We start from the raw sequence: 55,343 nt of genomic DNA, 5'->3' as shown, positions 1-55,343 counted from the left end.
GACCGTCAGCACGCCGTTCAACGACTGTTCGAACGTCAGGTCGCGCCCGACAGCCTCGGCGGCGAACAGCAGGCCTATGCAGACGGCGCCGAGGCCGAACACGCTGGGCGGCGTGATGACGAGGATCAGCAGAATGGATCGCAACGGCTCCCGAAGCGTCGGCAGAAGGCGCTTGCTCTTGCGTGCGGGGGTGGATCGGGGCATCGCAGCTTTATCGCACATTGAACGTGCATGAGATTTGAATGACGACCTGGACTGAAGCTCTTCCTGATGTGCGCGGCAAGCTGCTGCTGAACGAGCCGCTGGGCCCCTACACCTGGTTTCGCGTGGGCGGGGTGGCGGACGCCCTGTTCATTCCGGCCGACGCCGATGATCTGGCCGACTTCCTCAAGGCCCTGCCCGAGGATGTGCCGGTGACGGTGATCGGCGTCGGGTCCAATCTGATCGTGCGCGACGGCGGGGTCGAGGGCGTCGTGATCCGTCTGGCGGGCCGCGCCTGGGGCCAGGTGACGACCGATGGCGTCATGGTCACGGCGGGCGCCGGCGCCCTGGACAGCATGGTGGCGCGCGCCTCGGCCAAGGCGGGCATCGCCGGGCTTGAGTTCTATGCGGGCATTCCCGGCTCGATCGGCGGCGCCCTGACGATGAATGCGGGCTGCTATGGCTCGGAAACCAAGGACGTGTTGGTTTCGGCCTGGGGCCTGAACCGCAAGGGCGAGCGGGTCGAGCTGGCCCTGGCCGACTTCGGCTACACCTACCGCCATTCCAACGCCCCGGCGGACATCATCTGGATCGAGGCGACGTATCGCGGAACGCCCGACGCGTCCGAGGCCGTCGCCGCCCGGATCAGCGAGATCACCGCGCGTCGAGAGAAGACCCAGCCGATCCGTGAAAAGACCGGCGGCTCGACCTTCAAGAACCCGGAAGGCCATTCCTCATGGAAACTGGTCGATGAGGCGGGCTGGCGCGGCAAGCTGCACGCCGAGCCTGCACCACATGGGGGCGGCGGCGCCAAGTTCAGCGAGCTGCACTCCAACTTCATGATCAACCCCGGCGAGGCGAGCGCCGCCGACATCGAGGGGCTGGGCGAAGCCGTCCGCGCCGATGTGCTGGCGAAGACCGGCGTGCAGCTGCACTGGGAGATCAAGCGGATCGGCCGGAAGTAGGCGCTTAAATTCCGCTTCTGGCCGCTATCGTTTCCAACCGGTTAACCGTATTCAGGGCATAGGGGTGGGCTAGTCTTCGGATGTCGCCATGCGTACGCCCCTGAACACCCTCCATGTCGCTGTCCTGATGGGCGGCCTGTCGTCGGAACGCGAGGTCTCGCTGTCCTCGGGCCGCGGCTGCGCCGATGCGCTTGAGGGACAGGTCGGCAAGGTCACGCGGGTCGACGCTGGACGTGATCTGGCGCAGGTGCTGACGGCGCTGAAGCCCGATGTCGTCTTCAACGCCCTGCACGGCAAATGGGGCGAGGACGGTTGCGTCCAGGGCATCCTCGAGACGCTGAAGATTCCCTACACCCACTCCGGCGTCCTGGCCTCGGCCCTGGCGATGGACAAGGACAAGTCCAAGGCCGTGTTGCAGGCGGCGGGCGTCATCGTGCCCGGCGGCGGTCTGTTCGACCGGCACGAAGTCGCCAGCCGACACGTCATTGATCCGCCCTATGTGGTGAAGCCGAACGCCGAAGGCTCCTCCGTCGGCGTCTATGTGGTGCGCGAGGGCGCCAACCGCCCGGTGGTCGAGGTCGGCGCCGACGACTGGACCTATGGCGATCAGGTCATGGTCGAGCCCTTCATTCCCGGCAAGGAACTGGCGGTCAGCGTGATCGGCGAGGCGACCGGCCCGCGCGCTCTGACCATCACCGACATCACCCCGACCAAGGGCTTCTACGATTACGAGGCCAAATACGCGCCCGGCGGATCGCGCCATGTCCTGCCCGCCGAGCTGCCGTCGCACGTTTTTGACAAGGCTTTACGTCAGGCCGAGCTGGCCCACGCGGCCATGGGGTGCCGAGGCGTCTCTCGCGCCGACTTCCGTTATGACGATGTTAACGACGTTCTCGTTCTGTTGGAGGTGAACACTCAGCCCGGCATGACCCCGACCTCGCTCGTTCCCGAGCAGGCGGCCTTTGTCGGTATGGATTATCGCGAACTGGTTCGTTGGATGGTGGAGGACGCCTCATGCCCGCGGTAGTGCGCGGCGGTCGGCGACAGTCTTCGGGCAAGGGCGGCGCGCGCGGCGCTCCGTCCGGCCGCGCGGCCGAGATCGGCCGTCTGGACATGTCGCCGCGCGTCGTGGCGGCGACCCTGGTGGTCGGCGTCGGCATACTGGCGGCCGTGCTGGCCACGGGCGCGCGGGCCGAGCGCATCTCCACCGCCGTCTCCGAACGCTTTGACTTGGTCACGACGGGCATGGGTCTGAAGGTGCGTCAGGTCCACGTCACCGGCGCCTCGCCCGAGGCCGCCGCGGCCGTGCGCGCCGCCGTCGGCGTCCATGCCGATCAGCCCATCGTCAACCTGGACCTCGCCGCTGTGCGTGACCGGGTTCAGACCGTCGGCTGGGTCAAGGAGGCGCGCGTGGTGCGCCTGCTGCCCGACACCCTGATCGTGGACGTCAAGGAACACGACCGTCTCGCCGTCTGGCAGGTGGGGGGCAAGGCCCACGTCATCGACGCCCAGGGCATCGTCATTCCCGGCGCCGACGCGGGTCGCTATCCGCGCCTGCCGCTGGTGGTGGGCAAGGGCGCCGATCAGGCCGCCTCCGACGTGCTGCCTCTGCTGGCCCAGCGCCCGCGCCTGATGGCCAAGATCGACGCCCTGGTCCGCGTGGACGAGCGCCGCTGGGATCTGCGCCTCAAGGACGGCGCCCTGATCCAGCTGCCCGCCGTGGATCAGGAATCCGCCCTTATCCGCCTCGACGCCCTGGACCAGCGCGAACGCCTGCTGGACCTGGGCTTCGCCCGTATCGACCTTCGCACGCCGGAAGAAGTGGCCATCCGCCCTTCCGAAGGCGCCGTTTGACTATCTGACCCTCAAGGACACGACCCCATGGTTGGACGCAGCCGAGACATCAAGCCGGAACAGGGCAGGGGCGCGCCGCGCGCGCCGGTCGTGGCCGCGCTCGATCTCGGTCAGGCCAAGGTCGCCTGCTTCATCATGAAGCCGGACGGCGTGCGCCATGCCGACCGCACCATCCGCGTCGCCGGGGCGGGCCACGTCCAGTCGCGCGGCGTCAAGGGCGGGGCCATCGTCAACATGGACGAGACGGCTCAGGCCATCGGCCACGCCGTCGAACGCGCCGAGCGCGCGGCGGGCGCCCCCGTCTCCGGCGTCGTCGTCACCACGGCTATCGGCCAGATGGCTAGCCACCGGGTGCAGGCGCGCGTCTCGCTCGGCTCCCACCCGATCAGCGACGCCGATCTGGCCCGCGCCATCGGCATGGCACTGGCCCAGATCCGCCTGCCGAACCGGCGCCCGATCCACGTCCTTCCCATCGCCTGGTCGGTGGACGGCGCGCGCGGCGTCCACGACCCGCGCTCGATGCGCGGCGGCTCGCTGGGGCTGGACCTGCTGGTCGTCTCCATGTCCGAGGGTTCGTTCAACGCCCTCAGCCACTGCCTCGAACTGGCGCACCTGGACCTGCAGGGCGTGGCCGCCGCGCCGGTCGTCTCCTCGCTCGCCGCGCTGGAAGAGGATGAGATGGAACTGGGCGCCCTGTGCATCGACATGGGCGGCGGCTCGACCTCGGCGGCCGTCTGGGGCGGTCGCTCCCTGCTGCACATCGAAAGCCTGAACGTCGGCGGCGACCATGTGACCGCCGACATCGCGCGCGGCCTGTCGACCTCGCGCGTCGGCGCCGAGCGGCTGAAGACCCTGCACGGCTCAGCCATGGCGTCGGCCAATGAAGATCGCGAAATGCTGGAAGCCCCGCCGCGCGGCGAGGACGCCTCGGCTGGCCCCGTCATCGTCCCGCGCGCCATGCTCAAGACCGTCATCGCCCCCCGCGTGGAAGAGACGCTGGAGTTGCTGCGCGACCGCCTGAAACACGCAGGCATGGGCCTCGAGCCCGGCGCAGGCCTCGTCCTCACCGGTGGCGCCAGCCAGTTGAACGGCGTGCGCGAACTGGCCGTGCGCGTCTTCGACCGCCCGGTCCGCCTGGGCCGCCCGCAACGCGCGCCCCACCTGGCCGATGCTGCGGCCGGCCCGGCCTTCTGCTCGGCCGCCGGCGTCCTGCTCCGCGCGGCCTATGGCCCGCGCGAGGCGGTCTCCGCCCGCAAGCTGATGTCCCGCCAGATTACCGCCGCCGACGCGCCCAAGGTGCATCGCGGCGGCATGGTCGCCCGCGCAGCGGGCTGGCTGCGGGACAACCTGTAAAAGGTTAGTCACGTTCTCAGGCGGCGAACCCGTGCGTCTGACATCTGGGCGTTCTAGCGCATCTACGGACTCCAAAGCCCATGGCTCGGCCATGAGAGCGATTGCGCGCGCAGGCGCTCATACCTGATATCTGCGCCTCATTTGCGCCCAGAATGACTGATCGTCGGTATGAAAAAAATCTGCAAAACAGGATTCACATTGAGGTAAATCCGATAATTTTTGATTTAGTCGCATTTTATACGAACAATATCGACGATAGGTTGTCTGTGTCCGAACTGTGTCTTCATTGTTACAGCGCTGACGCCTAATGGTCCAATTTGGGCCACAAAGGTTGCCTGCCCCCGTTTTTCGCTTAGACCCCTGTTGTGTGAGGCGTGGCGCAGAGTCGTTGCGCTGTGCAGTTTTCATTTAAGGTTGGGGTCCAAAATGCACTTGAAACGCAGATATCTCTTCGGAAGCACGATGCTCGCGGGCGTTCTCGCGATGTCGGCTCCGGCCTTTGCTCAAACGGCGCAGGAAGAGCGGGAAGAAGCCGCGACCCAGGTCGGCGAAATTGTCGTCACGGGTTCGCGTATCGCGCGTCCCAATCAGGAAGCGCCGACGCAGGTGCAGGTTGTTTCGGCGGAGGCCATTGCGACGACCGGTGAGGTGAATCTGGGCGAAATCCTGCGCACGCTACCGGCTGCGGGCGTTTCGTCGCTGACGCCTACCAACTCCAACTTCTTCACCCAGGGCAACGGTGTCGCCACGGTCAACCTGCGTAACCTCGGCGAAGATCGCACTCTGGTGCTGGTCAACGGTCGTCGTTTCGTGGCGGGTCTTCCGGGTTCGCAGATCGTTGACTTCAACAGCCTGCCGACCGAGTTCGTTGATCGTATCGACGTCGTTACGGGCGGCGCATCGTCGATCTACGGTTCGGACGCTCTCGCCGGCGTGGTCAATATCATCACCGATAAGGACTACGAAGGCTTCCAGATGTTCGGTCAGTACGGCATCACGGATCGTGGCGACCGCGAAAACTTCAAGATCGGCACCAAGTTCGGCTCGAACTTCGCCGACGACCGCGGCAATTTCGTCGGCACCCTGTCCTATCAGGACAATAAGGCCGTCTACGCCCGCGATCGCGAAGATCGCGGCATGCACATGGACGGTCAGGGCGGCCTGTTCTTCGCGGATGGCACCTTCGGCGAGACCCGTTACTTCTACGGCTCTAGCTTCACGCCCCAAGGCGTGGCGATCGTGCCGGGTATCGGTGTGAACAATGCGAACCGAGTCTACGACCCGGTTACCGGCGCCGCTCGTCCCTACGCCGCTGCGATTGACGGCTTCGACCGTCAGGCTCAGCGTCAGCTGTACGTGCCCAACAGCGCGCTGCAGTTCTCGGGCCAGGCGATGTACAACTTCGACGACCGCACGCGTTTCTTCTTCGAGGGTTCGTATTATCGCGGCACGACCAAGAGCGACATTGAGCCGAGCCCGGTGGGCAGCGCGGATATCTTCCGCAACAATCAGGACGTGGGTCTGCAGCCGGTGTGTTCGGCCACGGGTTGTCAGTACGGCATCCCGCTGCTCAGCGCGATCGTGCCGGAATCCATCCGTAACGACGTCCGGGCCCGCACGCCGGGTCTGACGGACGACCAACGCGTGGTCGGCTTCCAGCGCCGCATGACCGAGTTCGGCAACCGTCAGAACGAAGCGACCCGCGACCTGTTCCGCGTCGTCGCCGGTATCAACGGTGAACTGCCGGGTTCGATGAACCTGAACTATGAGTTGAGCGCCAACTGGGGACGCAGTTCGGAGCAGCAGCTGACCAACGGGGGTATCCTGAAGGATCGCTTGATCAACACCTTAGACGTGGTGGATACGGGCGGCGGCGTCTTGGCTTGCCGCAATCTTGCCGAACGTGCCCGTGGTTGCGCCCCCTTCAAGATCTTCGAAGCCGGCGGCGCCTCTCAGGCCGTTGTTGACTATATCGGCGTTCAGAACACCTTCGATTCCTTTGTCGACCAAAAAGTCCTGAACGGCTTCATCGGCGGTGACCTGTTCGAACTGCCGGCTGGTCCGCTCAAGTTCGCGGTCGGTAGCGAATACCGTCGCGAAGAATCTCGCAACACGCCTGACGCCACCCTGCAGCAGGGCTTGGCCAGCGGCAATATCGCCCCGGAAACCAAGGGCGAATTCAATGTCATCGAAGGGTTTGCCGAACTTAATATCCCCATCTTGGCGGACATGGCGTTTGCCAAGCAACTGGACTTGAACCTGTCGGGACGCCTGTCGGACTATTCGACGGTTGGCAACACCAATGCCTGGGCCGCCTCGATCGAATACATGCCCACGGATTGGCTGAAGCTGCGCACGCAGTACTCGGTCGCCGTTCGTGCGCCGAACATCAGCGAGCTCTTCTCGGGGCGCTCGCAAACCTTCCCGACCAACCTCGACCCGTGCCGCGGTCTGACCGTTTCGGGTGGTCAAGCTGCGTTTACTAATACGCGCGTCGACATCGCCAATCCCGGCAACGTTCTGGCCAGCGGCGTCGATGCGGCTACGGTTGGCAGCGAACAGGCTAGGGCTTGCTTGGCCGACCCGACCCTGGCGGCTCGTGTCGCTCGTGACGGCGTGTTTGCGCAGACCCAGTCTGAAGCTCAGGGCACGGGCGGCTTCAACAGCGGCAACACTGATCTGAAGCAGGAGGAGAGCACGAGCTTCTCTGCTGGTTTGGTGTTCAACGCCGACTGGTACGATTGGCTGTCGCCGTTCTCGATTTCGATTGACTATTTCAACATTGAAATTGACGACATCATCGCTAATCTGGGGCGCGGCACAAGTCTGAACGAGTGCTACGTCAACAGTGGCGGCGTTTACGACGCCAGCAGCCCCTTCTGTCAGTCGATCGTCCGTTACGAAGCCGGCACGGCTCAGGTCGGCGCTATGCGTGAACTGAACTCGCAGACGCAGAACCTCGGCACGTTCAAGACCAGCGGCATCGACGTTGCGGCCAGCTACACCTTTGACTTGGACAACTTCCCCATGACCCGCAACATGAGCGGTAACTGGGGTACGCTGGTCGCCAGCCTGACCTACCAGCACTTGGATGAGTATAAGACCTCGCCCCTGCCGGGCGCCGAGTTGGTCGAGGGAGCCGGCACGACCGGCTTCTCGAAGAACAAGGGGCAGCTGGATCTGCTGTATCGCCGTGGTCCCCTGACGGTCTCCTGGCAGACGCAGTTCATCGGTGAAAGCTGCTACTTCGACCTGAACGATTGCGCCGATAACGATGTCAGCGGCTACATCGGCCTGACCACCTTCTCTGATCTGCAAGTTCGCTATGCGATCACTGAGAAGGCCACGGTCTTCGCCGGCGTGGACAACATCTTCGACGAGTATGTCTATATCGGTCAGGGCTATGGTCAGCCCACCGGTTGGACGACCGAGCCGGCGGTCTATGACGGGCTGGGGCGCCGCTTCGTTATGGGCGCGCGGATGAGCTTCTAAGCTACAGAAGCGTGCAGTCTTTGGGCTGTGTGGAGGAGGCGACGCTTCGGCGTCGCCTCCTTTTTCTTGTGCGAGGTTGCGAACGCCTTGAAATCAAAGCGTCACCGCAAATTTTTCTCTCTGCAGGTTTGCGACTCATATTATCGAGGTAACCCTTCGTTAACGCAGACAGGGTTTTCCTTAACGCGCTCATAACCAATGCGATTCGGCGGGGAGTTCGCATCGGGGACGAAGGGCAGGGTCCTTAGGTCGGAATAATACAATGTCTCTCTCGCTGGTCAGGCCGGAAGCCACGGAATTGAAGCCCCGCATCGTCGTCTTCGGCGTAGGCGGAGCGGGCGGCAACGCCGTCAACAACATGATCGACTCCGGCCTTGAGGGGGTGGAGTTCGTCGTCGCCAACACCGACGCCCAGCATCTGAGCTTCGCCAAGACCGACCGCCGCATCCAGCTGGGCGAGACGATCACGCAAGGGTTGGGCGCGGGCGCCCACCCCGAAGTCGGCATGAACGCCGCCGAGGAGAGCGCGGACGAGATCCATGCGCACCTGGAAGGCGCGCACATGGTCTTCATCACCTGCGGCATGGGCGGCGGCACCGGCACCGGCGCCGCGCCTGTCATCGCCAAATGCGCGCGTGATCGCGGCATCCTGACCGTCGGCGTGGTGACCAAGCCCTTCACCTTCGAAGGTCGCCACCGGATGCGCCTGGCCGACGCCGGCGTGGCCGAGCTGCAGCGTTACGTCGACACCCTGATCGTCATCCCGAACCAGAACCTGTTCCGGGTCGCCAACGAACGCACCACCTTCTCCGACGCCTTCGGCATGGCCGACCAGGTGCTGCACTCGGGCGTTCGCTCGATCACCGATCTGATGATCCTGCCAGGCCTGATCAACCTCGACTTCGCCGACGTCCGCGCCGTGATGAGCGAGATGGGCAAGGCCATGATGGGCACGGGCGAGGCTACGGGCGACGATCGCGCCCTGCTGGCGGCCCAGAACGCCATCGCCAATCCTCTGCTGGACGAGACCAGCCTGAAGGGCGCCAAGGCCGTGCTGGTGAACATCACCGGCGGCATGGACATGACCCTGCTGGAAGTCGACGAGGCCGCCAACGCCATCGCCGGCGAAGTGGACGGCGACGCCAACATCATCTTCGGCGCCGCCTTCGATCCGGCGCTGGACGGCAAGATCCGCGTCTCGGTCGTCGCCACCGGCATGGACGAGGCCGTTATCCAGCAGATCGAGCCGCAGGGCCAGAACTTCAGCCGCACGGGCGGCCTGTCGAATGCGGCGCCGCGCCAGCCGGAAGTCCGTATCGATCCGGTTCGCGAGGCTGCGCCGCAGCCGGCGCCGGCTCCGATCTATGAAGCCCCGGCCGCGCGTGCGCCCGAGCCGAAGATCGAGGCCAAGCCCGAGCCCGTCATCCGTGATGCGCCCCGCAATCTGGAGCCGATCGTCGACCCGTGGGTCGAGGAGTATGAGCAGGGTGCCGGTCGCGCCCAGCCTGCCGCTTCGTCGGAACAGGGCGACCTCTATTTCGAGCGCGCTCCGCAGCGTCAGCAGCCGGCGCCGCAACAACCGGCCCAGCGTCCGGCCGCTCGTCATGAAGAGCCCGCCGAGGAGCCCTTCTACGACGAGCGCGACCATCGTCGCAGCGGCTGGAGCCTGTTCGGCCGCAAGCGCCAGCAGCCGCAGCAGCAACAGTCCTATGCGCCGTCGCCGTCGTCGAACCGCACGACCCAGCAGTTGCGCCAGACCCAGTCGATGCAGCCGCAGCAGCAAGACCCGCAGGTGGGCCAGTCCGACGACGACGACCTGGAGATCCCTTCCTTTCTCCGCCGCCTCGCGAACTGATCGACCCAAAAAGTCCTGATATTGAAGCGCCCCGGAGCCGACCTCCGGGGCGTTTTTACGTGTGGGGACAGGAGCCGGGACGTGTCGTCGAACCGAAACAATCCGAAACCCGACTTTCATTTCGGGCTTGAGCCCTGAGGCGTAAACGACAGGTGAGGCGAAGACCGTCCCGTTGGGGCGGGTCGCGCAACAGAGAGTATCCGAGTGACGGTCCGCAACGACCAGTACGAACAGACCATCGTCGCCCCGGCCATCTGCGCCGGCGTCGGCGTGCACACCGGCCGCCGCGTGCGTTTGGTCGTGCGCCCGGCTGCGCCTGGCCACGGCATCGTCTTCGTGCGCACGGACGTCACCGACCGCGACAACCGCATCCCCGTCTCGGGCGAGGCAGTCGTGGATGCGCGCCTGAACACCATGATCGAGAATGCGGCGGGCGTGCGCCTGTCGACGATCGAGCACCTGATGGCCGCGCTGGCGGCCCTGGGCGTCTCCAACGCCGTGATCGAGGTCGACGGGCCGGAATTGCCGATCCTGGACGGCTCGGCGCTGCAGTTCGTGCAACTGCTGGACCGTGCGGGCTTCCGTCGCCAGGAAGCGCCCCAGTCCTATATCGAAATCCTGAAGCCGATCCGGGTGGAGGAGGGCGACAAGTCCGCCGTCCTTCTGCCCTGCGACCGCTATGAGATGCGCTTCGAGATCGACTTCCCCACGCCGGTCATCGGCAATCAGGTGGTGGACTTCGTCGTGGACGAGGCGACCTTCCGCTCGGACATCATGGCCGCCCGCACCTTCGGTTTCGCCCATGAGGTCGAGGCCCTGCGTCAGGCCGGTCTGGCCCGCGGCGGCTCGCTGGAGAACGCCGTGGTCATCGACGGCGACCAGATCCTGAACCCCGGCGGCCTGCGCATGGAGCGCGAGTTCGTGCGCCACAAAGCGCTGGACGCCATCGGCGATCTGTATGTGCTCGGCGCGCCGCTGCTGGGCCGCTACGAAGGCGTCAAGGCGGGCCACGCCTTAAACAACAAGCTGGTCCGCGCCCTGCTGGCCCAGCCGCAGGCGTGGCGCGAAACGGTTCGCGTGCCCGACATGGCGATGGCGGGCTGAATTCAACTTCCAAGGATATTTGAGTCGGGGGTATTGATCAGAGCATGATCAAATACCCCCGGCCCATGACGGCGTCCGTTTCTCGTCGAACTCTTCTCGGAGCAACAGCGGCGAGCGGTGTCGTGGCGACTGGAGCCTTGGCCAAGAGCGTAGAGCCGGCCGTCGGGGATGCCTGGAACGCGGTGGAGACTGTGGGGCAGGCGGCGATTTTGTCGCAAGCCGTTCCGGGCATGCAGGTGTGTGTTCGTAGAGGCGATGCTGTCCTGTACTCGCGCGGTTTCGGCCTAAGCAATCTTGAGACGCGAACTGCAATGGAGGCCAAGTCGGTTTTCCGGATTGGCTCGGTAACCAAGGAATTCACAGCCGCTCTTGTGCTCTCCTTGGCTGAGAAAGGGCGCCTCCGGCTTGATGACCCGTTGGGCCGGTTTCTACCGTCATTTCCTGTTCCGACGGTGACGTTGGGACAACTGTTGACCCATACGTCCGGACTTTCGAACTATACCTCGACAGTTACCGCGCAGACCTACCTCGAGCAGTCACGGCAAGATCGCTCCATGCAGGAGATGCTCGAGATTGTGGCCGAGGCTGAGCCTCTTGTCGTGTCGGAGCCGGGAGCGGCTTGGGCGTATAGCAATTCTGGATATGTTCTGCTCGGCGCTGTGGTCGAAAACATCACGGGATCGTATGCGCAGGCCATGGCTGAATTCCTGGGTCCGCTTGGTCTTCAGAGCACGGCTGTTGATGATGGGCGGGAGGTCGTCGAGGGGCGCGTCTCCGGCTATGTGGCGCAGCCTGAAGCCAGCGCCAAGTTCGCCAACGCGCCTTACGCGGCCATGAGTTATGCTGGCGCTTCGGGCGCCATGCGCGCCACCGCCGAGGCGCTGTGTCTGTGGCGCTCGGCCTTGCTCAGTGGGCGGGTCGTGAGTGCAGATAGTCTGACCTTCATGACCACGCCGGCGCGGCTATCCAGCGGCGCTCTGCCGACAGACGAGTCTGGTTCCGAAATCGTCTACGGCGCCGGTGTCTATTTGGACTCTATGGAAGGACGGCCTGCGTTGAGGGGAGGCGGGGCAATCCAAGGGTTCGTGGCGGTTTGCGATACGGTCATTCCCTCAAGGTTGACGACTGCCATTCTCCTGAATGTCGATGGGAATGGTGCGACCGGGGTGCGGTCTTTGATGCGTGATCTGCGACGGGCAGTTCGCGATGCTTTGGCCGCCACGCCCGGCTGATCAAGCTAGGGTGATTGCGCTGATCAACCGGCCGAAGTCCGGTTCGCCCGCCAGATAGGCGCGGCGGTTGGAGTAGAAACGCGCCGCATCCGCGCGCGTGTCGTCGCCGGTCCAGGCGGCCTCGCCCACGCGCGCCTGCTCCAGTCGCCACAGGACGAAGCCGGGCAGGTCGAACTGGCGTTTGTCGTCCGTCGCGCCGGGGGCGAAGAAGCGTTCGCTGCCGGGGTCGTGGTGGGCGAAGTGGTCCTGATAGTCGGCGCCGACTTCATAGGAGTCTTGAGCGATGCAGGGGCCGACGACGGCGACGATGCGCGAGGGCTCGGCGCCCAGGGCCTGCATGGCCGCGACGGTCGAGTGGATGACACCGCCCAGGGCGCCTTTCCAGCCCGCGTGGGCGGCGCCGATGACGCCCGCCTCGGCGTCGGCGAACAGCACGGGGGCGCAGTCGGCGGTCAGGACGGTCAGCACCGGCCCCTTCACGCCCGCGACCACGGCGTCGCCTTCGGGGCGCTCTCCGGCCCAGCCGCTTTCGGCCACCCGGGCGACGGCGGAGTGGACCTGATAGCAACCGCACAGGTCGTCGGCGGCGCCGCCCATCCATTCGGCGACGCGGCGGCGGTTCTCGGCGACATGGGCCGGGTCGTCGTTGGAGCCGACGCCCGCGTTCAGCTCGGCGTAGAGGCCGTCCGATACGCCGCCCGCGCGGGTGAAGAAGCCGTGGCGAACTCCGGCCCTGGTCAGCAGCGGATGGGTGATCGGGTTCAGGCTCATAGGGCGCCCTCCAGTTCGAAACGGGCGGCGTCGATGGCGGCCTGAACGGCCTTGCGCGCCTGGGGGCTGTTCTTCCAGCAGGTCGAGCCGACGCTGGCGGCGGCGCCCGCGCACACGACGGCGGCGTCCGCCTGGGCCAGACGGGCGAAGCCGCCGACGCCCAGTTCCTCCAGTCGCTGAATCACCTTGGGACCGACGCCCTTGGTCGCCAGCAGGATCTGGCGCTCGTTCTCGGTGAAGGTCATGGCCGCATCAGGCTCCATCGCTGGGCGGGCGCCTCAGAAGCCTGGAAGGGCCAGAGAGCGCGGAGAGAAGATCGCCGCCGCCTTGAACAGTTCGCCCATCTGATCCGGCGCGGTCAGGCGGTCCAACTGGCGCTGGATGATCGGCGCGGCTTCGGGGCGTCCCTGCATCAACCGCTGGGCGCGGGCTTCGATCCCCAGCGCCTTGAGGAAGGCGCCCTGGCCGACGCAGCCGGTGACGTCGGCGCCGCCGCGCACGGCGGCCTCCAGCACCAGGGGGAAGTCGGCCCATTGCGTCAGGTCGGCCTCGCCTGGCGTGGACAGGGGATCGACCTTCTGGTGCCGTCGCAGGGCCTGAAGCGTGTCGCCCGCCTCGGGTTTGCTGCGGCCGTAATCGATCAGCAGGGCGGCCCCCGAGGCGGCCCGGATCAGGCTGGCCAGATCGCGGCCGAAGGCGGCCTGCTGTTCCGAAATCTCGATGATCTGACCGGGTTCGACGTTGAAGCCGGGCGCCTCGAAACCGTCGGCGATGGCGGTCAGGCCGAAGGTCAGTTCATTGTCGTCGGTCACGCCGATGCGGCGCTCGGCCCAGCCGCCCTCGGTCTTGATGAACTGGCGCGCGGGCAGGCAGTCCAGCACCTCATTGGCGATCAGGATCACCGGGGCGTCGGTCTCGATCTTGTGCAGGGCGCTGAGCCAGCGCGGATGCACATCGGCGTCAGCCAACCGCCGGGCCTGTTCGGCGCGTAGCGGGGCGCTCGGCTCGATCAGGATCAGGTCGACCGCCTGCAGGAAACCGGGGGCCAGCCGCGCCGCGCGCAGCACGTCGGACATCAGCGTGCCGTCGCCGGGGCCGACCTCGACCAGCCGCACGCGTTCGGGCGCGCCAAGGCGGGTCCAGGTCTCGACCGCCCACAGGCCGATCAACTCGCCGAACATCTGGCTGACCATGGGGGCGGTGATGAAGTCGCCGCGTTCACCCAGCGCCGGGCGCGTGGCGTAATAGCCGCCCTTGGGGTCGTGCAGGCAGCGGGTGACGTAGTCCGCCACCGTCATCGGCCCGGTCAGCACGATCTCGCGGACCAGGCGGTCCTTGAGCGTCTCCGCCATGATGGTCTTACGCCTCCGCGACTTCCGGCTTCTTCAGCGCCCGCCAGATCAGCCAGGCGCCGACCAGCATCATCGGGATCGACAGGATCATGCCCATGGTTAGGCCCAGCGGCAGGTTCTCCAGCCCGGCGTCGGGCTGGCGCACGTTCTCCAGTGCGGCGCGGCAGACGCCGTAGCCCAGCAGGAACAGGCCGGTGACGAAGCCCGGACGTTTCAGCATCCGCCACTTCCAGATCGCCAGCGACAGGATGACGAACAGCAGCAGGCCCTCAAGACCCGCCTCATACAGCTGGCTGGGGTGGCGCGGCTCGTTGCCGGCGGGGCAGAAGCCGTACATCTGCTGGATGCGTTCGTTGCAGAAGCGGATGGCCCAGGGGACCGTCGTTTCGCGACCCCACAGCTCGCCATTGATGAAGTTGGCGATGCGGCCGAAGAACAGACCCAGCGGCGCGACCGGGGCGATCAGATCGCCCAGGCTGAGCGGGTTCACCTGTTGGCGACGGGCGTAGAGGGCGATGGCGATGACCACGCCCAGGAAGCCGCCGTGGAAGCTCATGCCGCCGGTCCACAGCTGCAGCAACTCCAGCCGATCGCCCCAGCTGTCGCCGGTGAACAACTGGGCGAACATCTCGGGCTTGTAGAAGAGGGCGTAACCGAAACGGCCGCCCAGAATGACGCCGAGCGTGATCCACAGCACCAGGTCGTCCAGCTGCTGCCCGCTGACCGGCGACTTGCCCGGCGCCCACAGGCGCTCGGTCTTGGCCAGACGCGAGGCGTACCACCAGCCCAGGACGATGCCGGCGATATAGGCCAGCGCGTACCAGCGGATGGGCAGGGGGCCGAGCTGGATCAGGACGGGGTCGAATTCGGGAAAGGGCACGGGGCCTCCTGCGCCTTCAGAAGTTGTCACTCGTCTAGCAAGCGGGACTGCATTCGTCGCGCGCTTTTCCCGCGAAGCAGTCTATAGGCCGCAGGCAGGTAAGGTTTGGTTTACCCAAATCAATGCACCGTTAACCACGTTCGGACCGAAGGTCCGGGAGTTCTCAAGAGGCCGCACATGCAGACGCGCAATCCCCTCCTTGATGAGTTCGCCAAGCTGACCACCGGCGCCATGGGCCTGGCACAGGCCGCGGGCGAAGAGGCCAAGGCCGCCTGGCGCGCCCAGGCCGATCGCTTCGTCGCCGAGATGGATCTGGTGCGCCGCGACGAGTTCGACGTGCTGAAGGACGAGATCGCCGCCCTACGCGCCGAGATCGCGGCGCTGAAGGCTGCGGCTCCGGCCGCGAAGAAGGCCGCCAAGGGATCGTCCACAGACGCCGCCTCGACCCCGGATTCAGCCGGTTGAGCCGAATCTGCGAACACGCCTACCGTCCTCGAAAGCGCTCCTCTGAGTCGCTGTCGCTGCTGAAGAAGTTGAACGCCTGATGGATGCTGTGAGACCCGAAGAGGTCGACCTGCCCTTTGATCCGCTGGATGTGGTCGAACACGTCCTGACGGCGGAGAACCTGCCGTTCGACCGCACGGACGAGGGCGATCTGGCCTTCGCCCTGGCCGGCGACTGGAAGGACTACGAACTCTGGTTCGCCTGGCGGCCAGAGGGCGACTGCCTTCAGCTGTGCCTGGCGCTGGACCTTCGCGTGGCCAAGACGCGCCGCGCGGCGGCCTATGAACTGGTCTCCATGATCAATCAGCGCACCTGGCTGGGCCATTTCGAGATTTGGCCGGACGAAGGCGAGATCGTCTTCCGCCATGCCCTGGCTCTGCCGCACACCGAGCGTCCGACCCTGGCTCAGGCCGCGTCCATGATCGACGCGGCGGTCGAGGCGGCGGATCGTTATTATCCGGCCTTCGACTTCATGGTGCGCGGCTCCAAGAAGCCGAAGGAGGCGATCGACGCCTGCCTGTTCGAGACCGTGGGCAACGCCTGATGAGCGGTTCGGGCCGTCCGGTCGTGCTTCAGGGCGTCGGACGCCTGGGCTCGGCCATTTTGGAAGGCTGGCTGGCGACGGGCGCCGTCGATCCGGCCGATCTGATCATTCTGACGCCGTCCGAAAAGCCGGTCGCCGAGGCGGCGCGGGCCAAGGGTGCGCGCATCAATCCGCCGCTGGAGGAACTGGCTGAGGCCCGCGCCTTCGTCATCGGCGTCAAGCCCGCCAAATGGCTGGAGGCCGCGCAGGCCGTCCTGCCGCATCTGGCCGCTGACGCCGTGATCGTCTCGGTCATGGCCGGGGTGCGCGGCGAGACGATCTCCGAGGGTTACGACGGCCGTCCGGTCGTGCGCGTCATGCCGACGACCGGCGTGGCTCAGGCGCGCGGCGTGGCGACGCTATGGTCGTCCGACGCGGACGCCCTCAAGGTTGGACAGTCGCTGTTCGAGCCGATCGCCGAGACGGTCCTGCTGGACGATGAGGCCTTGATGCACGCGGCGACGGCGGTGTCCGGCTGCGGACCGGCCTATTTCTTCGCCTTCACCCGCGCCCTGGCCGAGGCCGGCGAGGCTGAAGGCCTGTCGCCCGAGGCCGCCGCCCGTCTGGCGCGCGCCACCCTGCGTTCGGCTGCGGCGGGCGTGGAGGGCGACGAGGCGCTGAACGCCCTGATCGACCGCGTGGCCTCGCCCGGCGGCGTGACGCAGGCCGGTTTGATCGCCCTCAATGAAAACGGCGCCCTCGACCATTCTGTCGAAAGCGCCGTGAAGGCGGCGGTCGCCAAGTCCACTGAACTCAGCGCCTGATCGTCAAACGCTTCAGCGCTTGACGAAACGGCCCTCGGCCAGATTGCGGGCCAGACGATCATAGGCGCGCTGGGCGTCGGTCCAGGTGGTCGAACCGCGCGCATCGATCAGGGTCGGGGTGTAGTAGTCGAACTTGACCGGCTGCACCTCGCCCGAAGCCATCGTCACCGAACCCTCGATCGCAGCGCCGCCGATGGACAGGCTGCGCATGGAATCCAGCCCGGGCTTGTCGCCCAGTTGCTGCATGGTGGGGCGGTTGGGCTTCAGGTCGGTGATGACCAGTTCGACGCGGGCGCCGTCCAGGGCGTTGCGATCCGTCAGCACGCGTTCGACGGTGCGGGTCAGATCGCTGACCTGTTGCTGGACATCGCGTTCGCCCAGTTCTTGGGCGGTCTTGGCGAAGTCGGGGCTGACCGTCACGACGACGGCCGAGGGTTGAGCCGCAGCGGCGCCGGAAACGGCGAGGGCGGCGGCGAGCGGCGCAAGGAAAGCAATACGACGCATAGTACGGACTCCTGATTCCAGGCCCCCCTGGAACACGGGACAAGATGGCGATGATTTTACGGTTCCGCTAGAGGCGCCGGCCAAAGATCTAGGCGGCGCGACGATCCGCCGGCAGCCGGATGGAGGCTTTCAGTCCGCCCAGGTCGCTGCGGCCCAGGATGATGTCGCCGCCGTGGCCGCGCGCCACGTCTCGCGCCACGGCCAGGCCCAGGCCCACCCCCTTGCGGTTCTGATTGCGCGAGGCGTCCAGGCGCGAGAAGGGGCGGAAGGCCTCTTCGTGCATGTCGTCGGGAATGCCGGGGCCGTCGTCCTCTACCGTGATCTCCAGCCCGCCGGAGGGCAGGGGGCGGGCCGACAGCCGCACCTTTTCGCCGTGGGAGGCGGCGTTGCCGACCAGGTTGTTGATCGCTCGGCGGAAGGCCAGGGGGCGGGCAAGCATGTTGAGATCGTCGGGGGCCTCGACCTCGGCCACGGCGCCGGAGCGGCTGGCGTCCTCGGCGGCGCGACGCAGCATTTCGGGCACGGAGATCGTCTGCATCGCCTCGCCCGCCTCGCCGCGCGCAAAGGCCAGGTATTCGTCGATCATATGCTCCATCTCGTCCAGGTCGCCCTTCATCGCCTCGGCGCGCTTGAAAGGCGGGGCCAGGGCCAGCTCGAGACGCAAACGGGTCAGGGGCGTGCGCAGGTCATGGCTGACCGAGGCCAGCAGGGCTGTGCGCTGATCGATATGACGCTGGATGCGGGCGCGCATGTCCAGGAAGGCGGTGGCGGCGGCCCGCACCTCGCGCGCGCCGTGAGGCTTGAAGCGCGGCACGCTCTCGCCCCGGCCGAAAGCCTCGGCGGCGGAGGCCAGCCGCTCGATGGCGCGCACCTGGTTGCGGATGAACAGCACCGCCACGCCGAGCAGCAGGATGGTGGCGATCATCAGCCACAGGACGAAGATGTGGGCCTGGGTCGCCACGGCCCGTTCACGCGGGGCGATGACGCGCAACACGCCGCCCGCCTCCTGCACCCTGATGTCGACATAGGCGGGGTAGCGGGTGGTGTCGAACCAGAAGGGCTGGTCCAGCCGTGAAGCCAGCGCCTTCTCCAGCGTCCGATCGACCAGCCCCAGGGCGCCGCGCCGTTCTTCGTCCGGCAGGGAGGCGGCGGGCTGGAAGGCGATGGACAACTGCATCGACCGCTCGGCGCGCTCGGAGATCAGCGACAGGTTCTGCGGCGAAGGATCGTCGCGATAGCTTTCGGCCGCCCAGGCCACGTCGCCCGCCAGTCCTTCGGACAGACGCGCGGTCACTGCCTGCCAGTGGGCGTCGAAGAAGGCCCAGGTCACCGCCGCCTGCATAATCAGCACCGGCAGGACGATGATCAGCAACGACCGCCCCCATAGGGAAGTCGGCAGCCGACGCTTGATCCATCGCGTCCAGACGTTGAACGGCATCAGCCGCATGAGGGGCGTTCCGGTCCTGTCGTCAGTCCGGCGCCAGCATATAGCCGACGCCGCGCACCGTCTGAAGGTAGCGCGGATTCTTGGGGTCGGCCTCCAGCTTGCGGCGCAGGCGCGTCACCTGGACGTCCACAGCGCGGCCGGTCACATCGGCCGTGTCGGGCGACAGGGTCATGCGCTCGACCGGCGAATGGGCGTGGATGGCCAGGGTCTTGAGCAGTTGCGCCTCGGCCTCGGTCAGGCGTTGCAGTTCGCCGTCGCGCGTCAGCTCCAGCCGCTCCATGTCGAAGACGGCGGGACCCATGCGGATTTCCTTGGGCGTCATCAGCTTGCCGCCGGTGCGGCGCAGGATGGCCTCGATCCGCAGCGCCAGCTCGCGCGGGTCGAAGGGCTTCGACATATAGTCGTCGGCGCCGCGCGACAGGCCCTCGATCCGGTCGTCCGGGTCGCCCTTGGCCGTCAGCAGCAGCACCGGCGTCTTGGACAGGGCCGCCTGGCTGCGAATCCAGGTGGTCAGGTCGAAGCCGCTTTCGCCCGGCATCATCACGTCCAGCACGATCAGGTCGAACTCGATCAGTTCGACCATGCGGCGCGCCGCGCCCGCGTGGGCGGCGCCGGTGACGCGATAGCCCTCGCGGCTCAGGAACTCCTTGAGCAGTTCGCGGATGCGGTCGTCGTCATCGACGACCAGGATGTGCCGTCCGCTGCCGGCGGGAGCGATGGGGCCGGACCGGCCGTTGGAGCGAGGCTCGATCATGCTCACTGCGAATCTCCTCGCGAGGCGCCGTTGACGCGGACGCGCGACGGGCGTCTAAATGAATATCTTGCGCGGGAGACGTTCTTCAATGGCCTTCGTTCCTTTCGACGATCGTGACGGATGGATCTGGTTTGACGGAGAATTCGTTCCCTGGCGGGACGCGAAGACGCACGTTCTGACCCATGGCCTTCACTACGGCTCGTCGGTGTTCGAGGGTGAGCGTATGTATGGCGGTGAAATCTTCAAGCTGACCGCGCACAGCGAACGCCTGAAGCGCTCCGCCGAGCTGCTCGACTTCGAGATTCCCTATAGCGTGGCTGAGATCGACGCCGCCTGCAAGGAAACCTGCGCGCGCAACGGCCTGATCGACTGCTATATCCGTCCCGTCGCCTATCTGGGGCCGGAGCAGCTCAGCGTCACGGCCAAGAACAGCAAGGTCCACCTGGCGATCGCCGCCTGGGAATGGCCCAGCTATTTCGATCCCGAGGTCAAGAAGAAGGGCATCGCTCTGGAGTGGGCCAAGTGGCGCCGTCCCGACCCGGCAACGGCGCCGTCCACGGCCAAGGCGGCCGGCCTCTACATGATCTGCACCATGTCCAAGACGGCGGCCGAGAAGCGCGGCTTCGCCGACGCTCTGATGCTGGACTGGCGCGGCTATGTGGCCGAGGCGACCGGCGCCAACGTCTTCTTCGTCCAGAACGGCGCCCTGCACACGCCGCACGTCGACCACATCCTGAACGGCATCACCCGTCAGACCGTCATCGAGATGGCCCAGGCCCGCGGGGTCGAGGTCGTGGTCCGCGACATCCTGCCGGAGGAGCTGGGCGATTTCTCCGAATGCTTCCTGACCGGCTCGGCCGCCGAGGTGACGCCGGTGGGCCAGGTCGGCGACTATCGCTTCACGCCGGGCGCGCTGTCGCTCAGCCTGATGGACGACTACGGCAAGCTGGTTCGCGGCCAACTTTAGGCGGCGACCGTCGACGAGTTTCGTCGTCCCCCTTGCCAGCGGCGTCCTGCTGTCGTTGATGCGCACTGAAGAAGCCGGCTCCCATAGCGCCGGTCGCGGAGCCGTCTTTCCATGTTCAGCCTCCTGAACCTCCAGAGCCTGTTCGGCCTGGTCGTCATCGTCGCCGTCTGCTGGGCGATCTCCGAGAACCGCCGCGCCTTTCCGTGGCGGTTGGCGATCGGGGCGGTGCTGGTGCAGGCGGCCCTGGTGCTGGCGACCTTCGCCATTCCTGGTTCGCAGGTGGTGCTGGATGGCATCAACAATGCGGTGAAGGGGCTGGAGCTAGCGACCGAGGAGGGGACGCGCTTCGTCTTCGGTTATCTGGCGGGCGGGGATCAGCCCTACGCCGTGGCCAATGAAGGCGCTCTGTTCACCTTCGCCTTCAAGGTGCTGCCGCTGATCCTGGTCATCTCAGCTCTGTCGGCCCTGCTGTGGCACTGGAAGATCCTGAAGTGGATCACGCTCGGCTTCGGCTTCCTGTTCCAGCGGACCCTGGGGCTGGGCGGCGCCTCGGCTCTGGCGGTGGCGGCCAACGTCTTTCTGGGCATGATCGAAAGCCCGATCGTCATCCGCGCCTATCTGGACAAGCTGAGCCGGTCCGAGGTCTTCCTGATGATGGTGGTCGGTCTGGCCACCGTCGCCGGCTCGACCATGGTGGCCTACGCCGCCATCCTGTCGCCAGTGCTGACCAATGCGGCGGGCCACGTCCTGGTGGCCTCCATCGTCTCGGCGCCCGCCGGCATCCTGCTGGCGCGCGTCATCATCCCTGAAAAGCCGGGCGAGGGCGGGGCGGTCGCCGACTACAACTCGGCGCTGAAGTACGACAGCGCCGTCGACGCTATCGTCAAGGGCACGTCCGACGGCCTGATGGTGGTGCTGAACATTTCGGCCGTGCTGATCGTCTTCGTGGCCCTGGTGGCCCTGGCCAACGTCATTCTGGGCGGCTTCGTCATCGCTGGAGAGCCGCTGACGATCGAGCGCATCCTGGGCGTGCTGTTCGCTCCCGTCGCCTGGCTGACGGGCGTGGAATGGGCCGACGCTCACAAGGCGGGCTGGTTGCTGGGGGTCAAGCTGACCCTCACCGAGTTCGTCGCCTTCATCGAGCTGGGCAAGGTGCCCGTCGCCGAGATGAGCGAGCGCACGCGGATGCTGATGACCTACGCCCTGTGCGGCTTCGCCAACATCGGTTCGGTCGGCATCACCGTCACCGGCCTGTCGGTGCTGATGCCGGAACGCCGCGAGGAAGTGCTGGGCATGGTGTGGAAGGCGCTGCTGGCGGGCTTCCTGGCTACGCTGATGACGGCCTGCGTCGTCGGGGCCTTGCCCGCGTCCATCTTCGCCTAGTAGCGTTCCGAGGGCAGCCGAAGGGAACCCTCTGATGAAGCTCTATGAAAGCCGCCGCGCGCCCAATCCGCGCCGCGTCCGCTGGGTCATGGCGGAAAAGGGCGTGACCGACGTCGAGCGGGTCGAGATCGAGCTGCTGGCCGGCGAGCACCGCGCTCCGGCCTATCGCGCCAAGTTCGGCGTGCCGCACGTGCCGGCGCTGGAGCTGGACGACGGAACCTGCCTGACGGAATCCATCGCCATCTGCCGCTATCTGGAGGCCCTGCACCCCGAGCCGAACCTGTTTGGCCGCGATCCGAAGGAGCAGGCGATCATCGAGATGTGGATGCGCCGGTGCGAGATGTATCTGGCCAATCCGATGATGCTGAACGTGCGCTTCACCCACCCGGCCTTGGCCGCGCTGGAGGCGCCCCAGCCTCAGGTCGCTGAATACAACCGCCTGGGCGCCGAACGCTTCATGAAGACGCTGGATCGCCACCTCGCGGAGCATGAGTTCATCGCCGCCGACCGTTTCACCATCGCCGACATCGTCGGGGCGGTGGGGCTGGATTTCGCCCGCCTGGTCAAATACCGCCCGCCCGAGGAGCTGACGCACCTGGCCCGCTGGCTGGAGGCGTGCCGCGCCCGTCCGGCGGCGGCGGCGGGGATGTGAGCCTGTCTTGCGGACTCTGACTGGGCCGGATCGCGGGCTGGCCCTGCTGCTGGCCGCCCTGGCGGGTTATGTCGACAGCCTGGGCTTCCTGCATCTGGGCGGGGTGTTCGTCTCCTTCATGAGCGGCAACACCACACGCCTGGCCGTCAACCTGGCCGAGGGGCGGTGGCTGGCGGCGGGCGCGGTGGCGGGCGTGCTGCTGCTGTTCGTCCTGGGGGCCATGCTCGGGGCGCTGGTCGCGGGCGGCGAGGGCGCGCGTTCGCGCAGCCGGGTGCTGGCGGTCGAGGCGGCGTTGCTGGCCGGGGCCGCCGTGGCGGCGGGGGCGGGGATCGCGCCACTGGCGATCGGCCTGATGGTCCTGGCCATGGCGGTCGAGAACTCGGTCTTCCTGCGCGACGGCGAGGTCGGGGTCAGCCTGACCTATATGACCGGAACCCTGGTCAAGACCGGCCACGCCCTGGCGGCGGCTCTGCGCGGCGGCGATCCCTGGGCGTTCCGGCCCTATATGGCGTTGTGGGCGGGGTTGGCCGGGGGCGCGCTGATGGGGGCGGTCGTCTACGGCCGCCTTGGGCTGATCGCCCTGTGGCCGGCGGCGGCCGTCGCCATGGCTCTGGCCTTGGGCGTACGGTTCAACCGCGCGGCGTGAACTTCCGGATCACGCCCGAGAAGGTCATCAGCAGCCGCTCGCCGGTGGTGATCTGTCCGCGCACGAAGATCAGGCTCTTGCCTGCCTTGGTCACCTGGCCGGTCGCCTCGATCAGTTCGCCCACGTAGGCGCCGTCGATGAAGGTGGAGTCGAGCTGCACCGTGACGCCTGACGCCCCCTCCATCTCCTGATAGGCGATCTGGAACATGGCGATGTCGGCGAAGGTCATCAGGCAGCCGCCGTGCATCCGGCCCCCGGCGTTCATGTGCTTCTGCTCGGCGCGGAAGGCGCAGCGCATGTGGCCGTCGGGATCGGGCTTGCCGTAGAAGGGCCCCACCACCACGTCGAAGGTGTCGCGCAGGTTATAGGTCTGCCAACCGGCGAACTCGCCTTCGGTGACGGTGATTATCTCGGCCATGTCGGTTTTGCCTTCTTTCCGATCTCGCGGTGCAGCATATAGCGCCTATGAGCGATCCAATCGAAGCGGCCATTTTCGAAAAACTGGCCAAGGCCGACCCCAAGAACGTCGGCGGCAAGAGCATTGAACCGGCCGACGTGGCCAAGGAGCTGCAGCCCGAGCAGTGGCAACGCCTGCTGCCCAAGGTGAAGGCGACGGCGCTGGGCCTGATGCGTCAGGGCAAGCTGACCATCACCAAGAAGGGCAAGGCGGTCGATCCCAACAACTTCCGCGGCGTGATCCGCCTGCGCCTGCCGACCGAGGCCGAGACGGCCGCGGCCCTGGCGGCCCTGCCGCCGGTCGAAGCTTCGGATGACGATTTCGACTGAACCGGACAACGGCCTGGGTGAACTCCTGGCCGAAATCCGCGCCTGCCGGGCGTGCCTGGGGCAGTTGCCCCACACGCCGCGCCCGGTGGTCATGGTCGCGCCTGAGACGCGCCTGCTGATCTGCGGCCAGGCGCCGGGGCGGCGGGTGCATGAAAGCGGTCTGCCCTTCACCGACCCCTCCGGCGTTCGCCTGCGCGACTGGATGGGGGTAGACGAAGCGACCTTTTACGGCGATCCGCGCCTCGGCGTGGCGGCTCAGGCGTTCTGCTTTCCCGGCACGGATCCCAAGGGCGGCGACTATCCGCCGCCGCGCCGCTGCGCCGAACTGTGGCGGCCGCGCCTGCTGGCTGAGTTGCCGAATGTCGAACTGACGCTGCTGGTCGGCGGCTACGCCCAAGCCTGGGCCTTGGGCGCGGCGGCCAAGGCGAACATGACCGAGACGGTCCGCGCCTGGCGCGACTATGCGCCCGCCATCCTGCCCCTGCCGCACCCGTCATGGCGTAATACGGCCTGGTTGAAGAAAAACCCGTGGTTCGAAGCCGAGGTTCTGCCCTACCTTCGGCAGCGAACAGCGGAGATACTGGCGTGACACAAAGTGTTTTCCTTCTCCCCTCGTGGGAGAAGGTAGCTCGCGGAGCGAGACGGATGAGGGGGTTGCCTGCTGCGCCCTCATCATCGGCCGTTCGGCCCGCTGACACCGCCCCCTCATCCGAGCGCCTCCGGCGCCCACCTTCTCCCACGAAGGGAGAAGGAAGAGGTGTCATCACCGCCGCCCTTCTCTCCCTCGCTCTAGCCGCCTGCGCTACGCCGCACGTCCAGCCGCCGCTGACGCCGCCCAACGGATTCAACGGGCCGCACATCGAGGCGGGAACCCTGGGGCGCGGCGCCTTTGTGGTGCAGGATGGGGCGCGGTTGCCCTATCTGCGCTGGAGTCCTGAAGGACAGGAACCCTGGGCCGTCATCGTCGCCCTGCACGGCTTCAACGACCACTATGCCTCCTTCCGCTTCGCCGGGCCGTGGTGGGCGCAGCGGGGCATCGAGACCTGGGCCTATGATCAGCGCGGCTTCGGCCTGGCCCCGAATCGAGGCGAGTTCGCGCCGGAAAGCCTGACTAGCGCCGACCTGCGCACCATCGTCGCCCTGGTTCGGGCCCAGCGGCCGAACGCCCTGATCGTGGTGGCGGGCGAAAGCATGGGCGGCTCATCGACCATCGCCGCCTTCGGCTCGGACGCGCCGCCGGACGCTGATCGAGTGGTGCTGCTGGCGCCCGGCGTGTGGGGCTGGTCCAGCCAGACCGCCTTCAACCGCGCGGGCCTGTGGACCGCCGCGCGCATGATGGGGGCCAAACGGGTCGAGCCGCCGTCCTTCGCCGTGCGCGACATCCGCGCCTCGGACAACACGCTGGAACTGATCCGCAACGGTCGCGATCCCCTGTCGATCCTGTCGACGCGGTTCGATTCCCTTTACGGCCTGGTCGATCTGATGGAGACGGCGACCCAGCGGCTGGACCGTGTCGAGGCGCCGACCCTGTTGCTCTACGGCGCCCACGATCAGATCATCACCAAACGCCCCATGCGCCGTGCCCTGGAACAGGCGGGCGAGCGGCCGAACCTGACGACGGGCTATTACGCCGAGGGCTGGCACATCCTGAACCGCGACCTTCAGGCCGAGACCATGTTCGCCGACGTCGAATCCTGGCTGCGCGACCCGACCCGGCCGCTGCCGTCCGGCGCGCCGGCGGTTCTGCCCGCCCTGCAGGCCGATCCCAAGGCGCGCTGAACGCAGAAACCACGGAAAGCGGATGCATTTTCCGCACGCTTCGTTGAACCCTGGGGCGATCGCATGGTCGTGCTTGCCGTTTGGTCAGGCTGCGCGTATGTCCTTCCGCACAAAAAAGTACCCCAGGAAAGGCCTGTCATGGGCAAGACGCTGTTTGATTCTCCTTCTTTCGCGAACCATGAAGGCGTCCACGCCTTCTACGACGAGAAAACCGGCCTGAAGGCGATTGTTGCGGTGCACTCGACTGCGCGCGGCCCGGCCGTCGGCGGCACCCGCATGTGGAACTACGCCACCGCCGCCGAAGCACTGGAAGACGTGCTGCGCCTGTCCAAGGGCATGAGCTACAAGAACGCTGTCGCGGATCTGGAAATGGGCGGCGGCAAGTCGGTCATCATCGGCGACAGCCGCACCCAGAAGTCGCCTGAGCTGTTCCACGCCTTCGGTCGCTATCTGAACGGCCTGGGCGGTCACTACTACGCCGCCGAAGACGTCGGCACCTCGGTCGAGGACATCGCCGAAGCGCGTAAGGTCACCGAATTCGTCCTGGGTCTGAAGGACGGCCCGGAAGCCTCGGGCGATCCCAGCCCGGTCACGGCCGAGGGCGTGTTCCGCTCGAACCTGGTCGTCGCCCGCCGCCTGTTCAACCAGAACGACATGACCGGCCTGACCGTCGCCCTTCAGGGCGTGGGCCACGTCGGCGCTTACCTGGCCGACATGCTGCACAAGGCCGGCGCCAAGCTGATCATCACCGACGTGAACCAGGCCAACCTGGAAGCCGTCGCCGCCAAGACCGGCGCCGAGATCGTTGCTCCGGACGCCATCTATGACGTCGCCGCCGACATCTACGCCCCGTGCGCCCTGGGTGCGACGCTGAACCCGCAAACGCTGGACCGCCTGAAGGTCAAGGCCGTCTGCGGCGCCGCCAACAACCAGCTGGCCACCGCCGACATCGGCGACGAGCTGTTCAAGCGCGGCATCCTGTATGCGCCGGATTACGTCATCAACGGCGGCGGCATCATCAACGTCGCCTCGGAAATGAACGCCCGTCAGACCGGCGGCGCCTATGACGCCTCGTGGGTCGAAGGCAAGCTGTCGCGCCTGATGGAGACCTTCGAGGAAATCCTCGAGCGTTCGGTCTCCGAGAACAAGCCGACCCACCTGATCGCCGACGCCATCGCCGAGGCCCGCATCAAGGTCGCCGCCGACAAGAAGGCCGAGGCTCTGAAGGTCTGATCGACCTTCGACAAGCTAGCCCGCGCCTTTCGAGGGGCGGGCGGGCGCCGGGGGGCGCCTGAGGGGGTGCGGGCCATAAGTCCGCGCCCCTTTATCATTTGGGCCGGTGATAACGGCCCTGACTCCTCAGGACTTTAACGCCTCTTAACGCCGCATTTACCATCCAGGCGGCAGTTTCTGCCTAGCGGGTTCGGTTCGTCCCGCGTGTGCAGGGGCGATGGCGCGTGGGCGGCTTCACGGAAGCTTTGAAAAGGTTCGGCATCGGACGCCTGGCCGCCATCCTGGGCGTGGCTGCGGGCGTGGCCGCCGTGCTGGTCGCCGTCATGCTGCGTGTGGGTCAGGCGCCGGACGCTTTGCTCTATTCCAACCTCGACCTGCGCGAAGCCTCCGAGATCAGCGCCGCCCTGGATCAGGCGGGCATCAAATATTCCTCCAAGGGCGACGGCTCGACCATCTTCGTCAGCCGCGACGAAGTCGGCACGGCGCGCCTGATGCTGGCGGGCAAGGGGCTCGTGACCTCGGGCAGCGTCGGCTACGAGATCTTCGACAACCAGTCGGTGCTGGGCCAGACCGAGTTCCAGCAGAACCTGAACGAACAGCGCGCCCTGCAGGGCGAGCTGGCGCGCACCATCATGTCGATGCGCGGCATCAGTTCGGCCCGCGTGCATATCACCATGCCTCGGCGCGAGATGTTCCAGGCCGCCGCCATCGATCCGACGGCTGCCGTGGTGGTGGGCCTGTCGGGGCGCGACCTGTCGGCCGATCAGGTGCGGGCCATCCGCAACGTCGTCGCCTCCTCTGTGCCGAACCTGAAACCGGACAAGGTCACGGTGACGGACCAGGCCAATCGCACCCTGGCGGCAGGATCGGAAGACACCGGCTTCACCTCGGCCACCGCTGAGGCCGCCAAGGCCTCGACCGAGGCCCAGATGCAGGCCCGGATCAAGGACATCGTCGAGGGCGTCGTCGGCGTGGGGGCGGCGCGCGTCCAGGTGACGGCCGACATCGACCATAGCCGTTCGACCACCCAGGAACAGAAATTCGACCCGGACGGCCAGGTCGTCCGCTCGACCTCGACCAACGGCAGCCAGTCGCAGGACACGACCGGCCAGCAGGACGGCGGCGTCACCGCCACCAACAACATCCCCGGCGGCGAAGCCCCGGCGACCACGCCCATCGGCTCCACCAACTCGGAAAACACCGAGACGACCAACTACGAAATCTCCAACACCACCACCACGACGGTGAAGGAGCCGGGCGAGGTCAAGAAGCTGTCGGTCTCGGTCGCGGTCGACGGCAAATACACCCCTGCCGCCGACGGCAAGGGCGAGCCCGCCTATGCCGCCCGCACGGCCGAGGAAGTGCAGCAGATCAAGGCCCTGGTCGCCGCCGCCGTCGGCATCGACGAGACGCGCGGCGACAAGCTGGAAGTCGTCAGCGTCCGCTTCAACCGCGAGCCGTCCGCCGCGCCGGGCGCTGAGGAAGGCTCCTCAATGTTCGCCTTCGACAAGAACGACATCATGCGCGGGGTCGAACTGCTGGTCCTGCTGGTCACGGGTCTGCTGCTGATCTTCTTCGTCCTGCGCCCGCTGCTGAAGACGGCCTCGGGCCAGGGGCGCGCGGGCGTTCCGGCCCTGGTCGGCGCGAACGGCATCCCGGTGACGGCGCTGGACGCCCAGATCGTCGGCGGAACCCTGCCGGGCGGCGCGCCCATGCTGGCCGGTCCCAGCGACATGGAGCAGCGCATCGACATCGCCCGCATCGAGGGTCAGGTGAAGGCCTCGTCCATCAAGAAGGTCGCCGATTTCGTCGACAGCCACCCAGAGGAATCCACGGCGATCCTGCGCTCGTGGATGCATGAAAGCTGATGGCGGCGCGGCTGGTGTCAAAGGGGGCGGCGGTTGATGACGCCAAGAAGCTGACGGGGCCGGAAAAGGCCGCCGTCGTTCTGCTGTCTCTGGGCGAAGAGCACACCGCCCTGTGGCAGCAACTCGACGACGAAGAGATCAAGGAGGTCTCTCAGGCCATGGCGGGGCTGGGCACCGTCACCGCCGCCGTGGTCGAAGAAGTCTTGGTCGAGTTCGTCTCCGGCATCGGCGGGTCCGGTTCGCTGATGGGCTCCTATGAGCAGACCCAGCGCCTGCTGGCCTCCTTCATGCCCGGCGATCGGGTCGAGGCCCTGATGGAGGAGATCCGCGGTCCGGCGGGCCGCACCATGTGGGACAAGCTCGGCAATGTGAACGAGGCCGTGCTCGCCAACTACCTGAAGAACGAATACCCGCAGACGGTCGCGGTGGTCCTGTCGAAGATCAAGCCGGATCACGCCTCGCGCGTGTTGACGGCCCTGCCCGAGGACTTCGCCCTGGAATGCGTCCAGCGGATGCTGCGCATGGAGCCGGTTCAGCGCGACATCCTCGACAAGATCGAGCAGACCCTGCGCAGCGAGTTCATGTCCAACCTGGCGCGCACCTCCAAGCGCGACAGCCATGAACTGATGGCCGACATCTTCAACAGCTTCGACCGCCAGACCGAGTCGCGCTTCATCGGCGCGCTGGAGGAACGCAACCGTGACGCGGCCGAGCGTATCCGCGCCCTGATGTTTGTCTTCGAGGATCTGTCGCGCCTCGATCCCGGCGGGGTGCAGACCCTGCTGCGGGCGGTCGAGAAGGATCAGCTGGGTCTGGCGCTGAAGGGGGCCTCAGACCCCCTGCGCGAGATGTTCTTCTCCAACATGTCCGAACGCGCCTCGAAGATCATGCGCGAAGACATGGATTCCATGGGGCCTGTCCGCCTCAAGGACGTCGACAACGCCCAGATGGCCATGGTCCAGGTGGCCAAGGATCTGGCGGCGCGCGGCGACATCATGCTGGCCGGCCAGGGCGGCGACGACGAGTTGATCTACTGACATGAGCGCGCTTCCTTCCAACGCCGTCCCCTTCGCCTTCGACACCGAGTTCGGGGCCGACGGCGCCGTGCTGCGCGCCTCGACCTGGCAGCCGGCCAAGCGGTCCTTCGCTCCCGCCGAGGTCGAGGCCCTGGTCGCCCAGGCCCGGCTGGAGGCCCGTCAGCAAGCCCTGGCCGAGGTCGAGGCCCTGCGCGCCGACGCCTTGTCGATCGTGGCGCAAACCGTGTCCCAGGCCGCGACCGCCCTGCGCGGCGTGGCGGAGGCGCACCGGCGCGAATCCGCAGAGCTGGCGCTGGCCGCCGCGCGCGTGATCGGCTCGGCTGCGTTCGACCGCTTCCCGCGCCGTCCGCTGGAGGCTGCCATCGAGTCCCTGGGGCAGGAGATGGACGCCACGCCGCGTCTGCTGGTCCGCGCCTCGGGTCTGGATGGCGAAGGTCGCGCCCAGATCGAGGCCCTGTGCGCCCAGGCGGGGTTCTCGGGGCTGGTGGTGTTCCGCGACGAACCGCACCTGCCCGCCGCCGCCTTCGCCTTGGAATGGGCGGATGGGCGAGCCGAATTCGATCCGGCCGAAGCCGAGGCCCGCGTGGCCGCCGCGCTCAACGCCGCCCTGGCCGCAGAAGCCGGCCACGCCGAGCCGCCCCTCGAGGGCGGCGCTCATGACAAAAGGGGCTTCTGATGGCCACCGACGATCTCTCGCTCGAGGAATTCGGCGAATCCACCGCCCTGAACCTGGCTGATGAGGGCGGCGAGAAGTCGGCGGTCGATCTGGCGCCCGTCTTTGACGTGCCGGTCAACATCTCGGCCGTGCTGGGCAAGGCGCACATGTCCGTCGCCCAGCTTCTGAAGCTGAACAAGGGCTCGGTGCTGGAGCTGGACCGGAAGGTCGGCGAGGCGATCGACATCTTCGTCAACAACCGCCTGGTGGCGCGCGGCGAGGTCGTCGTCGTCGAGGACCGCCTGGGCGTGACCATGACGGAAATCATCAAGACCGAGGACAAGGGCGCCTGATCGGCCGCCCCGTCACGGACAGGATTTTGAAGGAGTAGGGCGATGCGTCTTCTGGTGGTGGGTCGTTTAAGCGGCCAACTGGCGACGGCGGTGAAGATGGCCATGGCGCACGGCGCCAAGGTCCAGCACGTCGAGCGCGCCGATCAGGCGACCGAGCAACTGCGCCGGGGGCAGGGCGCCGACCTGCTGATGGTTGACTACCGCATCGACATCGCCGCCCTGATCGCCGCCAACGACGCCGAGCGCATTCATGTGCCGGTCGTGGCCTGCGGCGTTGACGCCGATGCGCGCGAGGCGGCTGACGCCATCCGCGCCGGGGCCAAGGAGTTCATCCCCCTGCCGCCCGAGGCGGACCTCATCGCCGCCGTGCTGTCGGCCGTGGCCGATGACGAGCGGCCGATGATCTCGGCTGACCCGGCGATGAAGCATGTCATTCAACTGGCCGATCAGGTGGCGCGTTCGGAAGCCTCCATCCTGATCACCGGCGAAAGCGGCGTGGGTAAGGAGGTGATGGCGCGCTATCTGCACACGCACTCGCGCCGCGCCGACAAGGCCTTCATCAGCGTCAACTGCGCCGCCATCCCTGACAACCTGCTGGAATCCGAGCTGTTCGGTCACGAGAAGGGCGCTTTCACCGGCGCCGTGGCGCGCCGCATCGGCAAGTTCGAGGAAGCCGACGGCGGCACGCTTCTGCTGGACGAAATCAGCGAGATGGACGCCCGGCTTCAGGCCAAGCTGCTGCGCGCCATTCAGGAGCGGGTGATCGACCGCGTCGGCGGCGCCAAGCCGGTGCCGGTCAATATCCGCATCATCGCCACCTCGAACCGCGACCTGGCCAAGGCCGTGGCCGAGGGGACCTTCCGCGAAGACCTGCTGTATCGCCTGAACGTGGTGAACCTGCGTCTGCCGTCCTTGCGCGAACGCCCCGGCGACATCGCGGTGCTGGCCGATCACTTCGTCAGGAAATACGCCGCCGCCAACGGCGTGCCGCCGCGCGCCATCGGCGTTGACGCCCGACGCGCTCTGGTCGCCCATCGTTGGCCCGGCAACGTGCGCGAGCTGGAAAACGCCATGCACCGCGCTGTCCTGCTGGCGGCGGGGACCGAGATCGACGTCGACGCCATTCGTCTGCCGGACGGCCGCCCGCTGCTGGGCGGGGGGGAGGGGGGCTCGACGCCCGCCGCTTCGGCCTATGACGCCGGCGTGGCGGGGCAGGCCGCCCAGGTCGCCGACGCCGTGACCCGCAGCTTCGTCGGCCAGACGGTGGCCGAGATGGAAAAGACCCTGATCCTGGACACGCTCAGCCACTGCCTGGGCAACCGCACCCACGCGGCGACCATCCTGGGCATCTCCATCCGCACCCTGCGCAATAAGCTGAACGAGTACGCCGACGCAGGCACGCCGATCCCGGCGCCCCAGTCGGGCGTCGCGGCCGCCTACGGCGCGGCGGGCTGATCCGGTGCGCGCTGACCGTCGCACCTTGCTGATCGGTGCGGGCGCGCTGGCTCTTGGAGCCTGTGCGCGGGCGACGGAGCCTGCGGCGGCCGAGCCTGCCGTTCTCGACCTCGACCTGTCGGCGCTGGAGGCGCGTCATGGCGGTCGTCTGGGCGTCTCCGTAGCGACCGAGGGCCAAAGCGCCGCCTGGCGCGGCGACGAGCGGTTCGTCTACTGCTCGACCTTCAAGATGTATCTGGCCGCCGCCACCCTGCTGCGCATTCAGGCGGGGCAGGAGCGGTTGGACCGGGCGATCCCGGTGACGCAGGCCGACATGATCAGCCACGCTCCGGTGACGAAGCCGGCGGTCGGTTCGGCCCTGACCATCGAGCAGTTGATGAAGGGCACGGTTGAGGTCAGCGACAACCCGGCCGCCAACATCCTGATCCGCGAGATGGGCGGGCTGGAAGCCTTTCGCGCCTTCTATCGCGGCATCGGCGACGACAGCACGCGCGTCGATCGCCTCGAGCCCGAGATGAACCGCCAGGACGGCGACAAGGACACCATCACTCCCGAGCAGTCGGTGCGGAACATAGAGCGCCTGATCCTGTCGGAGTCTTCGCCGCTTGAATCAGCCTCGAAGCGGTTGCTTCTGGAATGGATGGTGGCGTCACCGACGGGACAGGCGCGCATCAAGGCGGGCGTCCCGGCGGGCTGGACCGTCGCGCACAAGACAGGCACCGGCGGCTATGGTCCGGTGAACGACATCGGCGTCCTTTATCCGACCGACGGCGCGCCCATCGCCATCGCGGTCTATTTCCACGCCACGAAGGATTCGACCGACGCCCAGCGCGAGGCGGTAGTCGCCGAGGCGACCCGGCAGGCGCTCAAGGCGCTGGGGCATGGCTGAGGGCCGCCGAATCCTGTCATCAGGCGACATGACCTTCGCACGTCGTCATGGCTGACGCGCCCATCCTGATGAAGGACGGCATGGCGCGCCCTACGGGGCGCGACGCGCTCGGCTGGCTGATGCGCGGCGAGGTCGGCATGGCGATGGGCGTCATCGCCATCATCATGCTGCTGATCCTGCCGGTCCCGAAGATGCTTCTGGATCTGCTGCTGGCCATCTCTCTGGTGTCCAGCGTTCTGATCCTGATGACGGCCGTGATGATGAAGCGGCCTCTGGACTTCGCCATCTTCCCCACGGTGCTGCTGGTCTCGACCCTGTTCCGGCTGGGTCTGAACCTGGCCTCGACGCGGCTGATCCTTAGCAACGGTCAGGAAGGCCACGACAGCGCGGGCAAGATCATCCAGGCCTTCGGCGAACTGATGATGGGGGGCAACTTCATCATCGGGGTGATCATCTTCGCCATCCTGCTGGTGGTGAACTTCGTGGTCATCACCAAGGGCGCCACCCGTATCGCCGAGGTTTCGGCCCGCTTCACCCTGGACTCCATGCCGGGCAAGCAGATGGCGATCGACGCCGATCTGTCGTCGGGCCTGATCAACGAAGAACAGGCCAAGCTGCGTCGCAAGGAGCTGGAGCAGGAATCGACCTTCTTCGGGGCCATGGACGGCGCGTCCAAATTCGTGCGCGGCGACGCCGTGGCGGGCCTGATCATAACCTTCATCAATGCCATCGGGGGCCTGTTGATCGGTGTGGTTCAGCACGGCATGCCCGCGATGGAGGCGGCCAACACCTATGTCCAGTTGACGGTCGGCGACGGCCTGGTGACGCAGATCCCGGCCATCATCGTCTCAGTGGCGGCGGGTTTCCTGGTGACCAAGGCGGGGGTCGAGGGTTCGGCCGACAAGGCCTTCGTCGCCCAGTTGGCCAGCAATCCGGTGTCGCTGGGCGTGGTGTCCGGCACGGCGGGTCTGATCGGGCTGATCCCCGGCATGCCGCTGCTGCCGTTCGCCGCCCTGGCGCTGGGCACGGGCTTCATGGCGTGGAAGCTGGGCCGCGACCGGCTGAAGCCGCCCCCCGCCGAGCCGGTGAACCTGAAACCGAAGGAGGACGTCGAGGAGCCGATCTCCACCGCCCTGACCATCGATGAGGTGAAGATCGAGCTGGGTTACGCCCTGCTGGCCCTCATCAACGACCTGGAGGGCCGCCGCCTGACGGACCAGATCCGCGCCCTGCGCCGTTCGCTGGCCCAGGAGTACGGCTTCGTCATGCCCAGCGTGCGCATCCTCGACAACATGCGCCTGTCCAATCAGGGCTACGCCATCCGCATCAAGGAGATGGACGCCGGTTCGGGCGAGGTGCGCCTCGGCTCGCTGATGGCGATGGACCCGGCCGGGCGTCAGGTCGAACTGCCCGGCGAGCATACGCGCGAGCCCGCCTTCGGCCTGCCCGCGACCTGGATCGACGAGTCCCTGCGCGAAGAGGCGACCTTCCGCGGCTACACCATCGTCGACCCCTCGACGGTGCTGACCACCCACCTGACCGAAATCCTCAAGGAGAACATGGCTGAGCTGCTCTCCTACGCCGAGGTGCAGAAGCTGCTGAAGGAGCTGAAGGGCGAAGAGCAGAAGCTGGTCGAGGAACTGATCCCCTCGGTCGTCACCGTGACCACGCTTCAGCGCGTGCTGCAAAGCCTGCTGCGCGAGAAGGTGTCGATCCGCGACCTGCCCGCCATCCTGGAAGGCCTGGCCGAGGCGGCGCCGCACACCACCAGCGTCGCCACCCTGGTCGAGCACGTCCGCGGCCGTCTGGCCCGCCAGCTGTGCTGGCAGCACAAGGCCGACGACGGCGCCCTGCCCATCGTCACCCTGTCGCCCGAGTGGGAGCAGGCCTTCGCCGAGAGCCTGATCGGTCCCGGCGAAGACAAGCAACTGGCCATGGCGCCCAGCAAGCTTCAGGACTTCATCCGCGCCGTTCGCGACGTGTTCGAACGCGCCGCCATGACGGGTGAGAACCCGGTTCTGCTGACCGGACCGCAGGTGCGCCCCTACGTCCGATCCATCATCGAACGCTTCCGCGGACAGACGGTGGTGATGAGCCAGAATGAGATTCACCCCAAGGCTCGGCTCAGGACGGTCGGTTCAGTCTAGGTCGCAGCGTGGTAAAGGCTGGACACGGCTTCGACGGCGAATAAGGTTCGGAGCATGAAACGCATTCGGCCGGCCCTGCGCACCTTTGGAATCTTCCTGCGCACCCCGACCCTCAGTCGCTCGATCATCGCCTTGCTGGCCTTGGCGCTGCTGCTGCTTCTGGCCGTCAATACGGCGACGCTGGTGATGATCCAACGAACCTCCAACTACAACGACACCGTGGACCACAGCCAGCAGGTGCGCCTGGCGGCCAAGGACACGCTGATGCTGCTGACTGACGCCGAGACGGGGCAGCGCGGCTTCATGCTGACGGCGCGGACCGAGTATCTGGGCGTGCATGATAACGCTGTCGCTAAGCTGCCGGCGGTGCTCGAGCGTCTTGAGAGCCTGGTCGCCAACGACGCGGAGTCCTCGGCGCGCGTGGTCAAGGTCAGGCAGATGACACGGGATCGGCTGGGCCTGATGGATGAAACCATCAACCTGACGCGCACGGGCCGTATCGGCGAGGCCGTCTCGCGCATTCGCGGCGGGCAGGGCAAGACTTTGATGGACGCCATGCGCGTCGAACTGGCCGCCATCGACGCCATTGAAGCAAGACGTCTGGCCGAACGCACCCAGCAGTCGGAATGGGCCCAGGCCGTGACCGTGGCGGTCAACGCCCTGGCCGGGGTGCTGATCCTGGTGCTGGCGGGGATCAGCGTCTGGCTGGTGCGACGCTATGTGGCCGAGATCGAGGCGGCGCATTTCGAACTGGATCGCGTCAACGCCGGGCTGGAGAACGAGGTGCGCGATCGCACCGCCGAATTGACCCGCGCCAATGAAGAGATTCAGCGCTTCGCCTATATCGTCAGCCACGATCTGCGCGCGCCCCTGGTCAACGTCATGGGCTACACCTCCGAACTGGAGCAGGTCGCCAAACAGCTGGACGAGCAGTTGACGGCGGTCGAGGCCGCCCACCCCGGCTTGGTGGACCCTGAAGCGGTGCGCGCCGTGCGCGAGGACGCGCCCGAGGCCGTGGGCTTCATCCGCACCTCGACGGCCAAGATGGACCGGCTCATCAACGCCATCCTGCGCCTGTCGCGCGAGGGGCGCCGGGCCCTGGCGCCGGAGGTGCTGGACATGAGCGGCATGGTCCAGACCATCGCCGATACGGTTCACCATCAGGTCGTGGAGACGGGCGGCGAGGTGGTGATCGGTCGCCTGCCGGTGCTGGAGAGCGATCGCTTGGCGATCGAGCAGATTTTCGGAAACCTGATCGATAATGCGGTGAAGTATCAGCAGCCCGACCGCCCGATCCGTGTCGAGGTCCAGGGCCAGGAGGCGCCCGGCGGCTGGGTCGAGTATCGCATCAGCGACAATGGCCGGGGCGTGTCGCCCAAGGATCACGAGCGGATTTTCGAGCTGTTCCGTCGGGCGGGCAAGCAGGACAAGCCGGGCGAGGGCCTGGGCCTAGCCTTCGTGCGCAACATCGTGCGCCGCCTCGGCGGCTCCATCGATGTCGAATCAGAACTCGGCCAGGGGTCGACTTTTCATCTGAAATTTCCGAAACGTCTGACTATGCTGGGTGACTACCAAGGAGATCGTCTGTGAGCCACTCGGTGAAGATCGTCATGGTCGAGGACGATCATGGGCACGCCAAGCTCATTGAGAAGAACATCCGGCGGGCGAACATCGCCAACGACATCGTTCATTTCGATCATGGCGAGGCGGCGCTCGATTATCTCTTCAGCGACGAGGTGGGGCGCACCGGCCCCCTGCTGATCCTTCTGGACCTGAACCTGCCGGACATGTCTGGCACGGACATCCTTGATCGGGTCAAGTCCGACGACAATCTGCGCCGCGCGCCCGTGGTCGTGCTGACCACCACCGACGACAAGGTCGAGATTCAGCGCTGCTACGATCTGGGCTGCAACGTCTACATCACCAAGCCGGTGGACTATGAGGCTTTCGCCGGCGCCATCCGCCAGCTGGGCCTGTTCCTGTCGGTCATGCAGGCGCCTGAGATCTGACGCCGTGACGGAACCGGGGGCCGCCATACGTCTCTTGTACATCGACGACGACCGGGGCTTGTCCCGGTTGGTCCAGAAGGAGCTTGGCCGCCACGGCTATGAGGTCATCTGCGCACCCGACGCGGACAGCGGCTATGAGGTGCTGAAGGCGGGCCAGTTCGATGTCTGCGCCCTGGACCACTACATGCCGGGCCGCGAAGGTCTGGACGTCCTGCCCGACATCCTGGCCCTGCCGACGCCGCCGCCGGTGGTCTATGTCACGGGCGCTCAGGACGGCCGCATCGCCGTCGCCGCCCTGCGTGCAGGGGCCGCCGACTACGTCATCAAGGACGTGTCCGAGGACTTCACCGCCCTGTTGCGCTCAGCCGTCGAGGACGCCCTGCTGCGGCGTCGTCTGGAACGCGAGAACGAAGAGGCGCATGAAGAGGTTCGCCAGGCGCGCGACCGCGCCGAGGCCCTGCTGCGCGAGGTGAACCATCGCGTCGGCAACTCCCTGCAACTGGTGTCCAGCTTCATCTCCCTGCAATTGCGCCAACTGGCCGACGAGGGCGCGCGCGACGCCCTGCGAGAGGCGCAGGTGCGGATCGAGGCTGTGGCCCATGTTCACCGGCGCCTCTACACCTCGGCTGATGTCGAGCGGGTGCAGATGGATGAATACCTGGCCGGCCTGATCGAGGAGCTGGGCAAGTCCATCGGCCCCGAGGACGGCGGGCCGCGGCTGGCGTTGCGCGCCGAGGCCTTGCAGGTGACGACCGATCAGGCCGTCTCCCTGGGCGTCATCGTGACGGAACTGGTCACCAACGCCGTCAAATACGCCTATGAGCCGGGCGCGGCAGGCGAGATTCGTGTGATCCTGGCGCGTGTCGAGGATGGACGACGCGCCCAGCTGACGGTCGAGGATGACGGACCCGGCCTGGGCGACGGTCTGCCCAAGGGCACGGGTCTGGGCTCCAAGATCATCTCGGCCATGGCGGGCGGACTGCGCTCGGCGATCGAGGTGGATCCGGCGCATCATGGCGTGCGCGCCCGTCTGGCGTTTGATCTCTGACGACGCTTTGGGGGTTTCGTCCAGCGACGCGGCAGGGTTAATCTCCCACGATGAAGCTTCAGTTTGGCACGGCCCGTCCCGGTCTCGATTACATCCACCGCCCCGCTGTCTTCGGCATCGCCGAGCGTGAAGGCCGCCTGGCCTGCGTGCGCGTGGATCGCGGCGATGGGCACGCCTATTTCGATCTGCCCGGCGGCGCCCTGGACGGCGAAGAGACGGAACAGCAGGCACTGGTGCGCGAGTTCGCCGAGGAGACCGGCCTGATCATCCAGCCGGTCGACCGTCTGACCGAGGCGGCGCAGTACTTCCTCAAGTCGGACGGTACGCCGGTCAACAACGTCGGCGGCGTCTGGCTCGTGAACGTGACCGGCGCCGATCCCTCGGCCAAGCAGGAAGCGGATCATGAGCTGGTCTGGCTGGAGCCGCTGCGCGCCCTGTTCAGCCTGCGCCATGAGGCGCACAGCTGGGCCGTTGCACGCTGGCTGCGCGGCAGGCATGCGTCAGCCACGGCTGCGGAACCTCGCTAGAGAAAAAGGGTTGTTTTCCTTGAGGGCCGCCAGTCCCGGCGGTCCGCAAGACAGGGAGCTCCCCATGCCCGACCACGACCGTATCGAAGGCGCCGCCAAGAACATCGGCGGCAAGCTCAAGGAAGCCGCCGGCAAGCTGACCGGTGATGAAAAGCTGAAAGCCGAAGGCCGCGCCGATCAGGTGGCGGGCAAGGTCCAGAACGCCGTCGGCGGCGTGAAGGACGCGCTGAAGGGCGACAAGGGCTGACTTCGTCCAGCTCGGCCGCCGCCCTTGCGCGGCGGCGGCCGAACCTTTTAGCGGCGGAAGAAACGCTCGCCCTTGAAAGTCAGGCTGTCGGGGCCGTCGAAGACGATGACCTGTCCCTGAAAGGGGATCAGTTCTACCCGCAGACTCTCCGCCTCGGTGAAGGCTTCGGCCTGCGCTCGCATCACGCCCGCGCGGATATCCAGCCCGCTGCCCGTTTCGATCACCTCAATCGTCCCGTAGGCGGCGTTCTCATAGAGCCCGGCATAGGCGCTGTTGGGCCGAGATAGCGGCCAGTTCCGCGCTGCACGCTCGATCTTTGCGCGAGCCAGCGCTGTTTGTCTCTGATTCCGTCGCTCGACTAAGGCGGACAGTTCCGCCTCATAGGCCGCCTCCAGATCCGCTCGCCCCGACAGGCGATCATAGACGTAGTTGGCGACGACGTCGGCCAGTTCGCCTGCGACCAGATCCTCATTGATCATCACCGCCACGCCGACCCGGCGTTCCGGCATGAAGGAGACGTGCGCCCGCGATCCGGCGAAATTGCCGAAATGATGGATCAGCACGTCCTGACCGTATCGCCCTCGCTGCCAGCCCAGGCCATAGCCGTCGCGATGATAGGCGCCGAACTGCTGATCCTGCGCCGCTCGCACCACGTGGGTCGAGGCGACTAGCCCCTGGGGAAGGGCGCGCCGCCCGTCGATGACGCCGTCGTTGATCTGCAACTCCAGCCAGCGCGCCATGTCGTGGGCGGTCGAGATCAGGCCCCCGGCCGAGTGCATGGTGGCGTCGACCTTCTGCAGACGGCTGGCTTCGGGTGTCGCTCCGTCGCCGAAATGGCCGGCCGCCAACACGCCTTGGCCCTGGGCCCGCGACACGCGCGCGGTGGTATGCGTCATCCCGGCGGGCGTCAGAACCTCGTTCTCAACCATGGCGCGCCAGTCCTCGCCCGTGCGTGCTTCCAGCAGGATGGTCGCCAGGTTGTAGCCGACGTTGGTGTAGCGAAACACGCCGTGCGGCGCCGCGGCGTTGGGCGTGGTGCGCGCCAGCAGCCCGTGCATGATCTGCGGCGTATGCTCGCCGGAATAGGCGGTCCGAAACGCGATCGCGTCGTTATCCAGACCGGCGCGATGGCTCAGCAGGTCGGTCAAGCTGGTCGCCTTCGCCAGATCCGTCGGCAAGCCCGACCCCGGCGACCACTCGTCTACGGGCGCGTCCAGGTTGACCTCGCCTCGTGTCGCCATCGCGGCGAAGCCCAGGGCGGTGAAGGCCTTGGTCGCCGAGGCGATGTAGAAGCCGGTGTTCGAATCCACCCTCGCCCCTGACCGGATGTCGGCGACCCCGTATCCTGTCGTCATGAGGGTTTCATCGCCCTCGACAACGGCCAGGGCCAGCCCCGGCGTCGCCTCGACCCGCGCCATCGCTTGCCCGACGAAGGCGTCGATATCGGCGACGGCTTCCCTGCGCGTCTTGGGGATTTCAGCGTGGCCGACAGACCCCCACGTCGCCATGGCGATGAAGGCGGCGACTCTCAGGCGGGCGCTCGTGGTGCGGCTGATGTGCATCTGGCTTCCTCCCTACGGTCAGAGGCAGGCAGAAGGCGTTTTGGATGCAGGGGCGTTTACCGCGCCAGGGTCCGCATGGCCCGCTCCAGTCCCTCCAGCGTCAGGGGGAACATGCGGTGCTCCATCACCTCGCCGATCAGGCTGACCGAGGGGGTGTAGGACCAGTGGCGTTCGGGGACGGGGTTCAGCCAGACCGACTTGTCCCACTGTTCGCGGGCGCGTTTCAGCCAGACGGCGCCGGCTTCCTCATTCCAGTGCTCGACCGAGCCGCCGGGCATGGTCACTTCATAAGGCGACATGGTTGCGTCGCCGACGAAGATGGCGCGCCAGTCGCCGGGGTATTTGTGGATCAGATCCCAGGTGGGGAGGCGTTCGCTGTGGCGGCGCCGGTTGTCCTTCCACACCCCTTCGTAGAGGCAGTTGTGGAAGTAGAAGAACTCCAGGTTCTTGAATTCCGTCCGCGCGGCCGAGAACAGCTCTTCACACAGCTGGATATGGCCGTCCATCGAGCCGCCGACGTCGAGGAACAACAGCACCTTGATGGTGTTGCGCCGCTCGGGCCGCATGTGAATGTCCAGCCAGCCCTGACGGGCCGTACCGTCGATGGTGCCGTCGATGTCCAGTTCCTCGGCCGCGCCTTCGCGGGCGAAGCGGCGCAGGCGACGCAGAGCCACCTTGATGTTGCGCGTGCCCAGTTCGACCGTGTCGTCGAGATTGCGATACTCGCGCTTTTCCCAGACCTTGACCGCGCGGCCGTGACGTCCGGGGCCGCCGATGCGGACGCCCTCGGGATTGTAGCCGCCGTGGCCGAAGGGGCTGGTTCCGCCCGTACCGATCCAGCGGTTGCCGCCTTGGTGGCGCTCCTTCTGCTCCTCCAGACGCTGCTTCAGCGTCTCCATCAACTGCTCGAACCCGCCGAGCGCCTCGATCTGGGCCTTCTCTTCGTCGGTCAGGTATTTTTCGGTCAGCAGGCGCAGCCAATCCTCGGGGATGTCGGCGGTGATCTCCTCGCCGGGGCTGACGCCCTCCAGTCCCTTGAACACCTTGCCGAAGACCTGATCGAAGCGGTCGTAGTGCTTCTCGTCCTTGACCAGGACGGCGCGCGACAGGTGGTAGAAGGCCTCGACGTCGCGCCCGGCCACGCCCTTGTCCATGGCCTCCATCAGATGGAGCCATTCCTTGAGCGACACAGGCACCTTGGCCTCGCGCAGGGCGGTGAAGAAGGGCAGGAGCATGGGCTCAGACTGGCCCCGGCCTAGCCGCGCCGCAAGATGAACTCGTCGTCCATCCAGGCGCCGACGGGATATTGATACTCGCCCGCCTTCTCGAAGCCGTAGGCGGCGTACAGCTTCTGGGCCTTTTCGTTGCCGCTCCAGACGCCGATCCACAGGGGGCCGTCGGTGTGGGCCTCCATCCAGTCCAGCGAGATCTTCAGCAGCTTTGTGCCCAGGCCTAGTCCTTGCGCCTGCTTGCCGACGTAGAGGCGACGCAGCTCGGCGTGGCTGGCGCGGCCGTCGGGGTGGGGCAGGGTGTTCGGCCCGGCGTTGGCGAAGGCCAGCAGTTCGCCGTCACGCTCGGCTGCCCACCAGGCGGCGCCCGGCTCGGCCAGCTTCTTGGTGATGGCCTCGGTGTTGAAGCTGGCGTCCAGGAAGGCGGTCAGGTCGGCGGTCGGATAGGGAATGCCGAAGCCGGTGACGAAGGTGTCGATGAAGGTCTGGCGGCCCAGCACGGCCAGGGCGGCGGCGTCTTCGGGGCGGGCGGGACGGATCACAGGTTCGCTCATGATTGACGCATAGCGCCGCGCGGAGGCCGGGTGAAGGCGCGTCGGGGCGTCCCGCGCCCTGTTCATTGCAGCCTCGTCATCTTTGCGTGGTTGCAGGGGCGCGCGGTGGGAGCTACCACCTTTGTCCAAGGTGCGCTGTTCGCGGCGCACGCCAATGCTGGGATCGGGGAGGTAGAGGGACGCCAAGGCCTTGGTTTCACAGGCTGATCCCCGTGCTATGACTTCTCCTGCACTCATGACTCATTCCGAATCCGCAGTTCAGACGCCGGTTGCGGCCGCCGGCTCCGCCGAGTCGGAGACCGCCTATGGCGCGATCACCCTGGCGCGCCATGGCGAGCCGGCGCTGTCGCGCAAATGCATGATCACCTCGGACCAGTATCGCGACTGGTGGGGCCGCTATGAGATCGGCGGCCTGCGTGCGGGTCAGACGCCGCCCCAGGCCCTGCTGAGCACGGCCGAGGGCGCCGGGGCGATCTACGCCTCCACCCGACCGCGCGCCCAGGAAACCGCCCGCGCCGTGGCGCCGAACCGCGACGTCCTGGTCGACGCCCTGTTCATCGAGGCGCCGCTGCCGCCGCCGCATTTCCCGGCCTGGATCAAGCTGTCGCCGCGCTACTGGGGCGTGATCTCGCGCATCTGGTGGCACGCCTTCAATCATCACGAGGGCCAGGAGACCCGCGCCGAGGCCGAGGTTCGCGCCGATCAGGCCGCGCGCGTCCTGATCGCCCGCGCCTCGGAAGGCCATGACGTCCTGGTGCTGGCGCACGGCTATTTCAACCACATGGTCGGCCAGCGGTTGAAGGCGCACGGCTGGCGTTTGGCCCACAACCAGGGCTTCAAATACTGGTCCCAGCGCCGTTTCGTGAGGCGCTGACGTTGCGGCGTCAGGAAGGCCGTTGAAGCGGCGCGCCTGCCTCTCTAGGTTGCGCCCATCATGACTGACGCATCCGCTTCCCCCGCCGTGCCCGCCGACCTCAGCTTCGAGGACGCCCTGTCGCGTCTGGAGGGCATCGTTTCGCGCCTGGAATCGGGTCAGGCCCCGCTCGAGGAATCCATCGCCCTGTATGAAGAGGGCGCGCGGCTGAAGGCTCACTGCGAGGCGCGGCTGAAGGCCGCCCAGCTGCGGGTCGAGAAGATCGTCGTCGGCGCCGACGGCCAGGCCAAGGGCGTCGAACCGGCTGAGTTCGGCTGATGTCCGGTTCCGAACTCGCGCCGCAGATCGGCTTCGACGACTTCATGAAGGTCGATGTGCGCGTCGGCCAGATCATCAAGGCCGAGCCTTTCCCCGAGGCGCGCAAGCCCGCCTATAAGCTGACCATCGATTTCGGCGAGGCGATCGGCGTCAAGAAGTCCTCGGCCCAGATCACCCATCACTACACTCTGGACGAACTGCACGGCCGCAAGGTCGCCGCCGTCGTCAACTTCCCGCCGCGCCAGATCGGGCCGGTGAAGTCTGAGGTGCTGACCCTGGGCTTCCCGGACGCGGAGGGGAACGTCGTCCTGGCCGGCGTCGATCGTGACCTGCCGCTGGGCGGGAGGCTGTTTTGACCATGCTCGCCGCCAACTCGCCGGAACAGGCCGTCATCGACCGCGTGGCCGAGATCGCCGATCTGGTCACGGTCGCCCTGGACCAGTTGCTGCCGCGCGCCGATGGGCCGGAGGCGCGCCTGACCGAGGCCATGCGCTATGCGGCGCTCGGGCCGGGCAAGCGGCTGCGTCCCTTCTTCGCCATCGAGGCGGGGCGGATGCTGGAGGTCGAGGAGTGCGCCGTCCTGCGCGCCGCCTGCGCCCTGGAATGCGTCCACGCCTATTCGCTGGTGCATGACGACCTGCCGGCGATGGACGACGACGACGTGCGGCGCGGCCGCCCGACCCTGCACATCGCTTATGACGAGGCGACGGCCATTCTGGCGGGCGACGCGCTTCAGACGGCGGCCTTCGACATCATCCTGGACGAGGACACGCACGACGATGCGGCCGTGCGCTGCGAACTGGCGCGGCGTCTGTCCTTCGCCTCGGGCGCGCGCGGCATGGCGGGCGGCCAGATGATCGACCTGATGGGGGTGCGCGACGATCTGGGCGGGGTGGCCCGGATGCAGCGCCTGAAGACGGGCGCCCTGTTCGCCTATGCTTTCGAGATCCCGCTGATCATCGCCGACGCCAACGAAGCCGCCTGGCACGCCCTGACCAGCTTCGCCCACGACATCGGCCTGGCCTATCAGATCGTCGACGATGTTCTGGACGCGGAAGGCTCGGCCGAGGAGATGGGCAAGGCGGCGGGCGGCAAGGATGCGGCCCTGGGCAAGACCAACTTCGTGACCCTGCTGGGCGTCGATGCGGCGCGGCAGAGGGTCGCGCATCTGGCCGATCAGGCCCGCTCGCACCTTGACCTGTTCGGTCATGAGGCCGAAATCCTCAAGGCCAGCGTGGACTTTGTGCTTAAACGCCGGTCCTGATAGGAAACGCGCCCGCCCTCAGCGGGTTACTGTTTGACGCTCCGTCGTCTGAAGGCCCCCGATTCCCATGCCCCACACCCCGCTTCTCAACACCGTCAAGTTTCCCGCCGACACGCGGGGCTTCGACATTCCTCAGCTGAAACAGCTGGCGGACGAGGTGCGGGCCGAGACTATTGACGCCGTGTCCGTGACGGGCGGGCACCTGGGCGCCGGTCTGGGCGTGGTCGAGCTGACGGTCGCCCTGCACCACGTCTTCGAGACGCCGGACGACATTCTGATCTGGGACGTCGGCCACCAGTGCTACCCGCACAAGATCCTGACCGGGCGGCGCGACCGGATGCGGACCCTGCGTCAGGGCGGCGGCCTGTCGGGCTTCACCAAGCGGTCCGAGAGCGAATACGATCCTTTCGGCGCGGCCCACGCCTCGACCTCCATCTCGGCCGCGCTGGGCTTCGCCGCCGCGCGCGACGCCAAGGGCGGGAACAACCGCGTCGTGGCCGTCATCGGCGACGGCTCCCTGTCGGCGGGCATGGCCTATGAGGCGATGAACAACGCCGCCGAGGCCACCAGCGGCCAGCTGATGGTCATCCTGAACGACAACGACATGTCGATCGCTCCGCCCGTCGGCGGCATGAGCGCCTATCTGGCCAAGCAGGTCTCGGGCGGCGCCTATCAGAACATCCGCAAGGTCGGGAAGAAGTTCGTCGACCACATGCCGCGCCCGTTCCGCGACGCCGCGCGCAAGGCCGAGGAATACGCCCGCGGCATGATCGTGGGCGGCACCCTGTTCGAGGAGTTGGGCTTCTACTACGTCGGACCGATCGACGGTCACGACATGGAGAATCTGGTCCCCATTCTGAAGAATGCGGCGGCCATCACTGACCGCCCGGTGCTGGTCCACGTCGTCACGCAGAAGGGCAAGGGCTATGCCCCGGCCGAAAGCAGCGCCGACAAGCTGCACGCGGTGGTCAAGTTCGACGTGATCTCGGGCAAGCAGGCCAAGGCCGTCTCCAACGCCCCCAGCTACACCAAGGTCTTCGGCACCGAGCTGATCAAGCACGCTCAGGTCGATCCGACCGTCATGGCCATCACTGCCGCCATGCCGTCGGGCACCGGGCTGGACCTGTTCGGTCAGGCCTTCCCGGACCGCACCTTTGATGTCGGCATCGCCGAGCAGCACGCCGTCACCTTCGCCGCCGGTCTGGCCGCCGATGGGATGAAGCCGGTCTGCGCCCTGTATTCGACCTTCCTCCAGCGCGGCTATGATCAGGTCGTCCACGATGTGGCGATCCAGTCTCTGCCGGTGCGCTTCGCCATGGACCGCGCCGGTCTGGTGGGCGCCGATGGCTCGACCCACGCCGGGTCGTTCGACATCGGCTATATGGGCGCCCTGCCGGGCATGGTGCTGATGGCGGCCTCGGACGAGGCCGAACTGGCGGCGATGATCTCGACCTCACTGGCCATCGACGACCGCCCCAGCGCCTTCCGCTATCCGCGCGGCGAGGGTGTCGGCGTCGACATTCCCGAACTGGCCGCCCCGCTGGAGATCGGCAAGGGCCGCATCGTCCGCGAAGGCACGTCCGTCGCCATCCTGTCACTGGGCACCCGCCTGCAGGAATCGCTCAAGGCCGCCGATATGCTGGCGGCGCGCGGCGTGTCGGCCACCGTCGCCGACGCCCGCTTCGCCAAGCCGCTGGACGCCGACCTGATCCTGCGTCTGGCGCGCGAGCATGAGGCGCTGATCACGGTCGAAGAGGGCGCCATGGGCGGCTTTGGCGCCTTCGTGCTTCAGCTTCTGGCCGAGAAGGGCGCGCTGGACGGCGGGCTGAAGATCCGCACCCTGCACCTGCCCGACATCTTCCAGGATCAGGACAAACCCGAGGTCATGTACGCCCAGGCCGGTCTGAACGCCGAACACATCGCCGCCGCCGCGGTGACGGCGCTGGGCGTCGACGCCAGCCGGGCCGCGCGAGCCTAGGTCGCAATCGACCATCCCCCCTTGGCCCCTGTGCTAGACTGCATGCGGGCCGAGGGGAGATTTCAGACGATTCAGACGAATTGGACTCTATTTTTTCTTTCTCTCACCAGAGGAAGGCGCGGGTCACAGCACCCCGATCATGCTGGCCACCAGCGGGTGGCGCACGATGTCGCGTTCGGCCAGGCGGACGACAGCGATTTCGGGCACGGCCTCCAGTCGCTCGGCGATGTCGGACAGGCCGGAGACTCCCGGCAGCAGGTCGGATTGCTGCGGGTCGCCTGTGACCACCATGGTCGAGTGCCAGCCCAGCCGGGTCAGCAGCATCTTCAACTGGACGTAGGTGCAGTTCTGCGCCTCATCCACGACGATGAAAGCGTTGTTCAGGGTGCGGCCGCGCATATAGCCGATGGGGGCGATCTCGATCAGGCCCTCGGCCATCAGGGCCTTGACCCGCTTCATGCTGAGACGATCCGACAGGGCGTCGTAGAGCGGCCGCAGATAGGGGGCCAGCTTGTCCTCCATGTCGCCGGGCAGGAAGCCGATCGATTCCCCGGCCTCGACGGCGGGACGGCTCAGGACGATGCGGCCGACCTTGCCCGCCTCCAGCGCCTCGACCGCCTTGGCGACGGCCAGATAGGTCTTGCCGGTGCCTGCGGGACCCAGCGCCAGAACAAGGTTGGCGTGGTCGACCGCCTCCATCAGTTCGGCCTGGCCGTCGGACTTGGGTTTCAGCGTCTTCATATAGCCCTGGTCCCGCTCGTCGTTCGAGGGCACGGGCGACCAGCCGCCGACGCGGGCGGGCAATCGCCGCACCTTGGCGTCCTGAATGAATTCGGGCGAATCCAGCACGCCTTCGCGCAGCTGACGCTTGATGGCCGATCGTTTGCTCATGGACGCCTCCAGGGCATGAAAAAAGGCGAGCCCGGCAGGGTCTCGCCTTGGTCGTCGGTGGGGGAGGTGGGGGCCGAAGTCGCGCAGCCGTCCCGAACGGTCGCAGGGTCTTCGCCGCAGCAGGTGCGTCGCCGTCCCCGAACTGGTCGTGAACACGCCAAGCGCATTCTCCAGCGTCTGACCGGACCGGGCTTGATCCGGCTTCGGATCCGGGGGCGAATGGGGCCTGCCGAATCGCATCAACAGTCTGATGCTAACGTGGTTTCTGAAGGGTTAAAGCCTTCGTTTTGAGAAGAATAGGCGGTGTTCGGATGAGTGTTTACAGCCTAGGCGACAGCAAGCCTCAGCTTCCGCCGGAGGGCGAATACTGGATCGCGCCGAATGCAACCGTTCTAGGGAACGTGATTCTGCATCCGGGCGCCAGCATCTGGTTCAACGCCGTGCTGCGCGGAGACAACGACCCCATCGTCATCGGGGCTGACACGAATATTCAGGATGGCGGCATCCTGCACACTGACGTCGGCTCGCCCCTGACCATCGGCGCCGGCGTGACGGTGGGGCACAAGGTGATGCTGCATGGGTGCGAGATCGGCGATAACAGCCTGATCGGCATCGGCGCGGTCATCCTGAACGGGGCGCGCATCGGGAAGAACTGCCTGATCGGCGCCAACGCCCTGATCACCGAGGGCAAGGTCATTCCCGACAACAGCCTGGTCATGGGCCAACCCGGCAAGGTGGTCCGGGAATTGGAAGAGGGGCAGATCGAGGCGCTGCGCATCTCGGCCCAGCACTATGTGCAGAACTGGCGTCGCTATGCGGGCGGGTTGAAACGTCTCGACTGATCCGTCGCCCCACAATGGCACGGCTCACAATGAGACAGACGGCCCGAGAGGCGAGGCGGAATGGCGCAAACTCGCCTCAAGGGGGATGAAAACGCCCAATGTCGGACGTCTGAAACGGCCCGGCGCTTGCATTGCCTCTGCTGAAGATCAATGCAGGAGTCCGATCCCATGCGGATAGGGATTACGAAAATGCTGGCGGGAGCCGTGGCCTTTGTGGGGCTGATGGCGGTCGCCGATGCCGCTGCGGCGCAGTGCGGGCCTTCGAGCTGCCTGCCGCCTCCGCCCCCTCCGTGCTGCGGTTCGGGCGGCGGCAATGTGAATGTGAACGTGAACGTCAATGCGAACGCCAGCGCCAACGCTTCGGCGCGGGCCTGGTCAGGATCGCGGGCGGGATCGACGGTCATCGTCGCGGGCGGCGGCGGCGCCTATTTCAACGTCGATCAGCCTTATCCGACCACCATCCAGGGGCTGAACGTCCAGGGCGGAATGCAGTCGGTGCGCGTGCCCTTCACCGCTACGCGTCGCATCGAGAAGCAGGTCGTGCTGCAGGCTGTCTGCATCGACGACCGCAATGTGCCGCACCCCGCGTCTCAGGTGACGCCGGGCCGGGACGTCGCCAACAGCTATGACGGCGAACTGTATCGCTGCCTGGCGGGCACGAAGCTGCAATGGACCATCAGCGACGCCGAAGGCGCGCCGGGCGAGACCGTGGCCTGCAACAAGGGCGACGCTCTGTGGCACGGTGCGGGCGGGCGTCTGGAATGCCGCCCTGAACAGCAGGCGCGCCAGTGCAACGAGCGCTCGCTGCTGCGTCGTTACGGCGCCGGCGTGAAGGTGCTGAGCATGATGCGCGAAGAGACCTACACCGAGTATCGCGAGGAAATGGTCGAGGGCGCAGCGTCCACGGGCATGATCATGATGGACGGCGGGGTCGGCGGCCGGGTTTTCTGAACCGGCTGTTCAGCCTGGCGACAGGCGAAGACGCCTAAGGTCCAGACATCGACTCTCCGTCGATAGGCCTAAACGACTGGGCCCGTTCCTTGCGGAACGGGCCCTTTCTTCGTCTGGAGCAAACTTACTGCGCGGCGTTGGCCGAGACGACCTCGGCCTTCCACGCCGTATCCGGCTTCAGATACTGTCGGGCGGCCGCCTGGATGTCGGCGGCGGTGAAGGATTCCAGGTCGCTGATGTGCGTCTGGATCTGCTCCAGAGAGGCGGGCCTGGCGGCCAGATCTTCCAGCTGGCCCAGCCAGTACTCGTTGCCGGCCTGGCTGCGACGCAGGGACTCGATAACCGGCAGGCGTGCGCGGTTCAGCTCGTCCTCGCTGACCGGCTTGTCGCGCAGGTCGGCGATGATGGCGTCGACGGCGGTGAAGAAGGCGCCGAACTTCTCGGGCGCCGTGTCGGCGGTGATCGAGATGGAGCCATAGCCCTGGAACACGTCGGACGCCGAGGCGCGGACGCTGGGCGAATAGGCCAGGGCCTGCTTCTCGCGGATTTCGTCCAGGACGCGCAGCTTGAGCACCTCGGCCAGGATGGCGGCCCGGCGTGACTCGGTGCGATCGTTGACCGCATCGGTGGTCGGCCAGGCGATATAGGCCAGGCCCTGTTCCGCCGGACCGGCGTGGGTCAGGCGGATCGGCTGGGCCGTCGGCGCCGGGAAGCGGCGCTGATCCGAACCGGCCGTCGGCTGGGCGGCCGGGGCGCGGGCGGGCAGGGCGGCGAAGGTCGAGGCGACCGAGGCGACGGCGTCCTCGAGCTTGACGTCCCCGACCATGACGATGTCGATCGGGCCGGAGGCCAGGCCCTGAACCACGCCCTGCTTCAGCTCATCCAGGGTGAAGGCGGCGATTTCCTCGGGCGAGGGCATGGATTCGCGCTTGTCGCCGCTGGCCAGCAGGCCGCTGGCTTGAAGGCTGAAGGCGCCGCTGGGCGTGGCCATCTGCTGAGCCATGAACTGCGGCAGGACGGCCTTGATCTGCTCGAACGGCGCCGGACGCAGGCCCGGATCGGTCAGATAGGCGGCCAGCACCTGCATCTGCAGTTGCAGATCGGCCGGACGGGTGGCGCCCGTCAGTTGGTAGGCGTCGCCGTCGATGGCGAAGCCCGCGCCGTAGATCTTGCCGGTCAGGACGCGGTTCAGTTCGTCCGCCGTCAGCTTGCCCAGGCCGCCGGCCGTGAAGACCATGGGGGCCAGGGATTGAGACGTGAAGCTGTCGGTCGGCAGGCCCATTTCGCCGATGCCGGTGCGGACCGAGATTAGGATCTGCTGATCCTTGAAGGCCGTCGGCTTGACGGTCAGGCGCACGCCGTTGGGGAAGGTGACGACCGTGGCGCCGACGGCGGCGACTTCGGTGGTCGAGACCGGCGTGGCGGCGGCGCCGAAGTCGGCGTAGGGCCATGCCAGTTCGGCCTGGACGGCCGGGGCGGTCACGGGCGTGGCGCGGCTGGCTTCCAGCAGGGCGGTGACGCCCGCTTCGCCGCCTTCGATCGGTTCGGGCGTGATGACCAGGGCCAGGGGGCCTTGGCCTTCAAAGGCGCGCTTGACCTCGGCGCTGACCTGTTCGGCCTTGAGATCCTTCACTGCGGTTTCAAACAGGGCGAGATCGGACGCTGGCGCCGAGAAGACCTTGTCGTCGTTGGCGGCGCCTAGCAGGGCGTTGGCCAAAGCCGGGGTGCTGCGCGTCGCTGCGGCCTGGACGGCGTTTTCCAGGGCGGTGCGGGTGTTGGCGATCTCACGATCCAGTTCGACCTGCGAGACGCCGAACTGCACCAGGCGGCGCTGTTCCTGCTCGATGGTTTCCAGGGCGCGCTTGATTCCGCCGGGGTTGAAGGCGGCCGAGACGCTGCCGAGGTCCAGGGTCTTGAACAGAGTCCCCTGGCCGCCGCCGGCGCCGATGAAGGGCGGGTTGTCGGCGCGGGCCAGTTCGCCCAGGCGACGGTTCAGCACAGCCATGCCCAGGTTCTGCAACAGGCTGTCGCGACGTTGCGCCGCCGTGTCGGGATCGAGGTCGGGATTGCGGATCCAGTTCAACTGAACCGAGGACTGCACGCCCGGCTCGACCAGGATGCGGGTTTCGGGCTGGCGCGGGGCGACCTGTCCCAGATCGGGCTCAGGCCCGTCGGCGGCCTTGGGCGTCCAGTCCGAGAAGGTCGCCCTGATCTTGGCTTCCATCTGATCGACGTCGAAGTCGCCGACCGCGATCATGGTGGCGCGCTCGGGGCGGTAATAGGCCTCGTAGAACTCGACGAAGCGCTCGCGCGGAGCGCTGCGGATAATGCTGAGGTCGCCGATCGGCAGACGGTTCGACAGGCGCTGGCCCGGCGCCAGCAGGGCGATCTGCGCCTTCAGCGAGCGCAGGGCCGGGGTGTTGCGCAGGCGCTCTTCACCCTCGATCACGCCGCGTTCGGAATCGATGTCCTCAGCCTTCATCAGGGCTTCGGAAACCTGCTCGCGCATGATCCGCAGCGAGGTGTCGACGGTCTCGTCGTTGGTGCGCGGCAGCTCCAGCGTATAGGCGGTCTGGTCGAAGCTGGTGAAGGCGTTGGTGTCGGCGCCGAAGGCCAGACCCAGACGCTCCAGAATCCGCAGCAGCTCGTTCTCGGGCACGTTTGTCGTGCCGTTGAAGGCCATGTGCTCCATGAAGTGGGCCAGACCCAGCTGGTCCTCGTTTTCCATCAGCGAACCGGCCGCGATCCGCAGGCGCAGCGACGCCTGACCGGGAGGGGTGGCGTTCTTCATGATGGCGTAGCGCATGCCGTTGGGCAGGACGCCGAAGCGCACGGCCGCATCGGCCGGAATGTCGCTGGTCGCCTGGGCCCAAGGCTTGGAGGGTTGGGCGTCCTGCGTCGCGACGGCTGAGGGAGGCGTCAGGGCGACGGCGGGAAGCGCTGCGCCGCTCATCAGGGCGAGGCTGGACGCGGCAAGCAGCAGCAGGCGGCGAGGGGATCGCATTCGGTAGTCTCCGCGACGTGCGAGCGGGCGGCCCCCGGGACTGATTGCGGCCCTGCACGTAAAACAGGCGCGAAGCTTCTTCAGCCCCGCGCCTGTTTACGGTGACAAACGAACTTGACTACCTCAAGTTACCGAAAGTTAATTCGGACCCGTGACGTAGAAGCTCGCGGTGTTGCCGACGGCGTTGGCGCCCGCAACGACGTTGCGACCCCAGCCGTTGATGTTGGTCGTCGCCGTCGCCCGCACGTCGCCCATGTTGGTCTGGCTGTTGCGCACGTTCAGGTCGCCGCCGCAGGTCGAGCAGGCGAAGCCGGTGACGGCGTTGCCCGCCGCATTGGCCCCGACATAGGCGTCATAGCCGTTCTGGCCCGTGAAACCGGCGCTGGCGGTGACGCCGCCGGTGTTCATCTGGGTGTTGTCGATGCTGACGTAGATGTCGTTGTTGCCCGCATGGACCTCATTGCCCACGGCCTCGGCCGTCGAATGGGCGGCGCCGAAGTCATAGGAGCTGAGTTCGGTGCGCGACAGCACCTCCGCCGAGTTCTGCTGATCCACGTCCACGACCAGCGAACCGCCCTGATTATAGAAGGCGGCCTGGTTGGAGGCGGCGCGGCTGCGCGCGGCGATGTCCCAGGCGTTGCCTGCCCACACGCCGGTCCAGGCGGTGACGCCTGCGCCCGAGGCGCTCTGGCTGACCGACAGATTCTGGTGCGAGTTCGGCGTCGAGGTCGCCTGCACGGCGTTGGCCGAAGCCTGGCTGCTGAAGACGGCCGGCGCTGGGGCGTAGGTGAAGCGAGCCTCGTTCTCGGCGTAGATTTCGCCGGTCGAGTTCTGATCGGTGCGACCCGTGATCGCGCCGCGCTGCTCGCCCGTACCGCTGGCGCCCAGGGCGACGGTGTTGCCGATGGCGTCGGCCGAGACATGGCCGCCGTAGTTCAGGCGAGCGCCGGTCTCCACGATCTGGCTGCGCGCCGTGACATTGCCGTTCAGGTTCTGACCGGCGTCGACATCGATGCCCGTGTTGACCGCGGTCCCGGCCAGATAGTTGCCGCGCGCCTGGGTCACGCTGTTCACATAGCCCGTCTCGCCGCGCAGGGTCAGCGAGGTGTCCGCCACGGCGGCGCCCTGCATGTCCTGGGTTGAGCGGATGTCGGCGGCGCGGCCGTCGGCGCCGCCGGACAGGGCGTTGCCCATGGCGGCGTTCGACACGGCGACGTTGTCGCTGACGTTGACGACGTTCAGGCGTTGACCGCTGATGACGTCGCCCAGGTTGAGCTGTTCATTCAGGACCAGACCGCGATCCTGGGCTCGAGCTTGAGCGGAAGGGGCCTCAGCGGCCGCCATCACGCACAGCGTTGTCGCGGCGATCGTGCCAGCGAGACGGGTCGGCGCGAGTTTGGCCATTGTTCGTGTCCGTATTTGCGTAAGCAGGATAGTAGCCGCCAGTGGCGCCGACCGGGCTGTCGCCCAGCGGGTCGTTGGCGGGGTTGAGGCAGATTTCCGGGCCGGGAGCGCCGTACAGATTGGCCATGAACTCGACCGTGGCGCGTTCGACCAGGGCGCGGACCGCCAGTTGGACCGGCTCCAGGCCGCTGGTGCCAGCCGAGATGTCGAAGACATTGCCGTTCAGGAAGTCGAAGACGCCCGCCGACACTTCGCGGCCGACGATCTGCTTCTGATAGGAGACGACGTCCACGACCTCGAGGGTGGTGGTCTGCACCAGGCGCAGGTCGATCGCGACGTTCATCACGAAGACCTTGCCGGTGAGCAGGCCCGAGCCGCCGTTCTGGCCCACTTCGCCGCCGGCGATGTCGAAGCCGCCCGAGCGGATGTTGTAGTTCACCTCGGTGATGCCGCCGACCACATAGAAGTCGGAACCCGGCACCTGACCGGCCAGGATGCGGCGGAAGGCGGCGTCCTGAGGCGCGCCGTTCGGCTGGTCGTCGCCGATCAGCTTGTTGTTGGCGTAGCGCAGCTCCAGTTCGGAGACCGAGGTGTCGTAGCGCTCGACGATGCGGGCGCCGGCTTTCGCCAGGGCGGTGTTGGCCATCAGGGACGCGCCCTGGGTGATCTGGCGACCGCCGTCCGAGGAGATGGAGCCGGTGTAGTCGCTGATCCGGCCCACAGCCATGCGCGGCGAGGGCAGGTTGTAGCGGCGCGCATAGTCGGCCAGGCAATACAGCGCGGTCGAATAGGGCGTCGGGTTCGACGTGACCGGCGCGTTGCCGATCGGCTTGGCGTACTGGCCCGAGGGACCGGCCGAGGTGGCGCAGCCGCTCAACAGAGCAGCGGCGGCGGCGACGCAGCCGAAGGCGCGCACGGGCGAGCGACGGATGGCGGAGATGTTCATGGACGGGGCCCGTTCAGGGTGGTGCCGGCGTTGATGGCGCCGTTGTTGGTCTGGTTGGAGTTGACGACGACCGTGTTGCGGTTGCCCTGGACGACCACATTCAGGTTGTTGCCGATGGCGGTGGAGCCGCCGATATTGGTTCCGCCGCCCGATCCGACGCCGCCGCTGAAGTGGCTGGACGAAGAGCTGCTGTCGCTGCGCGAATAGGCGCTGCCGTTCTGTTGGATGAT

The 55,343-nt window shown here is 66.9% G+C and carries 55 protein-coding genes (2 of these 55 only partly in view); 38 read left to right on the top strand and 17 right to left on the bottom strand.

The window, feature by feature from the left end; genetic code table 11:
- Nucleotides 1–204 carry the beginning of a hypothetical protein gene (locus tag AC3IPP_RS12830; protein WP_489149242.1) on the bottom strand. The gene continues 528 nt to the left of window position 1, outside the view, so only the first 204 of its 732 coding nucleotides appear in the window; it begins with the start codon at nt 202–204; its stop codon lies beyond the left edge, outside the window.
- 38 nt (nt 205–242) lie between these two features.
- Between AC3IPP_RS12830 and murB the strand changes: the two genes are divergently transcribed.
- The 8 genes from murB (at nt 243) to AC3IPP_RS12790 (ending at nt 12,056) form a co-directional block, all read left to right on the top strand.
- Entirely contained in the window at nt 243–1,166 is a 924-nt protein-coding gene (murB, locus tag AC3IPP_RS12825) for a UDP-N-acetylmuramate dehydrogenase (protein ID WP_489149241.1), read from the top strand.
- Nucleotides 1,167–1,254: 88 nt separating this feature from the next.
- On the top strand, nt 1,255–2,193 hold the full coding sequence (locus AC3IPP_RS12820; protein ID WP_489149240.1) for a D-alanine--D-alanine ligase: 939 nt from the start codon (nt 1,255–1,257) through the stop codon (nt 2,191–2,193).
- On the top strand, nt 2,181–3,020 hold the full coding sequence (locus tag AC3IPP_RS12815; protein WP_489149239.1) for a cell division protein FtsQ/DivIB: 840 nt from the start codon (nt 2,181–2,183) through the stop codon (nt 3,018–3,020). Before AC3IPP_RS12820 ends, AC3IPP_RS12815 begins: the two co-directional genes overlap by 13 nt.
- A 27-nt stretch (nt 3,021–3,047) precedes the next feature.
- Nucleotides 3,048–4,373, top strand: a complete 1,326-nt coding sequence (ftsA, locus tag AC3IPP_RS12810; protein ID WP_087138786.1) for a cell division protein FtsA — start codon at nt 3,048–3,050, stop codon at nt 4,371–4,373.
- 426 nt (nt 4,374–4,799) lie between these two features.
- Nucleotides 4,800–7,865, top strand: a complete 3,066-nt coding sequence (locus AC3IPP_RS12805) for a TonB-dependent receptor plug domain-containing protein (protein ID WP_489149238.1) — start codon at nt 4,800–4,802, stop codon at nt 7,863–7,865.
- Nucleotides 7,866–8,127: 262 nt separating this feature from the next.
- Nucleotides 8,128–9,720, top strand: coding sequence for a cell division protein FtsZ (gene ftsZ / locus AC3IPP_RS12800; RefSeq protein WP_489149237.1), 1,593 nt, complete (start codon nt 8,128–8,130; stop codon nt 9,718–9,720).
- A 204-nt stretch (nt 9,721–9,924) separates the two neighbouring features.
- Nucleotides 9,925–10,824, top strand: coding sequence for a UDP-3-O-acyl-N-acetylglucosamine deacetylase (lpxC, locus tag AC3IPP_RS12795; protein ID WP_489149236.1), 900 nt, complete (start codon nt 9,925–9,927; stop codon nt 10,822–10,824).
- Nucleotides 10,825–10,868: 44 nt separating this feature from the next.
- Entirely contained in the window at nt 10,869–12,056 is a 1,188-nt protein-coding gene (locus tag AC3IPP_RS12790; RefSeq protein WP_489149235.1) for a serine hydrolase domain-containing protein, read from the top strand.
- Here the strand turns inward: AC3IPP_RS12790 and pgeF are convergent, their stop codons facing one another.
- From pgeF to lgt, 4 genes are read right to left on the bottom strand one after another with little or no spacing between them, the layout of a single operon-like run.
- Complete coding sequence (gene pgeF / locus AC3IPP_RS12785) at nt 12,057–12,827, bottom strand: peptidoglycan editing factor PgeF (RefSeq protein WP_489149234.1); 771 nt, start codon at nt 12,825–12,827, stop codon at nt 12,057–12,059.
- Nucleotides 12,824–13,072 carry a helix-hairpin-helix domain-containing protein gene (locus tag AC3IPP_RS12780; protein WP_489149233.1) on the bottom strand — a complete coding sequence of 83 codons (249 nt, stop codon included), beginning with the start codon at nt 13,070–13,072 and terminating at the stop codon, nt 12,824–12,826. Before AC3IPP_RS12780 ends, pgeF begins: the two co-directional genes overlap by 4 nt.
- Nucleotides 13,073–13,105: 33 nt before the next feature.
- Nucleotides 13,106–14,179, bottom strand: coding sequence for a class I SAM-dependent methyltransferase (locus AC3IPP_RS12775; protein WP_489149232.1), 1,074 nt, complete (start codon nt 14,177–14,179; stop codon nt 13,106–13,108).
- Nucleotides 14,180–14,186: 7 nt separating this feature from the next.
- Nucleotides 14,187–15,059: a prolipoprotein diacylglyceryl transferase gene (lgt, locus tag AC3IPP_RS12770; protein ID WP_489149231.1), complete on the bottom strand. Its 873-nt coding sequence runs from the start codon at nt 15,057–15,059 to the stop codon at nt 14,187–14,189.
- A 177-nt stretch (nt 15,060–15,236) separates the two neighbouring features.
- Here lgt and AC3IPP_RS12765 point away from each other — a divergent pair, with 177 nt between their 5' ends.
- The 3 genes from AC3IPP_RS12765 (at nt 15,237) to AC3IPP_RS12755 (ending at nt 16,910) form a co-directional block, all read left to right on the top strand.
- Nucleotides 15,237–15,524, top strand: a complete 288-nt coding sequence (locus tag AC3IPP_RS12765; protein ID WP_489149230.1) for an accessory factor UbiK family protein — start codon at nt 15,237–15,239, stop codon at nt 15,522–15,524.
- 79 nt (nt 15,525–15,603) lie between these two features.
- On the top strand, nt 15,604–16,107 hold the full coding sequence (locus tag AC3IPP_RS12760; RefSeq protein WP_004370784.1) for a type III secretion system chaperone family protein: 504 nt from the start codon (nt 15,604–15,606) through the stop codon (nt 16,105–16,107).
- On the top strand, nt 16,107–16,910 hold the full coding sequence (locus AC3IPP_RS12755) for a pyrroline-5-carboxylate reductase family protein (protein WP_489149229.1): 804 nt from the start codon (nt 16,107–16,109) through the stop codon (nt 16,908–16,910). Before AC3IPP_RS12760 ends, AC3IPP_RS12755 begins: the two co-directional genes overlap by 1 nt.
- A gap of 12 nt (nt 16,911–16,922) precedes the next feature.
- Here the strand turns inward: AC3IPP_RS12755 and AC3IPP_RS12750 are convergent, their stop codons facing one another.
- The 3 genes from AC3IPP_RS12750 to AC3IPP_RS12740 all read right to left on the bottom strand — a co-directional run bounded on the left by AC3IPP_RS12750 (nt 16,923) and on the right by AC3IPP_RS12740 (nt 19,615).
- A complete protein-coding gene (locus tag AC3IPP_RS12750; RefSeq protein WP_087138766.1) occupies nt 16,923–17,414 on the bottom strand; it encodes a hypothetical protein in 492 nt (163 codons plus the stop codon).
- Between the two features lie 88 nt (nt 17,415–17,502).
- Nucleotides 17,503–18,861, bottom strand: coding sequence for an ATP-binding protein (locus AC3IPP_RS12745; RefSeq protein ID WP_489149228.1), 1,359 nt, complete (start codon nt 18,859–18,861; stop codon nt 17,503–17,505).
- A gap of 22 nt (nt 18,862–18,883) precedes the next feature.
- Nucleotides 18,884–19,615, bottom strand: coding sequence for a response regulator (locus tag AC3IPP_RS12740; protein WP_179204973.1), 732 nt, complete (start codon nt 19,613–19,615; stop codon nt 18,884–18,886).
- A gap of 88 nt (nt 19,616–19,703) precedes the next feature.
- Between AC3IPP_RS12740 and AC3IPP_RS12735 the strand changes: the two genes are divergently transcribed.
- The 4 genes from AC3IPP_RS12735 (at nt 19,704) to AC3IPP_RS12720 (ending at nt 23,263) form a co-directional block, all read left to right on the top strand.
- Entirely contained in the window at nt 19,704–20,582 is an 879-nt protein-coding gene (locus AC3IPP_RS12735; protein WP_489149227.1) for a branched-chain amino acid aminotransferase, read from the top strand.
- 111 nt (nt 20,583–20,693) lie between these two features.
- Complete coding sequence (locus tag AC3IPP_RS12730) at nt 20,694–21,965, top strand: NupC/NupG family nucleoside CNT transporter (RefSeq protein WP_489149226.1); 1,272 nt, start codon at nt 20,694–20,696, stop codon at nt 21,963–21,965.
- A gap of 34 nt (nt 21,966–21,999) precedes the next feature.
- A complete protein-coding gene (locus tag AC3IPP_RS12725; protein ID WP_489149225.1) occupies nt 22,000–22,617 on the top strand; it encodes a glutathione S-transferase family protein in 618 nt (205 codons plus the stop codon).
- 7 nt (nt 22,618–22,624) lie between these two features.
- Nucleotides 22,625–23,263 carry a YoaK family protein gene (locus AC3IPP_RS12720; protein WP_489149224.1) on the top strand — a complete coding sequence of 213 codons (639 nt, stop codon included), beginning with the start codon at nt 22,625–22,627 and terminating at the stop codon, nt 23,261–23,263.
- Here the strand turns inward: AC3IPP_RS12720 and AC3IPP_RS12715 are convergent.
- A complete protein-coding gene (locus AC3IPP_RS12715) occupies nt 23,247–23,681 on the bottom strand; it encodes a PaaI family thioesterase (RefSeq protein WP_313576542.1) in 435 nt (144 codons plus the stop codon). The two genes, AC3IPP_RS12720 and AC3IPP_RS12715, sit on opposite strands and share 17 nt — an antisense overlap.
- A gap of 47 nt (nt 23,682–23,728) precedes the next feature.
- On the opposite strand from AC3IPP_RS12715, the gene AC3IPP_RS12710 reads away from it, so the two are divergent.
- The 16 genes from AC3IPP_RS12710 (at nt 23,729) to AC3IPP_RS12635 (ending at nt 39,296) form a co-directional block, all read left to right on the top strand.
- Entirely contained in the window at nt 23,729–24,049 is a 321-nt protein-coding gene (locus tag AC3IPP_RS12710) for a DUF3253 domain-containing protein (protein ID WP_046651625.1), read from the top strand.
- Nucleotides 24,033–24,638: a uracil-DNA glycosylase family protein gene (locus AC3IPP_RS12705; RefSeq protein ID WP_489149223.1), complete on the top strand. Its 606-nt coding sequence runs from the start codon at nt 24,033–24,035 to the stop codon at nt 24,636–24,638. The genes AC3IPP_RS12710 and AC3IPP_RS12705 overlap by 17 nt, the downstream gene beginning before the upstream one ends.
- Nucleotides 24,639–24,961: 323 nt before the next feature.
- Entirely contained in the window at nt 24,962–25,828 is an 867-nt protein-coding gene (locus AC3IPP_RS12700; RefSeq protein ID WP_489149222.1) for an alpha/beta fold hydrolase, read from the top strand.
- Between the two features lie 138 nt (nt 25,829–25,966).
- Nucleotides 25,967–27,061: a Glu/Leu/Phe/Val family dehydrogenase gene (locus tag AC3IPP_RS12695; RefSeq protein ID WP_489149221.1), complete on the top strand. Its 1,095-nt coding sequence runs from the start codon at nt 25,967–25,969 to the stop codon at nt 27,059–27,061.
- A gap of 224 nt (nt 27,062–27,285) precedes the next feature.
- The gene (gene fliF, locus AC3IPP_RS12690; protein WP_489149220.1) at nt 27,286–28,929 is read left to right on the top strand and encodes a flagellar basal-body MS-ring/collar protein FliF; all 1,644 of its coding nucleotides are present in this window, start codon (nt 27,286–27,288) and stop codon (nt 28,927–28,929) included.
- Nucleotides 28,929–29,966, top strand: a complete 1,038-nt coding sequence (fliG, locus tag AC3IPP_RS12685) for a flagellar motor switch protein FliG (RefSeq protein ID WP_087141883.1) — start codon at nt 28,929–28,931, stop codon at nt 29,964–29,966. The genes fliF and fliG overlap by 1 nt, the downstream gene beginning before the upstream one ends.
- Nucleotide 29,967: 1 nt before the next feature.
- Nucleotides 29,968–30,642, top strand: a complete 675-nt coding sequence (locus tag AC3IPP_RS12680) for a FliH/SctL family protein (protein ID WP_087141884.1) — start codon at nt 29,968–29,970, stop codon at nt 30,640–30,642.
- Nucleotides 30,642–30,974 (top strand): flagellar motor switch protein FliN, encoded by a 333-nt coding sequence (gene fliN / locus AC3IPP_RS12675; protein WP_087141885.1) that lies wholly within the window; start codon nt 30,642–30,644, stop codon nt 30,972–30,974. The genes AC3IPP_RS12680 and fliN overlap by 1 nt, the downstream gene beginning before the upstream one ends.
- Before the next feature lie 42 nt (nt 30,975–31,016).
- Nucleotides 31,017–32,429, top strand: coding sequence for a sigma-54-dependent transcriptional regulator FlbD (gene flbD / locus AC3IPP_RS12670; protein WP_489149219.1), 1,413 nt, complete (start codon nt 31,017–31,019; stop codon nt 32,427–32,429).
- Between the two features lie 4 nt (nt 32,430–32,433).
- The gene (gene bla / locus AC3IPP_RS12665) at nt 32,434–33,318 is read left to right on the top strand and encodes a class A beta-lactamase (protein WP_489149218.1); all 885 of its coding nucleotides are present in this window, start codon (nt 32,434–32,436) and stop codon (nt 33,316–33,318) included.
- Between the two features lie 47 nt (nt 33,319–33,365).
- Nucleotides 33,366–35,465: a flagellar biosynthesis protein FlhA gene (flhA, locus tag AC3IPP_RS12660; RefSeq protein WP_087141886.1), complete on the top strand. Its 2,100-nt coding sequence runs from the start codon at nt 33,366–33,368 to the stop codon at nt 35,463–35,465.
- A gap of 54 nt (nt 35,466–35,519) precedes the next feature.
- Nucleotides 35,520–37,055, top strand: coding sequence for a sensor histidine kinase (locus AC3IPP_RS12655; RefSeq protein ID WP_489149217.1), 1,536 nt, complete (start codon nt 35,520–35,522; stop codon nt 37,053–37,055).
- A 20-nt stretch (nt 37,056–37,075) separates the two neighbouring features.
- Nucleotides 37,076–37,474 (top strand): response regulator, encoded by a 399-nt coding sequence (locus AC3IPP_RS12650; protein ID WP_040344682.1) that lies wholly within the window; start codon nt 37,076–37,078, stop codon nt 37,472–37,474.
- A gap of 58 nt (nt 37,475–37,532) precedes the next feature.
- Nucleotides 37,533–38,522 (top strand): sensor histidine kinase, encoded by a 990-nt coding sequence (locus AC3IPP_RS12645; RefSeq protein ID WP_489177413.1) that lies wholly within the window; start codon nt 37,533–37,535, stop codon nt 38,520–38,522.
- 50 nt (nt 38,523–38,572) lie between these two features.
- Nucleotides 38,573–39,049: an NUDIX domain-containing protein gene (locus AC3IPP_RS12640; protein ID WP_087141889.1), complete on the top strand. Its 477-nt coding sequence runs from the start codon at nt 38,573–38,575 to the stop codon at nt 39,047–39,049.
- A 64-nt stretch (nt 39,050–39,113) separates the two neighbouring features.
- Nucleotides 39,114–39,296, top strand: coding sequence for a CsbD family protein (locus AC3IPP_RS12635; RefSeq protein ID WP_087141890.1), 183 nt, complete (start codon nt 39,114–39,116; stop codon nt 39,294–39,296).
- A 47-nt stretch (nt 39,297–39,343) separates the two neighbouring features.
- Here the strand turns inward: AC3IPP_RS12635 and AC3IPP_RS12630 are convergent, their stop codons facing one another.
- From AC3IPP_RS12630 to AC3IPP_RS12620, 3 genes are read right to left on the bottom strand one after another with little or no spacing between them, the layout of a single operon-like run.
- Nucleotides 39,344–40,858 carry a serine hydrolase domain-containing protein gene (locus tag AC3IPP_RS12630; RefSeq protein ID WP_489149215.1) on the bottom strand — a complete coding sequence of 505 codons (1,515 nt, stop codon included), beginning with the start codon at nt 40,856–40,858 and terminating at the stop codon, nt 39,344–39,346.
- 56 nt (nt 40,859–40,914) lie between these two features.
- Nucleotides 40,915–42,093 carry a vWA domain-containing protein gene (locus AC3IPP_RS12625; protein WP_489149214.1) on the bottom strand — a complete coding sequence of 393 codons (1,179 nt, stop codon included), beginning with the start codon at nt 42,091–42,093 and terminating at the stop codon, nt 40,915–40,917.
- A 20-nt stretch (nt 42,094–42,113) separates the two neighbouring features.
- Entirely contained in the window at nt 42,114–42,641 is a 528-nt protein-coding gene (locus AC3IPP_RS12620; RefSeq protein WP_489149213.1) for a GNAT family N-acetyltransferase, read from the bottom strand.
- A gap of 235 nt (nt 42,642–42,876) precedes the next feature.
- On the opposite strand from AC3IPP_RS12620, the gene AC3IPP_RS12615 reads away from it, so the two are divergent.
- From AC3IPP_RS12615 to dxs, 5 genes are all read left to right on the top strand, one after another.
- Complete coding sequence (locus AC3IPP_RS12615; RefSeq protein ID WP_087141893.1) at nt 42,877–43,515, top strand: histidine phosphatase family protein; 639 nt, start codon at nt 42,877–42,879, stop codon at nt 43,513–43,515.
- Between the two features lie 60 nt (nt 43,516–43,575).
- Nucleotides 43,576–43,833 (top strand): exodeoxyribonuclease VII small subunit, encoded by a 258-nt coding sequence (locus AC3IPP_RS12610; RefSeq protein WP_040344421.1) that lies wholly within the window; start codon nt 43,576–43,578, stop codon nt 43,831–43,833.
- Nucleotides 43,833–44,189: a tRNA-binding protein gene (locus tag AC3IPP_RS12605; RefSeq protein ID WP_087141894.1), complete on the top strand. Its 357-nt coding sequence runs from the start codon at nt 43,833–43,835 to the stop codon at nt 44,187–44,189. The genes AC3IPP_RS12610 and AC3IPP_RS12605 overlap by 1 nt, the downstream gene beginning before the upstream one ends.
- A 2-nt stretch (nt 44,190–44,191) precedes the next feature.
- Nucleotides 44,192–45,097, top strand: coding sequence for a polyprenyl synthetase family protein (locus tag AC3IPP_RS12600; protein WP_125901561.1), 906 nt, complete (start codon nt 44,192–44,194; stop codon nt 45,095–45,097).
- Between the two features lie 67 nt (nt 45,098–45,164).
- Nucleotides 45,165–47,075: a 1-deoxy-D-xylulose-5-phosphate synthase gene (gene dxs, locus AC3IPP_RS12595; protein ID WP_489149212.1), complete on the top strand. Its 1,911-nt coding sequence runs from the start codon at nt 45,165–45,167 to the stop codon at nt 47,073–47,075.
- A gap of 123 nt (nt 47,076–47,198) precedes the next feature.
- Here the strand turns inward: dxs and AC3IPP_RS12590 are convergent, their stop codons facing one another.
- Nucleotides 47,199–47,978 carry a PhoH family protein gene (locus tag AC3IPP_RS12590; protein WP_313576692.1) on the bottom strand — a complete coding sequence of 260 codons (780 nt, stop codon included), beginning with the start codon at nt 47,976–47,978 and terminating at the stop codon, nt 47,199–47,201.
- A 299-nt stretch (nt 47,979–48,277) separates the two neighbouring features.
- Here AC3IPP_RS12590 and AC3IPP_RS12585 point away from each other — a divergent pair, with 299 nt between their 5' ends.
- Nucleotides 48,278–48,808, top strand: coding sequence for a gamma carbonic anhydrase family protein (locus tag AC3IPP_RS12585; protein WP_087141897.1), 531 nt, complete (start codon nt 48,278–48,280; stop codon nt 48,806–48,808).
- A 315-nt stretch (nt 48,809–49,123) separates the two neighbouring features.
- Nucleotides 49,124–49,759 carry a hypothetical protein gene (locus AC3IPP_RS12580; RefSeq protein WP_087141907.1) on the top strand — a complete coding sequence of 212 codons (636 nt, stop codon included), beginning with the start codon at nt 49,124–49,126 and terminating at the stop codon, nt 49,757–49,759.
- Between the two features lie 124 nt (nt 49,760–49,883).
- On the opposite strand, the gene AC3IPP_RS12575 is transcribed toward AC3IPP_RS12580, so the two are convergent.
- The 4 genes from AC3IPP_RS12575 to hfaA form a co-directional block, all read right to left on the bottom strand.
- A complete protein-coding gene (locus AC3IPP_RS12575; protein ID WP_489149211.1) occupies nt 49,884–52,763 on the bottom strand; it encodes a M16 family metallopeptidase in 2,880 nt (959 codons plus the stop codon).
- 138 nt (nt 52,764–52,901) lie between these two features.
- Nucleotides 52,902–54,167 carry a holdfast anchor protein HfaD gene (hfaD, locus tag AC3IPP_RS12570; RefSeq protein WP_489149210.1) on the bottom strand — a complete coding sequence of 422 codons (1,266 nt, stop codon included), beginning with the start codon at nt 54,165–54,167 and terminating at the stop codon, nt 52,902–52,904.
- The gene (hfaB, locus tag AC3IPP_RS12565; protein WP_087141900.1) at nt 54,094–55,113 is read right to left on the bottom strand and encodes a holdfast anchoring protein HfaB; all 1,020 of its coding nucleotides are present in this window, start codon (nt 55,111–55,113) and stop codon (nt 54,094–54,096) included. Before hfaB ends, hfaD begins: the two co-directional genes overlap by 74 nt.
- On the bottom strand, nt 55,110–55,343 hold the 3' portion of the coding sequence (gene hfaA / locus AC3IPP_RS12560; protein ID WP_489149209.1) for a holdfast anchoring protein HfaA. 183 nt of this gene lie beyond the right edge of the window; the window shows 234 of its 417 coding nt (coding positions 184–417); its start codon lies beyond the right edge, outside the window; the stop codon is at nt 55,110–55,112. The genes hfaB and hfaA overlap by 4 nt, the downstream gene beginning before the upstream one ends.

The sequence above is a fragment of the Brevundimonas sp. KH_060 genome, from assembly GCF_057838275.1.
Note: the sequence above shows the minus strand (reverse complement) of the source record. Positions and strands in the feature narration are given on the sequence as shown.

Excerpts from the sequence above, each read along its gene's own strand:
- murB (WP_489149241.1), top strand. The coding sequence starts at position 243 with ATGACGACCTGGACTGAAGCTCTTCCTGATGTGCGCGGCAAGCTGCTG.
- AC3IPP_RS12820 (WP_489149240.1), top strand. The coding sequence starts at position 1,255 with ATGCGTACGCCCCTGAACACCCTCCATGTCGCTGTCCTGATGGGCGGC.
- AC3IPP_RS12815 (WP_489149239.1), top strand. The coding sequence starts at position 2,181 with ATGCCCGCGGTAGTGCGCGGCGGTCGGCGACAGTCTTCGGGCAAGGGC.
- ftsA (WP_087138786.1), top strand. The coding sequence starts at position 3,048 with ATGGTTGGACGCAGCCGAGACATCAAGCCGGAACAGGGCAGGGGCGCG.
- AC3IPP_RS12805 (WP_489149238.1), top strand. The coding sequence starts at position 4,800 with ATGCACTTGAAACGCAGATATCTCTTCGGAAGCACGATGCTCGCGGGC.
- ftsZ (WP_489149237.1), top strand. The coding sequence starts at position 8,128 with ATGTCTCTCTCGCTGGTCAGGCCGGAAGCCACGGAATTGAAGCCCCGC.
- AC3IPP_RS12790 (WP_489149235.1), top strand. The coding sequence starts at position 10,869 with ATGATCAAATACCCCCGGCCCATGACGGCGTCCGTTTCTCGTCGAACT.
- pgeF (WP_489149234.1), bottom strand. The coding sequence starts at position 12,827 with ATGAGCCTGAACCCGATCACCCATCCGCTGCTGACCAGGGCCGGAGTT.
- AC3IPP_RS12780 (WP_489149233.1), bottom strand. The coding sequence starts at position 13,072 with ATGACCTTCACCGAGAACGAGCGCCAGATCCTGCTGGCGACCAAGGGC.
- AC3IPP_RS12775 (WP_489149232.1), bottom strand. The coding sequence starts at position 14,179 with ATGGCGGAGACGCTCAAGGACCGCCTGGTCCGCGAGATCGTGCTGACC.
- AC3IPP_RS12765 (WP_489149230.1), top strand. The coding sequence starts at position 15,237 with ATGCAGACGCGCAATCCCCTCCTTGATGAGTTCGCCAAGCTGACCACC.
- AC3IPP_RS12760 (WP_004370784.1), top strand. The coding sequence starts at position 15,604 with ATGGATGCTGTGAGACCCGAAGAGGTCGACCTGCCCTTTGATCCGCTG.
- AC3IPP_RS12755 (WP_489149229.1), top strand. The coding sequence starts at position 16,107 with ATGAGCGGTTCGGGCCGTCCGGTCGTGCTTCAGGGCGTCGGACGCCTG.
- AC3IPP_RS12750 (WP_087138766.1), bottom strand. The coding sequence starts at position 17,414 with ATGCGTCGTATTGCTTTCCTTGCGCCGCTCGCCGCCGCCCTCGCCGTT.
- AC3IPP_RS12745 (WP_489149228.1), bottom strand. The coding sequence starts at position 18,861 with ATGCGGCTGATGCCGTTCAACGTCTGGACGCGATGGATCAAGCGTCGG.
- AC3IPP_RS12740 (WP_179204973.1), bottom strand. The coding sequence starts at position 19,615 with ATGATCGAGCCTCGCTCCAACGGCCGGTCCGGCCCCATCGCTCCCGCC.
- AC3IPP_RS12735 (WP_489149227.1), top strand. The coding sequence starts at position 19,704 with ATGGCCTTCGTTCCTTTCGACGATCGTGACGGATGGATCTGGTTTGAC.
- AC3IPP_RS12730 (WP_489149226.1), top strand. The coding sequence starts at position 20,694 with ATGTTCAGCCTCCTGAACCTCCAGAGCCTGTTCGGCCTGGTCGTCATC.
- AC3IPP_RS12725 (WP_489149225.1), top strand. The coding sequence starts at position 22,000 with ATGAAGCTCTATGAAAGCCGCCGCGCGCCCAATCCGCGCCGCGTCCGC.
- AC3IPP_RS12715 (WP_313576542.1), bottom strand. The coding sequence starts at position 23,681 with ATGGCCGAGATAATCACCGTCACCGAAGGCGAGTTCGCCGGTTGGCAG.
- AC3IPP_RS12710 (WP_046651625.1), top strand. The coding sequence starts at position 23,729 with ATGAGCGATCCAATCGAAGCGGCCATTTTCGAAAAACTGGCCAAGGCC.
- AC3IPP_RS12705 (WP_489149223.1), top strand. The coding sequence starts at position 24,033 with ATGACGATTTCGACTGAACCGGACAACGGCCTGGGTGAACTCCTGGCC.
- AC3IPP_RS12695 (WP_489149221.1), top strand. The coding sequence starts at position 25,967 with ATGGGCAAGACGCTGTTTGATTCTCCTTCTTTCGCGAACCATGAAGGC.
- fliG (WP_087141883.1), top strand. The coding sequence starts at position 28,929 with ATGGCGGCGCGGCTGGTGTCAAAGGGGGCGGCGGTTGATGACGCCAAG.
- AC3IPP_RS12680 (WP_087141884.1), top strand. The coding sequence starts at position 29,968 with ATGAGCGCGCTTCCTTCCAACGCCGTCCCCTTCGCCTTCGACACCGAG.
- fliN (WP_087141885.1), top strand. The coding sequence starts at position 30,642 with ATGGCCACCGACGATCTCTCGCTCGAGGAATTCGGCGAATCCACCGCC.
- flbD (WP_489149219.1), top strand. The coding sequence starts at position 31,017 with ATGCGTCTTCTGGTGGTGGGTCGTTTAAGCGGCCAACTGGCGACGGCG.
- flhA (WP_087141886.1), top strand. The coding sequence starts at position 33,366 with ATGGCTGACGCGCCCATCCTGATGAAGGACGGCATGGCGCGCCCTACG.
- AC3IPP_RS12655 (WP_489149217.1), top strand. The coding sequence starts at position 35,520 with ATGAAACGCATTCGGCCGGCCCTGCGCACCTTTGGAATCTTCCTGCGC.
- AC3IPP_RS12650 (WP_040344682.1), top strand. The coding sequence starts at position 37,076 with ATGGTCGAGGACGATCATGGGCACGCCAAGCTCATTGAGAAGAACATC.
- AC3IPP_RS12640 (WP_087141889.1), top strand. The coding sequence starts at position 38,573 with ATGAAGCTTCAGTTTGGCACGGCCCGTCCCGGTCTCGATTACATCCAC.
- AC3IPP_RS12635 (WP_087141890.1), top strand. The coding sequence starts at position 39,114 with ATGCCCGACCACGACCGTATCGAAGGCGCCGCCAAGAACATCGGCGGC.
- AC3IPP_RS12630 (WP_489149215.1), bottom strand. The coding sequence starts at position 40,858 with ATGCACATCAGCCGCACCACGAGCGCCCGCCTGAGAGTCGCCGCCTTC.
- AC3IPP_RS12625 (WP_489149214.1), bottom strand. The coding sequence starts at position 42,093 with ATGCTCCTGCCCTTCTTCACCGCCCTGCGCGAGGCCAAGGTGCCTGTG.
- AC3IPP_RS12620 (WP_489149213.1), bottom strand. The coding sequence starts at position 42,641 with ATGAGCGAACCTGTGATCCGTCCCGCCCGCCCCGAAGACGCCGCCGCC.
- AC3IPP_RS12615 (WP_087141893.1), top strand. The coding sequence starts at position 42,877 with ATGACTCATTCCGAATCCGCAGTTCAGACGCCGGTTGCGGCCGCCGGC.
- AC3IPP_RS12610 (WP_040344421.1), top strand. The coding sequence starts at position 43,576 with ATGACTGACGCATCCGCTTCCCCCGCCGTGCCCGCCGACCTCAGCTTC.
- AC3IPP_RS12605 (WP_087141894.1), top strand. The coding sequence starts at position 43,833 with ATGTCCGGTTCCGAACTCGCGCCGCAGATCGGCTTCGACGACTTCATG.
- AC3IPP_RS12600 (WP_125901561.1), top strand. The coding sequence starts at position 44,192 with ATGCTCGCCGCCAACTCGCCGGAACAGGCCGTCATCGACCGCGTGGCC.
- dxs (WP_489149212.1), top strand. The coding sequence starts at position 45,165 with ATGCCCCACACCCCGCTTCTCAACACCGTCAAGTTTCCCGCCGACACG.
- AC3IPP_RS12585 (WP_087141897.1), top strand. The coding sequence starts at position 48,278 with ATGAGTGTTTACAGCCTAGGCGACAGCAAGCCTCAGCTTCCGCCGGAG.
- AC3IPP_RS12575 (WP_489149211.1), bottom strand. The coding sequence starts at position 52,763 with ATGCGATCCCCTCGCCGCCTGCTGCTGCTTGCCGCGTCCAGCCTCGCC.
- hfaD (WP_489149210.1), bottom strand. The coding sequence starts at position 54,167 with ATGGCCAAACTCGCGCCGACCCGTCTCGCTGGCACGATCGCCGCGACA.
- hfaB (WP_087141900.1), bottom strand. The coding sequence starts at position 55,113 with ATGAACATCTCCGCCATCCGTCGCTCGCCCGTGCGCGCCTTCGGCTGC.